The organism is Kribbella sp. NPDC005582 (genome assembly GCF_040605415.1).
Taxonomy (GTDB): Bacteria; Actinomycetota; Actinomycetes; order Propionibacteriales; family Kribbellaceae; genus Kribbella.
The window spans coordinates 398,805-456,309 of the sequence record NZ_JBEXCU010000003.1 but is presented as its reverse complement, the minus strand read 5'-3'; the positions used below and the strand labels follow the sequence as shown (position 1 = coordinate 456,309).

Genomic DNA, 57,505 nt, shown 5'->3' with positions numbered 1-57,505 from the left:
GGGATCGACGTTGTCAAAAACCCGGGTGACGGCAGCGGCCTGGTGCTCGGTGTCCGACCGACCCGCCGGGCCGCGAATGAGCTCGGGTCGACGCTGCAACGGCGGACCGGCGTACCGGTTCGGGTTGTCGCGGAGGAGCCGCTGCAGCCGGCGTCGCGTGCTGATGACTGGTCGCCGTGGATCGGTGGCGCCCGGCTGTGGAACCAGTCCGCGGGTGCCATCTGTACGACGGGCTTCGGCGTCAAGGACGCGCAAGGCCGGCCGTACATCCTGACCGCCGGACACTGCGGCCAGCCGGGTCAGCAGTTCGCCGACGGCCAAGGTGAGTACATCGGAAACATGGGCGCCAAGCACGCCGACCACGACGTCGCGCTGATCCCCACCAACGCCGTCGACTTCCAGCTCTACGTCGGCAACAGCAACGACAACCTGATCCAGAACGTCCCCTACTGGGGTCACGTCTACGTCGGCCAGTACCTCTGCCAGAGCGGCCAGACCAGCGCCGGCGAAATCGGCGGACCGGTCTGCAACATCAAGGTCCTGTTCTTCTACAACGACCGCGAGGACCTCGTCGAAGGCGAGCAGATGGACGGCCAGCCCGCCGCCCGCGGCGGCGACTCCGGCGGCCCGGTCTACTCCCGCGGCGACGCCGGCCTGATTGCCAACGGCACCGTCACCCGCACCGCAGGCGCCCGCATCGGCTTCCAGGACTTCGCCACCGCCAACCGGGACTTCGGCATCAGCATCCCGTAACAGGTGCGAGCTCTGGCCCGCTCGGGGGTTTGGGCTTAGATTCGGGGCAGGTCGGTGCCGTGGGGGTGCCGGCCGGTACGCCGTTCCGAGGGGGGCTCGGGGGCGCGGCGATCTGGGGGGTCACGCTTTGCCCTGACCGCGGTGACGGCGTCAGCTGCCTTCACGGGAGGCCACCGCATGAGGTCTGCGATTCATCGACGCACCACCAGACGCACCACCACGGCCGTTGTGTCCGCCGGTCTGCTGTTCGCCGCGATGCTGGTTCCGACGGGGTCGGCGGCTGCCGATCCGCCGCCCGGCGGCCGGAAGTGGACTGCGAAGCCATTGCAGGTCGCCAGTACGGTCAACGGGGCGAAGTCGCCCAGTGGGCAGCTCGCGAAGAGCGATACCGCGCTCATCAACAGTACGTCGGCCAAGCAGGTGCGCGTGGTCGTCAAGCTGGACTACGACTCGCTCGCCGCGTACCGCGGTGGGCTGAAGGGGCTGCCGGGGACCAGCCCGGCGGTCACCGGAAAGCGTCTCGACCCCAAGGGCGTGAACGCGACCAAGTACCTCAAGCATGTGAGCGCGCTGGAGAACAACTTCCTGGCCGCCCTGCAGAGCAAGGTTCCGAGCGCCCGGGCCGGGCAGAAGCTGCGCACCGTGTACGGCGGGATCGCGCTCAGCGTGCCGGCGAACCAGGCCCGCGAACTGCTCAAGCTGCCCGGCGTCGCCGCGGTCCAGCAGGACAATCCGCAGCAGCTGCTGACCGACTCGAGCGGTGAGTTCATCGGTGCGCCGACGATCTACAACCAGCTCGGCGGTGCGGCCTCGTCCGGCAAGGGCGTGATCGTCGGCATCCTCGACACCGGCGCCTGGCCCGAGCACCCGTCGTACGCCGATCCCGGGACGCTGCCCGCGCCGCCGGCGACCGCGGACGGGACGCCGCGGGTCTGCAACTTCGGCGACAACCCGCTGACCCCGGCGACCGACGTGTTCGTCTGCAACAACAAGCTGATCGGCGGCCGGCCGTTCCTGGACACCTACAACGCGGTCGTCGGCGGGGAGATCTACACCACCGCCCGGGACTCGAACGGGCACGGCACGCACACGTCGACCACCTCTGCCGGCGGCCCGGTCGCCAACGCGAATCCGTTGGGGATCAACCGCGGCGCGATCCGCGGTATCGCACCGGCCGCGGCGGTCTCGGTCTACAAGGTCTGTGGCGCCGCAGGCTGCTACCCGTCCGACTCGGCCGCGGCGGTCGCGCGCGCCATCCTCGACGGCGTCCGGGTGATCAATTTCTCGATCTCCGGCGGCAGCGACCCGTACAGCGACCCGGTCGAGCTCGCCTTCCTCGACGCGTACGCCGCGGGTGTCTTCGTGGCCGCGTCGGCCGGCAACTCCGGTCCGGGTGCGAACACGACCGACCACCGCAGCCCGTGGGTGACCACGGTTGCAGCCTCCACCCAGAGCCGGACCTTCCGCTCGACGATCACGTTGGCCGGCGGCGGCGCGACCGCCACGGTCACCGGCGCCTCGATCACGGCGGGCATCAGTACGCCGACTGCCGTCGTACTGGCCGGGTCGACGCCTGGCTACTCCGACGCAACCTGTAACACCCCGGCGCCAGCCGGCGTGTTCGCGGGCAAGGTCGTGGCCTGCCGGTTCACGCCGGGCCGCGTGATGAAGGGCTTCAACATCCTGCAGGGCGGCGCTGTCGGCATGCTGATGTACAACGCGACCTTCCCGTCGGACGTCTTCACCGACAACCACTGGTTGCCGGCGGCACAGCTCGAGAAGCCGGACGCCGACGTACTGCTCGCGTTCCTCGCGGCGCATCCGGGGACCACGGCAACGATGACGCAGGGCACCAAGACCACCTGGCAGGGCGATGTCGTCACGTCGTTCTCGTCGCGTGGACCTGGCGGCGACTTCCTCAAACCGGACGTCACCGCACCCGGCCTGCACATCCTCGCCGGCCAGACGCCGACGCCGGAGGCCCCGTCCGAAGGACCGCCCGGGAACCTCTACCAGGTGATCGCCGGTACGTCGATGTCGTCGCCGCATGTGGCCGGCGCGGCCGCACTGGTGTTCGCGCTGCACCCGTCGTGGACGCCGGGCCAGGTCAAGTCTGCCCTGGAGACGACGGCCAAGACCGCGGTCAAGAAGCCCGACCGGGTCACGCCGGCCGACCCGTTCGACGTCGGCGGCGGCCGGATCGACCTGACCAAGGCCGGTGACCCCGGTCTGACCATGGACGAGTCGGCAGCGAATTACGCGGCCGCGGCAACCGACACACTGAACCGGATCGACCTCAACCTGCCGTCGGTCAACGCGACCACCATGCCGGGTCTGATCACGGCCGAGCGCGTCGTCAAGAACGTCACCAACCAGACGCTCACCTTCTCGGCCTCCGGGACGACCGTCAGCGGCGCCAACATCTCGGTGCTGCCGCCGGTGTTCGCGGTGAAGCCGGGCAAGACGCAGAAGCTGACCATCGCGATCACCGCACCCGCCGTAGCCGACGGCCAGTACTTCGGTCAGGTCAACCTGAAGCAGATCGGTGGCAGCCGAGCACTGCATCTGCCGGTGGCGTTCTTCCGGCAGGAAGGCATCGTGCCGATCGACCAGACCTGTACGCCGAGCACGATCGCTCGCAACACCGGTCAGTCGACCTGCACGGCCACCGTGCAGAACAACAGCCTGCAGGCCGCGAACGTGACGGCGGTCAGCACGCTGAGCTCGCAACTGCGACTCAATAGCGTGACCGGTGCGAACCAGGTCGGCCCGCAGATCGCGACCAAGACCCAGACGCTGGCCGCACGCCAGCCCGATCAGCCGGTGATCGCGCCGGGGGCCCTGTTCGGCTACCTTCCGCTGGACGCATTCGGCATCCCGCCGACCCCGATCGGCGACGAACAGGCGCTGAACTTCACTGTGCCGCCGTACGTGTTCGCCGGGCAGACCTACACCCAGATCGGTGTGGTCTCCAACGGGTACTCGATCGCCGGCGGCAGTGCGGGCGGGGACGACGTCCAGTTCGCGCCGCAGAACCTGCCCGACATCGCCAAGCCGAACAACGTCCTTGCGCCGTACTGGACCGACCTCAACGGAGCGGGGACGCCGGGCGTCTATGTCGGCACTCTCACCGACGGTGTCAGCACCTGGCTGGTGCTGGAGTGGCGAGTGAACCTGTACGGCACCAACAGCCTGAAGGTGTTCCAGCAGTGGATCGGCCTCGACGGCGTCGAGGACATCACCTACGCCTACGATCCGGCGAACCTGCCCGGTGACCCGGGAGCGGCGTACGGGCTGACGGTCGGCGCCGAGAACGCCGACGGTACGGCGGGCAGCCAGATCACCGGTCCGCCGGTCGAGGACTACCGCGTGCAGAGTACGCCGGGCGCTCCCGGCGGCTCGATGACGTACTCGATGAACATCAAGGGTGTGCAGAAGGGAACCGGCTCGGTGACGACCGGGACCTCGACGCCACTCGTCAAGGGCATCACCATCGAGGTCGACAAGATCATCGTCAACTGAGGCTCTAGCCGATCGATAGGCTCCGGGCCGGGTCCCTGTGGATCCGGCCCGGACTACTGTCGGAGCATGACCGAACTCGAGGCTCCGATCGTCGCCGTCGCCGTCTACCCCGACCGCGCCCGCGTGACCCGACGCGGCCGGATCACGCTGCCGGCCGGGGACCAGACCGTGTCCGTCGACTCGCTCCCGTTGGGCTTGCAGGAGGACTCGGTCCGCGTCTCCGGTCGTGGGCCGGCAACCGTGCTCGGCGTCGACGTCGGCGTACGGCGTCATCCGCAGGCACCGGACGAGACCGTCGCGGAGCTGGAGCGGCAACGCCGGCAGGCGGCCGCGGAGGTCGCGAGTCTCGCGGATGCCGATGAGGTGCAGAGCCAGCTCGATCTGTTCCTCACGCAGTTGGGCCGGCGGGCCGGCGGTAGTTTCGCCCGCACGCTCGCGGCCGGTGAGACCGGTGCCGATCTCGGCGAGTTCACCGAATCGCTGGCCACCCGGCTGACCGCCGTACGGTCGAAGCGGCGCGAGCTCGCCGCCCAGCAGGAGGAGGCCGAGGAGCGGCTCGCAGCGATCGATCGCCGGCTGGCCGAGGTCTCCCAGCAGCGCGTCCCGGATCGCCGGTCGGTGGCAGTCGAGGTCAACCTCGAGGCCGAGGCGGAGGTCGAGATCGAACTCTCGTACGTCGTCCTCGGCGCCGGCTGGACGAGCGCGTACGACGTTCGCGTCGCCGGCGACCGATTGACCCTGAACTGGTTCGGTCTGATCACCCAGCGCACCGGCGAGGACTGGCCGGAGTGCGAGCTCACGCTGTCGACGGCGCGACCCGCGGTCGATGCCAAGGTGCCCGAGCTCGACCCGTGGTACCTCGACCGACGTCATCCGCCGATGCCTGTCCCCGCGGCCGCTCCAGCCAGCTTCGCGCTGACTCGAGGGCGCGCCGAGTCAGCCTTCGGCGGGGCCCCTCAGGAACTCTCCGGACCCGAGTTCCGCGAGCAGTCCGCAGTCGTCGAGCAGGGGCTCACCGCTGCCACCTACACCCCGCCGCGGCCGGTCGCCGTACCGGCCGACGGATCAGCGCACCGGGCAACGATCGCGGCGGTCGAGCTCGAGACCCAGCTCGACTACATCACCGCACCCGTCCGCTCGACCGACGTCCACCTGCGCGCCACCGTGGTGAACTCCGGCACGCACACGCTCCCCGCCGGCCGGGCGGCCGTCTTCCACGAGGCTGACTTCGTCGGTTCCGCCGCGCTGCCGGTCTGGGCGCCGGGTGAAGAGGTCGAGCTCGCACTCGGTCTCGACGACCGGATCCGCGTCGAGCGCGAGCTGACCCGCCGTACGGCGACCAAGGCGACGCTCGGATCGACCCGGCGTCGTGAGGTCGAGTACCGGACCACGATCGAGAACCACACCCCTCGCCCGGCCCGCATCACCGTCCTCGATCAGCTGCCGGTCGCCCGCGACCACGAGATCACCGTCAAGCCGATCACCGCCAGTCCGGAGCCAGCCGAGACCACCGAACTCGGCGTCATCACCTGGAAGCTCGAGATCCCGGCGGGCGACAAGGCAGGAGTCACCTTGGGCTTCCGGGTCGAGAGCGCCAAGTCGGTCGACCTGGCCGGGTGGCGCGAGTAGCGGCTCAGGGCTTGGGGTGCTTCGGCTCCTTGGTCTTCTTCGGTTTCTTGGTCTTGGTCTGCTCGGGTTTGTCCGGCTTCGCCGACTTGGTCGCGGCCGAGGTCGAGGTGGCGGCCTTGGTCCGGTCGGGCTTGCGGACGACGGCCGCGGTCGGCGGCGTGGTCGGCCGCCGCGACGGCGGCGGGGTCGTCGTGGTCGCCAGGACCTTCGGCGTCGACACGGTCTCCTGCGGCGCGAAATTGGTGGTCGCCGGAGCCTGCCCGCCACCGTTGTGCAGGGCGAGGCCGACACCCAGCGAGGCCGCCAGTGCGAAGGTTGCCAAGCCGGCCGGAAGCAGCACCTTGCGCCGCGACCTGCGCGCAGGCAAAACCGTGGTCACGACGGTGTTCTGATCCACGCGACGCGGTGGCCGGGCGCCGGTCGCGACCTGCTCGGCGGTCGGACGGCTGTCAGGATCCTTGGCGAGCATCCAGAAGATGAGGTCTTCGAGCTCTCCGGCCAGCTCCGGGCGGAGGTCGCTCGGCGGCACCGGCTCGCGCTCCACATGCTGGTACATGATCGCGGCCGGTTCCTCGGCCATGAACGGCGGATGCCCGGTGACCAGCTGGTACAGGACACAGCCGAGCGCGTAGATGTCGGCCGCCGGCCCGACTCGGCGACCAAGAGCCGCTTCGGGCGAGAGGTAGTAGCTGGTGCCGACGACCTCACCACTCGACGTCATGGTCGTGGTCGCGTCGTGCAGGAACCTGGCGATGCCGAAGTCGGCCACCTTGACCGAGCCGTCGTCACCCAGCAGCAGGTTGTCCGGCTTGACGTCGCGATGCACGACACCGACCCGGTGTGCCGCCGCCAATCCGGCGGCGGCCTGACGGACGACGTACTGCGCTCTGGCCGCTGTGAAGGGCCCGCTCTCGCGGAGCTCCTCCCCGACCGAGCAGCCCGTGCTCAGCTCCATGGTGAGGTACGAGCACTCGCCCTCGTCGCCGAAGTCGTACGCCGCGACGACGTGGGGATCGCGGATCTGCGCGATCGCCCGTGCCTCCCGCTGGAAACGTTCCGACGCCAGCAGCGTCTTCGGCTCCGGACGGACGAGCTTCAGTGCGACCTCGCGGTGCAGCTTCTCGTCGACGGCGCGGTAGACGTCACCCATCCCACCGCGACCGATCGCCGCGACGATTCGGTAGCGGCCGCCGATCACCTCTCCTGCGCGCCTCACCGCGGCCCAGTACCCATCGTGGGAGCCGTCATGTATGCCGGTTCAGCCGACCTTGGCCGCGGCGTGCAGCGCGAGACCGTCCTGGGCCGCGATGTCGGCGCGGAACCAGCCGGCGCTGTCCACGGTGTAGACCGGACCGGTGCAGTTGCCAGAGGTGTAGTCGCCATGGAAGACGTCACAGTACCGGCCGGGCGCCAGGTTGGTGTGGAAGCTGCGACCGGTCAGTGCCGAGCCCTCGTCGTTCAGGACCAGATAGCCCTTGTCGCCGCGGCCGAACGCGATCGCGTCGTTGCCGTTGTCCCACCACTCGGTGACCGCGGTCCCGCGGGTGATGTTGTGGAAGGCAACCATGTTCGCGATCACCCGCCACTCGTGCTCACATCGCCAGCCGTTGCTGAAGCAGATGGTGTCCGTCGTGCGGCCGTCGCTCGCCGCGGGCGGACCCTGGTCGTTCGAGCTGTACTCGTAGCTCGACATCACCTTCGGCGTGCCGTACGTCCAGGCCAGCATGAAGGCGTTCGCCATCGCGTAGCGGCCGTTGTCGCGGAAGGTCAGGACGCCACTCCCCCGCTGGGTGTCGTGGTTGTCGGTGAAGACGACCGCCCGATCCGAGGCCAGTGGTGAAGCGAAGGTCTTGAGGTACGCGAGCCGCTCGGTATTGAAGATCTTCGCCAGGTCCTTGCCGTAGCGGAACTCCAGTACGTCGCCGTTCCCGACGTACTCGTCCGGGGTGACCGGCTCGCCCGCACCGTAGATCACCTCTTGATACACGTACGCCGGTCGCGACAACCGAGCCTTGATCGCGGCGATGTCCGCGGCCGGCATGTGCTTCGAGGCATCCAGCCGGAAGCCGTCGACCCCGATCGACAACAGGTCGTTCAGGTACGCCGCGATCCGGCCGCGCACGTAGTCCGAACCGGTGGCGAGATCCGCGAGATCGACCAGCTCACAGTTCTGCACCTCGTAGCGATCGCCGTAGTTGACGATGTCGTCGTTCCCGTTGCGGCCGCAGTGATGGAAGTCCTGCGTCTGGAACAGGCCCGGATAGTCATAGTGCGTGTACGTCGACCCCGCGCTCCCCGCGCCGCCGGACGAACCACCGGTCATGTGGTTGACGACCGAATCGACGTACACCTTCACTCCGGCCGCGTGGCAGCTGTTCACCATCGCCGCGAAGTCCGCGCGCGTCCCCCGGCGGGTGTTGTCGATCTTGTAGCTCACCGGTTGGTAGTCCTGCCACCACGGATACCCCTGCCCAGGCAGTACGACGTGCTCCTGCGGCGGCGAGACCTGGACAGCGCCGTACCCGCGTGGTCCGAGGAAGGCACCGCACTCGCGGCCGACCGACTTCCAGTTCCACTCGAACAGCTGGACGATCACGTCCCGCGCGCCGGTCGGCGCGGCGGACGCGGTGCCGCTGCCCGCGGCCAGGAGGGTGCAGACGGTCACCAGGGCGAGTGCCTTGCGCATCATGACCGCAAAACTGACATCTCCGCCCGCGTCACGCAACAGGTCGGCGTGGTCACCAAGCGTCAAATCCAGATCTCGTGAACCGAACGTGTCGGCCGACCATCAAAGCCCCCCAGTACGACAAACTGACCATTCACTCGGAGGGCACCATGAATCGCAACGTCAAGCTGGCAGGGCTGGTCACAGGGGTTTCGCTGGCCGCGGTCGTCGCGGGGGCGCTCGTCGCCGCCCAGCAGACGCCCACGCTCGCCGCGGCGTCGGACGGCAACGTCAAGCCGATCGACAGCGTCAGCCAGCCGGTTCAGAGCTCGACGCCGAAGCCCTCCGCGACCACGAGCAAGCCGGCCTCGACCACGACGGCCGGCGGCGCGGTCAAGCAGACCCTCGACCTCACCAAGCTCAAGCAGGGCGCGGCGCCGAGCACGTCGTACGTCGAGGGCCGGACCGTGCACGTCGGCGGGACCAAGTTCACCCTGCCGGCGTCGGACGGCGAGGTCTGGGAGGTCGCGCGGACGGGCAACGGCGGCGCACTCGTGCTGCACCGGCCGAACGAGAACGGCAACGCCGTCCTCACCGCCTGGAACGGCGGCACGCGCGGCGAATCGGTCAAGGACGTCTCGACCGTGCTGTCCGGTGACAACCTTGCGAGCAGCGCGTACGCCGTTCAGCCGACCGCCGCGGACGGCACCGAGCTGCCGAAGTTCACGCTGACCTGGCGCGACAACCCCAGCGGCGAGAAGTACTCGTTGCAGCGCACCGGCGAGCACGGGCCGATCGTGCACGCCGTCCAAGGCAGCGAGGTCTACTTCAGCGCGCTGAACAAGAGCGAGAAGCAGACCCTCTACAAGTGGACCGCCGGCGACGACACCGTCAAGCCGGTCAGCGCCGTACCGACGCCGTCCGCGGTCTCGTCGAACCTTCAGCTCGGTGCGTCGATCGTTTCGACGACCAATGACGGCAGCTGCACCGCCCTCGTCGACATCGCCTCGGGCAGCAAGCGGTGGGCGACCTGCGACTACGCGATCGACGAGATGTTTGCCAAGAGCACCTTTGCGCTCGGCGGACCGGCGTACCGCGACGGGTACGGCGACGGCCTGTTCGCCGCGGTGGACCTGAAGAACGGCAAGGCCATCCGCGAGTGGTCCGGTGGCCACAAGGTGGCGATCATCTCCACCACGATGGAGGACGCCGACCACGTCCTGGTCCTGGCCGAGCAGAGCGGCAAGACCGCGATCGCCCGCTGCGCTCCGAAGGCCGGCGCCTGCGAGCTCGCCGCGCCGCTCAAGAACGGCATCGGCGACACGAACAACCGGCCGTACCAACTCGGCCACTGACCTCAGCTGCGGGGCTTGTACTCCACCGAGTCGAGGACCTGCTCAGCCTGAGCAGCGTCCTCGGCCCGGACCTCGATCCGGACCAGCTTCTCGCCGAACTGCTTGACCCGCTCGTACGTCGTCATGCCGGCCGGGCAACCGGCGTACTTGACCGTGGCGGTGGACGGCGTGTCGGTCTGGTCGGCCGATGCCGCACAGGTCGCGGGCACAAGGAGAGTGGCGGCGCTGGGGAGCTGGCCCGTGGGAAGGACGCCGATGAAGATACCGGGGACGTCGGCGTCCGACCCGGTCCAACGGTTGTTGTCGCGACTCACCAGCAGTCCGGGCAGCTGACTCGTCGCGCCCTGCGGCTGCCAGCCGTCACCGGCGCGAGTGCGCGCCCACTCGCGCGGCAGCTCGACCGACAGCGCCTGGCTCTTGTCCATGACGCGCACGGTCTGATGCTGGACGCCGTACTGCCAGCCCAGATAACCACCGGCACCACCCAGCAGGGCTGCTGCCACTGTGGCCGCCACCCACGGGTTGAGCGTCAACCGGCGAGTCTTCGCCGGGGCCTCCGCCGCAGCGTGCAGCGCCTCGGCGAAGGATCGGACGTCGGGCCAGCGCTGGTCACGATCCTTGCTGAGACCGCGCCGGATCACCTCGTTGACCGCGGCCGGAACCGTCTCCAGCGGAGCCGGCGGACCGTCGACGGCCAGCACCGCGGCGAGCGTGGTCGCACTGTACGGCGGCCGCCCGGACAGAGCGGCGTACGTGACGGCGGCCAGGGCGTACAGGTCGGCGCGCGGGTCGAGGACGTCACCCCGCACCTGCTCGGGCGCGACGTAGGCCGGCGTACCGCCTGGCATCGTCACCCGCGACACCTTGTCGAGCGACTTGCCGAGGCCGAGATCGCCGAGCATGGCGCGCTCGCCGGTCGGCGTACTGCGGAAGAGCACGTTCTCGGGTTTGACGTCACGATGCAGAACGCCGCGGTCGTGCAGTTCCTGCAGACCTGAGCTGACGTTCTCGATCACCTCGAGCGCTTCGGCCAGCGGCAGCGGCCCGTCCTTGATCCGATCGGCGAGCGTGCCGCGATCGGCGTAGGTCAGGACAAGGAACGGCCGCTCGTCGTCGGTGGTCCCGCTGTCGTGCACGCCGATCACGTACGGCGACTCGACCTTGCGCAGGAAGCGGCCTTCTTCGACGAAGCGACGCCGTACGTCGAGATCGTCGACCCAGTGCTCGGCCAGCACCTTGACGGCCACCTCGGCGTCGAGCTCTTCGTCGCGGGCCAGCCACACGGCAGCGAAACCACCGTTGCCCAGCCGCCGGATCACGGAGTAGCGGCCGAAGTGAGTGGGCTGAACCATGGCCATCATTATCCTCATGCCATGGCGAACGATGCGGACGCGCTCGATGACCTGGCCCGGCGCGCTGCGCAGGACCCGGCCCTGCTGGACGAACTGATCCGGCAGGTACAGCCGCAGGTGATCCGGATCTGCCAGCGCGTGCTGCCGCACCGGGCCGATGCCGAGGACGCCTGCCAGGACGCGTTGCTGGCGATCGCCACCAAGATCGGTACCTTCTCCGGACGCAGCCGGTTCAGCACCTGGGTGCACGTGGTCGCGTCGAACGCCGCCCGCGAGACCTACAGGCGGCTGAAACGGCGCGCGGTCGAGAACCCGTCCGCCTGGCACCACGACGACCAGCCCGCGCGCTACGACCGTCCCGATCCGCGGACGACGAGCGTGGTCGCCGGCACCCGGCTGGATCTGCTCGACGCCTTGGAGCACCTCGAGGTCGATCTGCCGGAAACTGTCACTTCGGTGGTCCTTCGCGACATCTACGAGCTGAGCTACGACGAGATCGCCGAGCAGGTCGGCATCCCGGTCGGCACCGTCAAGTCGCGAATCAGCCGGGCCAGGGTCTCGCTTAAGGCACAATTACTGCCCCGCCAGGAGTGATCCGGCCCGCGACGGTTTCGCCGATCGGCCGCAGGCCCGTAGGGTTTGGCAAGTGTCTAGCTACGATGTCGCCACATCAGACCAGGAACTACCGGAAGTAGAAGAGCGCGCTTGGCGTGAGGTGTCCGATATCGGAGTTGCCGCCGCTCGGGTCGAGTGGGCCGGAGCCGCCCGCGAGATGCTGCTCGTCGCGGCCCGGAAGTACCAGTCGCTGGTGCAGCTCAAGGATCTCGCCGTCGGCGTGCAGGAGCTGACCGGTATCCGCACCAAGCAGCTGCCGAAGCTGTGGATCGGCGGCACGCTGGCCGAGGTCTACGCGGAGAACCTGCGCCGCGGTGAGCCGATGCTGCCGGCGCTGTGCGTCAACCCCGACGAGAGCGTCTTCGAGGGGTACGCCGCGATCGTCGGCGCCGCCACCGGTGAGACGCCCGCCGACCCGGATGCGCACGCCGCGCACGAGCGCCTCGCCGCCTACCGGCACTTCGAGGCCCCGAACCTGCCCGCCGACGGCGGCAGCGCGATGATCCCCGGCAAGCTGGGCGCCGCCCGGGCCCGCGCCCGCAAGGCCGCGATCGCCGAGCGCCCGATCAAGGCCTGCCCGAAGTGCAACCTGCAGACGCCGGCCAGCGGTATCTGCGACACCTGCGACTGAAACTCGCGCTTTTCGTACTGCTGCTCGGTCGGTCCGGTCTCAGGACCGGACGACGTTGAACCAGGCTCGGAGTCCGGCCACCCGCCGGAGGACGAACTGGTCGAGCAGCAGTACGACGGCCAGCGTGATACCGAACAACGGCAGGAACAGCGCGAGCGCCACCACCAGGACGGCCAGAGCCGGCGTGGCGCGCAGCGGAAGCCGGCCGCGTGGTGCGCCGAGCGCGTTGCCCTTCGGCCGGCGCCGCCACCACATCAGCGGGCCGGTCACACACATGAAGACGACGCCGAGGCAGAAGACCGTGGTCACCCACAGGTTCAGCGTGCCGAACCGGCGGCCCTCGTGCAGAGCGATGCCTTGGGCAACTACTTTCGCCAGCGCCGGGTAGTCGCCGTACCCGTACGTCGAGACGACGCGGCCGCCGTACTGGTCGACGTGCAAGGAGCGTTCCTTGCCGGGATCGTTGAAGGCGTAGCCGATGGCCGAATAGACGCCCTCGTCGTCGGCCGGAAGTGCGATCGTCATCGGGCGGCGCAGGCCGTTGCGCTCGCCGACCGCGATCGCGGTGTCGACGGTGGCGACCGAGCGCTTCTTGTCGGCGGGGTCCGATCGCGGTACGTCGGTCTTCCCCAGGCCCCACGGCACTGAGTGGCTGTGCGGGAGCGACTCGTCCAGCGTCGAGGTCGGGTTCGACAACGCGCCCGGGTCCTCGGCCCAGAACGACGTACCTTGGCTGGTTGCGAACTGCTGGGTCTTGGCGCCCCAGAATCCCGTCCACGGCAAGCCGGAGACGATCAGGAACAACAGCCCGACGCCGAGGATCGCGCCGGTGCGGCCGTGCCGCGATCGCAGTACGGCGCCTGCCGCACCGGCCGCCCTGCGTCGGGCGCGGGCGACCCGGCCACGGAAGAAGAGGTAGTAGCCGGTCATCGCCATCACGATCGCCCAGCAGGCGGCGATCTCGATCACGTAGTCACCCCAACGACCGGCCATGAGCTCGCCGTGCAGCAGGATCGCGCCGCCGGACAGGGTGGTGTCCGGGTTGAGCGCGCCCAGGACCTTGCCTTCGTACGGGTCGACGAAAACGTCCCGCGGGCCGGCCTCCGTGTCGACGGAGAAGACGGTGGACCGGTTCGGCGCCGACGGCTCGGTCATCGAGACCACGGTCGCGTCCGGGAACGCCTGCCGCACCTCCTCGAGCTGAGTCGAGTAGGGCTGCGCGACCAGACCGGCGGGCTGCTGAACCTTCATCAGGTCCGCGTGCAGCACTGGCTCGATCTGGAACCGGAACAGGTAGATCAGCCCGGTGACCGCCAGCACCAGCAGTACCGGGATCACCAGGAAGCTGGCGTAGAAATGCCACCGCCAGAACGCCCGGAACAACCCCGACCCCTTGCCGCGCGGGCCGGTCTTCTCCACCTCGACCGGTGCCGTCGCTACTTCGCCCACGTCCACTCCCTGTTCGCAGTTCCTCCGCAGTAGTCGGATGGCGGGGGCGATCAGTTCCAGCGCGTTCATGTGACCTGGGGCACAGGGCGCGGTTCCGCGCGGAAAATGCGACCATGGTGCGGTCATGCGACCGGCCTGGGGATTCCGAGCAGCGCGGGCCGCGATGTTCGCGGCCATCTGTGTGCTGCTCGCGGCGTCCGGCCACGTGCTGATGTCCGGGCTGCCGATTCCCGGCTGGGCGATCGTCCTGGCCGTCGCCGTGGTGGGCACGGCCGCGTGGTTCGTGACCGACTGCGAGCGCGGTATCCCCTTCGTGGTCGTCTCGGCGGTGACGGCGCAGGCGATGTTGCACACCGTGTTCTCCACCGCCCAGGCGCATCCGATGCCCGCTGGTCATGACATGAGCGGACATGCGTCGTACGGGATGCTTGCGGCCCACCTCCTGGCCGCGCTGGTGAGCGGTCTGTGGCTGGCCGCTGGTGAGCGCGCTGCCTTCACTGTGCTGCGTTCCCTCGCCACCCGGCTGCTGCTCGTGCTGCGGCTGGCCACTGGTCCAGGCTTCACTCCGGTGCGGCTCCGGATCCGGCCACACCACTCCCCCCGGCCGCTGCGGCTCTTCCTGCTCGTGCACGCCATCGTCTCGCGAGGTCCACCGCGCGGAGTCCCCGTCACCTGACGGCCGACCCAACCCTGCCCTCCGGCAGGGCCCGCTCGCCGGCGACCACCGCCGGATCCTGGACTTCAAGGACTCATGTGATGCCTTCCGCCTGGAACCACGAAACCTCAACCCGCCTCGCGCTCGCCGCCCGCGCCGGCGATCTCGTTGCCCTCGACAACTTCGTTCGCGCGCTCCAGCTCGACGTACGGCGCTATGTCGCGCACCTGAGCGCGGACCCGCAGTCGGCCGACGATCTCACCCAGGAGACCTTCCTGCGGGCGCTGAAGAGCCTGCACCGCTTCGAGGGCCGCTCGTCCGCCCGAACCTGGCTGCTGTCGATCGCCCGCCGTACCGTCGCCGACGACCTTCGCCGCAAGGCGTCCCGCCCGCGCATCTCCGACCACGACTGGCAGCAGGCCGCCGAACAGGCCCAACCGCGCAACCTGCCCGGCTTCGACGACGCCATCGCGCTCACCGACCTGCTCGACAGCCTCCCACCCGACCGCCGGGAGGTCTTCGTGCTCACTCAACTGGTCGGCCTCCCGTACGCAGAAGCAGCCACCCACCTCGGATGCCCGACCGGCACCATCCGCTCCCGCGTCGCCCGGGCCCGCAGCACGCTCGCCGGCCAACTCACCGCAGCCTGATCCGCAGGGGTGACACGGACGGCCCGTGTCACCCCTGCTCGGCCGGGGACCGTACCGTTGGGTTGTGAGTACTTTGGGGCGGCTGGATGCTGCGCAACGGCGGCGCCGACGGCTCGGCTTCCCGCTCGCCGTCATCTACAAGTTCTTCGACGACCAGGGCAGCTACCTCGCCGTGATCGTCACGTACTACGCCTTCGCGGCGATCTTCCCGATGCTGCTGATCTCCTCGTCGGTCCTCGGGTTCGTTCTCCAAGGCAACGAAGACTTGCAGAAGGCCGTCCTGCAGTCCGCGCTCAAGGAGTTCCCGATCGTCGGGACCCAGCTGGCCACACCGCAGGGCCTCCAGGGCAGTACGGCGGCCGTGATCGTCGGCTCGCTCGCCGCCGTGTACGGCGTGATCGGCCTCGGCCAGGCGGTGCAGAACGCGGTCAACGTGACCTGGGGCGTGCCGCGGAACGGCCGCCCCAACCCGTTCCGCGGCCGGCTGCGCTCCGGCGCCCTGCTCTCGCTGGCCGGTCTCACCGTCCTCAGCTTCGCGACCCTGACCGTGCTCGCCGGCAGCCAGGCGTCACTGTCCGGTGTAGTGGCCGACAACCTCGGCTGGCTCGTTTCGATCGGCTCGATCCTCGTCCTCACCGCGATGCTCACCCTTTGCCTCCGCCCGGGCACCCGGCCCCGCCCGCCGTTCCGCAAGATCGTCCCCGGCGCGTTCTTCACCGCCCTCGGCTGGCACGTGCTCGAACGCCTCGGCGGCATCTACGTCAACGACGTACTGGCCAAGGCCAGCGAGGTCAACGGCATCTTCGCCCTCACCCTGGGCCTGATCGGCCTCATCTACGCCGCCTCCGTGATCGCCGTCATCGGCGCCGAACTCAACTCGGTGATCGCCCACCAGCTCTACCCGCGCTCCCTGCTCGCCCTCTTCACCGACTCCGCCACCGACCTCACGCCGGCCGACCACCGCGCCTATGCCATGTACGCCAAAGCCCAACGCCACAAAGCCGCGGAACGAATCGACGTGACCTTCAACCCCAAGAAGCCGAACAAGCTCCCGAAGCGGCGACGAAGCGATGACCGCGGAAGTGATTGATGGGTGCGCTAGGCGACTCGGGTGTGGGTTGCCAGTTCGGCTAGTTGGGCGAGGCGGTGGGCTCGGGCGGATTCGGCGGGGGTGAAGGGTTCCGCAGGGCGGGTGAAGGCGAAGAAGCCGGCCCAGGGTGAGGGGATCTTCAGGATGGATCTGTCCGCCGGCAGCGGGCTGGCCAGCAGCGCGCGGTCGGTGACCAATTGAGCGCCGAGGAGTTCGGCGACGGCGTGCGGTAGTTCGGTCGGGTCGCCTACTACGCGGGCGGCGAGGCTGAGGGCTTTGGTCTGGCCGTCGATCAGGGCGAGAGCAGTTGTCGGCCAGACCTGGACATCGCCGCCGCCCGCTGCCTCGACGACCGCGGACAAGGCGCCGGAGCGGATGGAGTCCGGCGCCGACACGACCAGCTCATCGCGTACGCCGTCCTCGACCGTGTGGACGTGCAGGCCGAGGATGTTCGCGTCGACCGCGGCCAGGCCGTGGGCGAGTCGCTCGAGGGAGCCGACGCTGTCCGGCAGCGTGACTCGGATTCGCCACAGGCCGTCTACGCCGGTCCCCTGCGGGGTGTGGGGTGCATGCAGCCACGTCCGCAGGAATCGCATCGCGGACGGTTCGACGACCCAGATCACCAGCACGGTCGTCGTCACGACGAGCAGCGCCACAGCGACGACGTACGGCGGGTGGATCGCGAGCACGACCGCATGGAGTGCGAGCTCGACCGGGAAGACCGCGAGGAGCTTGGCTACCGTCAATCGCAGTCGGCGTGGATGCGGGAGGCGGCCGCAGACCTCACAGGCTTCCCCGCCGACGAGCGCCGTACGCAGTGAGTCCATGCCGCCAGCATGACGGCTGGTTATTGCCTCGCTGTTGCCGACAGATGAAGGTCATCGCCTCGCGGTGTCTCGGTGCGGAAGGACTCGCCGAGTTCCTGGCCGAGACCGAAGTAGTGGCGAAAGTTGTAGATCAGCGGCGACCAGGCAACCGGATCGACGTACGACGTCCCCGGTACGACGATCCGCTCGTCCGCGTGGACGCGCAGCACCTTCGCCTGCACGATCAAGAAGTTGCCCCCGGCATCGACATCGACCGCGACGGCGGTCGCCTCGAACTGCAACGGGCACTCGGCGACCCGCGGCGGACCAACCTCGGACGCGACCGGGGTCAACCCGGCCGCCGTGAACTTCTCCGGCTCGAAGCGGAACCTCGCGTCCCGGCCCGGCGGTACCGGATAGCGGCCGGTGAGGCAGGCCAGCCGCTCGACGGCTTCCCATTGCGCAGGAGACGGGTAGTTGATGACCAGCTCCGGCCGTCGGCGTAGGTTGTGGCCGGTCTGGCCGGAGTCGCCGAGGCCCAGTACGACGACATCGTCGAGGGCCCAGGCGGACGACATCGGGGCCAGGTTGAACGTGCCGTCGTCGTTCGTGGTCGACAGCAGCGCGACCGGCGTGCCGACGTACAGGATGGACGGTTCGATCGTCAGATGGGTCATGCGTCCGAAGCTAAGGGCCGGACACTTCGGCGCGGGCCGAAGTATCCAAGCGGCATGATGAAGACATGAGCATGCAGGCGGAGGGGCAGGAGCTGGCCGCTTGGGCGCGGATGCTGGCGGACGGGACGCGGGCGACGGTGTGCCTGGCGTTGCTCGACGGGCGGGCGTGGACGGCGACCGAGCTGTCGCGGTTGACGCACGTCTCGCGGCCGACGATCAGTGAGCATCTCAACCTGCTCGTGGACGGTGGCCTGCTGGCCGAGGTCCGGCAGGGACGCCATCGGTACGTGCGGCTGGCGGGACCTGAGACGGCCGAGCTGATCGAAGGACTCGCCGCGCTCACACCCCGCCGCACCCAGACGGCCAACAACCTGGCCGCGGTCAGCAAACGGGATGCGTTCGCGCGCGCCCGGACCTGCTACGACCATCTCGCCGGCAAGCTCGGCGTGGCGCTCACGGACGCGATGACCGAGCGCGGCCTTCTCGACTGGTCGGACGGCGTCACGCTCACGAAGCACGGCACCGCCTGGCTCACCGACCTCGGGATCACGATCGAACCGCGGCGCGGGCGGCCCGCCGTACGAGCGTGTCTGGATGTGACGGAGCGACGGCCGCATCTCGCCGGTGCGGTCGGTTCGGCCCTGTGCGCGCATGCCGTCGAGCACGGTTGGGTGCGTCCGATCCGGGGCACGCGGGCACTGAAGGTGGCCGCTGAGATCCGCGGATTCGGGCTGCCGACCGGCGTCGTTCAAGAGCTCGTGTAGGGAACCCCCAGGCCGCAGGTTGAGGGGTTGTCCCTCATGCCCTCAGGCGGCGAGTCCAGCAGAGTCGTGGGTAAGAGTTCCGCCCACTTCCTAAGGACTTGAGATGAGAAAAACAACTGCCGTCGCGGCTGCCGCCGTACTGGCCGCTGCCGTCCTGATCCAGCCTCAGCTCGCCGCGGCGACCGCGATCGCCGGCCCCGCGTGTGACTTCAACGGCGACTCGCGCTCGGACCTCGCGGTGGGGGCGCCGGGCGAGAGCGTCGGCAACCTCGACAGCGCCGGCTCGGTCAACGTCCTCTACGGCTCGGCCGCAGGCGTCTCGACGACCGGCAACATCCTGATCAACCAGGACAACCCCGGCATCGTCGGCGTCTCCGAGCGCGGCGACGCGTTCGGGCACGCCACCACCTGCGGCGACTTCAACAACGACGGCTTCGGTGACCTCGCGGTCGGCGTACCGCACGAGAGCGTCGAGGTCGCCACCGGCGAGGACGTGTACGACGCCGGCGCGGTGAACATCTTCTACGGCTCTTCCATCGGTCTCATCACCACCGGCAACCAGGTCTTCACGCAGTCGTCGGCCGGCATCCCCGACGTCGCCGAGCGCACCGACGAGTTCGGTACGGCGGTCGCCGCGGGCGACTTCAACAACGACGGCCGCGACGACCTGGCGATCGGCGCGCCGAAGGAAGAGGTCGCCGGCTCCAACCAGGCCGGCAACGTGATCGTCCTGTACGGCGACCGCACCGGCCTGTCGACGACCGGAAGCCAGAACTGGCACCAGGGATATCCCGGCATCATCGGTGACGTCGAAGGCGGCGACAACTTCGGGACGGCGCTCGCGACCGGCGACTTCGACAACGACGGCCGAGCGGATCTGGTGGTCGGCGCCCCCGGCGAAGCGATCGGCGAAGAGGCCGCCGCGGGCACGGTCAACATCATCTACGGCTCGGCCGCAGGTCTCACCGCGACCGGCAACCAGATCCTCAACCAGTCGACCCCCGGCGTACCGGGCAACTGGGAGAAGAACGACCTCTACGGCCAGTCGGTGGCCGCGGGCGACTTCAACAACGACGGTCGCGACGACCTGGCCGTCGGGGTCCCCGGCGAGAACGACGGCGAGATCCGCGATGCCGGCGCCGTCAACGTCACCTACGGCACCGCGACCGGCCTGCAGGCCAGCTGGAGCCAGATCTTCACCCGCGCCGCCCTGCTGAACGGCGGTACGGCGTCCTCCGGCGACCAGTTCGGTACGGCCGTTGCCGCGGGCAACTTCAACGGTCAGGCCGGCGACGACCTCGCGATCGGCGCTCCCGGCACCATCGTCAACGGCAACGTCGCGGCCGGCCGGCTCAGTGTCCTGTACGGCGGCGCGAACGGCCTGTCCCCGCAGGTCGTCCAGCACCTCAGCCAGAGCGTCAACGCCATGGAAGGCGCCTCCGAGCCCGGCGACTACCTCGGCTACGCGCTGGCTGCCGGTGACTTCGACGGCAACGGCCGCTTCGACCTCGCGGCCGGTGCGCCCGGCGAGGCCGTCGACAAGCAGTCGAGCGGCGGCGCGGTCAACGTCCTCTACGGCACGTCCGGCTTCCTCTCCACCAGCACCGACCAGATCTGGACCCAGGACTCCCCCGGCGTGAACGGCGTCGCCCAGGCGCACGACCGGTTCGGCGGTCCGGCGATGTCGATCGGCGAGTACCGCGTCGGTTTCAAGTCCGGCACCAAGGTCAAGGTGACCAACGACGTACTGGCGCACAATCCCCTCGGCCGGATCGACATGTCCGGCGTCAGCGCCGGCCCCGACTACGAGATCGCCGCGGCCCGGACCGGCGTCATCCGCTACATCGTCGACACCAACGCCGAGCCCACCTCCGACAACAACTACGTCTGGCTCGAGCACCCGGACGGCGAGTGGAGCAAATACAGCCACGTCCAGACCGGCTCCGTCACCAGCCGCGGCCACAAGGTCGGCGACGTCGTCACCGCCGGTACCGTCCTCGGCCTCGAAGGTGATGTCGGCCAGGCCGACGGCGACCACCTCCACTTCGAGGTGTCGGTCCCCTACGACGCCGCCAACCCGATCAGCTCCGGCGGTTTCATGGCCGGCCTCAACCGCAACCCCGTGATCTGCGGCGCCCCCGGCAACGCCCTCTTCCGCGGCGAGACCTACACAGCCACCTCCTGCTGACCCCGCGGTTAGCACACGCGACCGGATCGCACCAGAGCCTTACGGCAGTGCTCGAATTGGTCGACCACATCGCCTCGGCCCTCTAGCGTTTCGACCCGTTCGATGCCCGCCAGAAAGGGACAGGATGAGAATGCCGAAGGCCCGTACCGCGCTCCTGACCGCGATGTCCGCCATCGCCTTCGTGGGAGCATCAGCAGGAACCGCCGCCGCCGATCCGCCCTGCTACAGCGGCGAAGTCTGCGTCTACTACCACGGCGGCCTAATCAGCAAGTTCCCGCCGATACCGGCCGGATGGTGCACGACCATCTCGCACGAGTTCGACTTCGTCCGGAACATGTCCGACCGAAGCCAGGTCGCCTGGTCCGGCACCAACTGCACCAATCGCAGCCAGTTCGTCCCGGCCAAGGGCAGCGCCTCCGTCAACCTCTTCTGGGGCATCGGAGGCAGCTAGCCCGAGTCAGGGGTGGCGGACGGCGGTGATCGCGAAGCGTTCGGTGCGTTGGTTGTGGCCGCCGGTGGAGGCGATCAGGACGAGGACCGGATCGGTGGCACCGCGGTAGGTGACTTTGCCGGACCACGGAGTGCGTTCGCCGCCGGCCGGGATGCAGCAGAGCGTGCCGAGCGCGGTCGCCGTGGAGGCTTGGCGGACGTCGAGGCGGATGGCCTCGTCGACGCCGGTGACGCGGCCGCCCGCCGTAAGAGGCGTGGCGGCCGTGGCCCCGTAGCGGGGAGTGGTGAGGGTCAGGTCGGTGTCTCGGGTTCCGACGACTTCCCACGGCGCGTCTTTGCCCTGGCCCAGGCGGGCGAGGTGAACGACGGCCGCGGTGAACTTGCGGCCGGTGTCGATCTGGTAGCCGACGCCGACGTACGCCTCGTCACCGGTGACTCTGCGGGAGGTGATCAGCTTGAGGTCCTTGAAACCCAGGAACTGCCGGCTGAACGACAGCGCGGTCTCGGCCGGGTCGAGGTGCCAGGGCTGGTGACCGCCGCTGCGGTACGAGCGCTGCCACGCGGCGGCGCCGGCCTCGGAGGTGAACGGCCAGGCCGGCTGGTACCGGAAGACCCGCCGCGCCGGGGTCGAGGTGGTCGGCGCGGGCGTCGGAGTCGAGGTCGGAGTGGTCGACGCACTGGGCGTCGTGGAAGGAGCCGGCGGACTGGTGGCAGTTGCCGGCGGCGAGCTCGGCTGCGGCACGCTACCGCTGGGCGTGGGCTCGACCGCGCGCTTCTCCCCCGAGCACCCTGCCAGCAGGATCACGGTGAGAATTCCCAGCGCCGCCGCTCGTCGCCTTGCCATACCCACCAGGATGGGTCAGTAGCGGCCGAAGATCCATTGCGAGGGCGACTCAGGGTCGTCACCGCGCCAGAACCCGGACCACAGGTCGCGGAACTCGCTGCGCGAGAGGTGCCCGTCGCCGTTCACATCGAGCTGCGGGAAGACGTCCTCGATGCCGTCGCCGGAACCTTTCCAGGCATAGACGACCTGCTTGTGTTCGGTCAGCGAGATCCGGTCGTCCTTGTCCTGGTCGATCGCGTCGAACATGGCGTCGGCGGTCGCGTAGATCGCGTCGTCCATCGCCGGGAGCTGGTCGACCACCGTCATCAGTTCGTCGAGCGACACCTGGTCGTCGTACTCGGCGCCGGACAGGGTCGCGATCGCCGACCACCAGCCCATCATGATCGAGCGCATCCGCTCGTGCTCGTCGGTGCCCGGCGCCCAGCCGCGCAGCCCGACCCAGCGCGCGGTCAGCGTCTCGAAGTCGGACTCCTCGAGGTATCCGTTGCCGTCGGCATCCATTGCCCCGAACACCGCGGCCACCTTGCGCCGCTGGAACTCACTCGCCATCGGGTCCCGCCCCCTTTCGCCGTTTCAAACATCCACTTCGGTACGCCGGTCCTACCCGGCCGCCACCCTGCGTAACCAGGACCACCGGCCGGACCCCGACGCAATGCGCGCACCGAGACCGCCGGGTGCCGCAATCCGCGCGGGACGAATCGCGGCCGAACGGTCGCGGTGGGCCCGGTCAGGCGTTAACCTCGCTCGGCGAGCAGGTTCGGGGGAACCATGGGGAGGCACGCGAGATGTCTGGAACCGCACAGCCGACGCCGGATGGCGCCGCCGGGCTGCCCGAATTCGGGGCCCGGCTGCGGGAGCTTCGGGTCTGGTCCGGAATCTCGTACCGCGAGCTACACCGGCGCATCGTCCGGAGCCGGACGGCGCGCGGCGTCGCCGAGATCCCGGCGTACGACACCGTCTATCGATGTCTGCAGCCCGGCCGGAGCCGGCTGGACGTCGAGCTGGTGGTCGACGTCGTCCGCGCGTTGACCGGCGACGCCGACGAGCGCGTGGTGCTGACCTGGCGGCAGGCCTATCAGCTCGTCTGCGGAGCCGCCTCCGATGCCGCCGTAGTGAACGTGACCGATCGGCTGCCGGACGACCTGGAGGTGTTCACCGGGCGGGTCAAGGCGCTGGCTCAGCTCCGGCCGGTGATGAACGAGCGCAGCGGTCCAGTGGTGATTGCCATCGACGGGATGGCCGGCGTCGGCAAGACCCGCCTGATCGTGCACCTGGCGCATCTGATGGGCGCGGTCGACCAGGTGCTCGCGGTCAACCTGCGCGGCTACGACCCACGGCAGCCGGCCGAGCCGGGCGCCGTACTCGAGGCCTTTCTGCGCGTGCTCGGCGTGCGCGGCGCCTCGCCGAGTGCCCGTACGGCGCGGCTCGGCCGAGCGCTCGCTGGTAAGCGGTCGGTGATTCTGCTCGACAACGCGGCGTCGGCCGAGCAGGTGATTCCGCTCCTGCCGGGTGTTCCGGGCAGCGTGGTGCTGGTGACGAGTCGCCGGCAACTCGAACTGCCCGGTGCCCAGCGGTTGCAGCTCGGCCCGTTCACTCCGGCCGAGTCCGTCGAGCTGCTGCGGCGATCGATCGGGGCAGCGCGGGTCAGCGCGGATCCGGCCACGGCCGAGCAGATCGCCGTACAGGTGGGTCAGCTGCCGCTCGCACTCGCACTGGTGGCCGGCCGGATCGATGCGACGCCGACGTGGAGTTTGTCCGATCATCTGGAGCGGCTGGTCGAGCGCGGCCGGACCTTGTGTCTGGACAACGCGGTCGAGATCGCGCTTGCCCAGTCCGACGGCAGTCTGCCGGAGGCTCATCGCACGCTGCTCAGACGGCTCGCGCTCCATCCGGGCGCCGACTTCGACACTTCGGCGGCGGCTGTGCTGGCTGGTGCTGACGAAGCCGAGACGGCCGCTCTGCTAGCGGACCTGCTGGCGGGGAGTCTGTTGCAACAGCGCTCCCCCGGCCGGTTCGAGATGCACGATCTGGTCAGGGTGTACGCCGCCAAACGCGCCAGCGACGAGGATCCGGCGAGTGCTCGCCGAGCTGCGTTCACCCGATTGGCCGATCACTATCGGGCGATGGCCGCCCTGGCGATGTCGGTGTACGCGCCGTACGAGGCGGAGTGGCGGCCGTCCGAGAAGCCGGCGGCCGGTGCGCCGCCGGACCGGGATGCAGCCTTGGCCTGGCTCGAGGCCGAGCGGGTCAATCTGGTCGCGTGCGGGCTCACGGCTGCCGAGCAGAACCTGGCCGGTCACACAGCTGATCTGTCGTCGATCCTCTACCGCTACCTCGACGACGCCGGCCACTACGCCGACGGCGAGGTGCTGCATGGCGCCGCCGCGCGGGTGACCTCGCGAGCCAAGCGTGGGCGGGCGCTGAGCAGTCTGGGCGTCGTCTACTGGCGGCTCGGCCGGTTCGATGCCGCGCGCGAGGTGTACGCCGAGGCGCTGTCGATCGCGTCGGCGAGTGGCGATCACCGCGAGCACATCCGGGCGCTGATCAACCTCGGTCTGGTGCTCGAACGCGTCGGCGCGTACGAGGCGGCGTACGGGAACTATCTGCAGTCGATCGAGATCGCCGCCACGATCGACTCGCACCTCGCGACGGCGCACGCGCTGCACAACGTGGTGCACCTGGCCGAGCGACTCGGCCGGTATGACGAGGCGTACGAGCGCGTGCAGGAATGCCTCGCGATGTTGCGCGAGACCGGCGATCGCGTGACCGAGGGGCGCGCGCTGAACAGCCGGGCCGGCGTCAATCTCAGCCTCGGCCGGTACGACCAAGCGCGCGCCGATGCGGAATCCGCGATCAGCATCGCCCGCGAGACCGCGAACCGGACCGGCGAGGCCTACGCCCTGATCACCCTCGGCCGTGCGCTTTGCGCGCTCGGCGCTCTCGATGCAGCACGTGCCCGGCTGGAGCTCGCCCTCACGATCGCCGGTGAGGTCGCCAACCGGGACGCTGAGGCGCTCGCCCTGAACGAGTCCGGCACGGTGGCCTGTACGGCGGGCTCCCCCGCGACCGCGCTGGACCGGCATCGCGCCGCGCTGGCGATCTCCACCGAGGTCGGCGACCCGTACGAGCAGGCGCGCAGTCACCAAGGGTGCGCCCGGGCCCTCGTCCGGCTCGGCGACCCGGAGACCGCGCAGGCCGAGCTGCGTCAGGCGCTGAGCATCTTCGACCGTTTGAAGACCCCCGAGGCCAACGCCGTCGCCACCCAGCTCGCCGCCCTCTCCGCCTGACCGGATTCGACCGAAAACCGGGACATCCCACTCCGGTCGCACAAGCATGGGCCCGTTGTCCTTATCAGGACAAATGCCGCCCAGTGACAAGGAGTTCTGCTATGCGCGTTCCCATGAGAACACTCGGTATCGCCGTGGCCTCGGCCGCGATGGTCGCCGCCGGCGTCAGCCCGGCGATGGCCGCCGACGGCCACGTCTACGTGCACGTCGTCAGCCCGGCCGGCGGTGACTCCGGCGGCTCCTCGTACGCCGACCTCGACTTCAAGTCCGCAACGCAGGTCGTCTACAACAACTGGGTCATCAACGACACCTGCCCCGGTGACGGCTACCGCGTGATCGCGCGCGCCCGGGCCCTGCTCAGCAACGGCAACTGGGCCTACGGCGCCTGGCACGAGGACGACGGCACCTGCGAGAGCGACGCGTGGGGCCCGTACGACAACAAGGAGCTGAACACCAGCGCGAGCATCGTCAAGGCCGGTATTCAGGTCTGCGTCGACCTCGGTCCCTCGCTGAAGTGTGAGAACGTCTACCTTCCGCGCGGCTGACCGAACGAGCGCCCGGGCCGGACCACGGGGTCCGGCCCGGACTCAGGTTTCGTGAGCATATGAAAAGGCAGATACGGAGCTGCAACGCCAAGCTGGCTTGACTTGCGGCATGACGTATCGCGAACCAGGACCGGGCATCACGGTCTACAGCTGCGAACCGGACGAGGCCGTCCTGTTCCGCGAACTGGCGGCCCGCTTCGGCGTGCTGCCGACGATCACGCCGGCGGCCGTCACCGAGGCCACGATCGATCTGGTGGCCGGCAACCGGTGCATCAGCGTCGGGCACAAGGCCCGGATCAGCAACCAGACCCTGCTGGCGCTCAGCCGCGCCGGCGTCGGCTACATCTCCACCCGCAGCATCGGCTACAACCACCTCGACGTGGACTACGCCGACAGTCTCGGCATCGCCGTACAGAACGTTGCCTACTCCCCCGACAGTGTCGCCGACTACACGGTGATGCTGATGCTGATGGCGATCCGCAACGCGAAGGCGATGCTCAAGCGGGTCGACCTGCACGACTACCGCTCGATCGGCCCGCGCGGCCGCGAGCTGCGCGATCTGCGCGTCGGCGTGATCGGCACCGGCCGGATCGGTACGGCGGTGCTGGATCGCCTGCGCGGATTCGGCTGCCCTGTCGTTGCCTATGACATCTGCGCGATGACGTCGGCCGACTATGTCCCGCTCGACGAACTGTTGCGGATCAGCGACATCGTCACGCTGCACACCCCGCTCACCGCGCAGACACACCACCTCCTGGACCGGCAGCGGATCGGCCAGTTGAAGGACGGCGCGTTCGTGATCAACACCGGACGCGGTGCGCTGCTCGACACCGAGGCACTCATCGAGTCCTTGGAGAGCGGCCGGCTCGGTGGCGCGGCCCTCGACGTACTCGAAGGCGAAGAAGGCATCTTCTACGCGGACCACCGCGACCAGCCGCTCGAGAGCCATCTCCTGCTCCGGCTGCAGAAGTTGCCGAACGCGATCGTCAGTCCGCACACGGCGTACTACACCGACCACGCGCTGAGCGACACGGTCGAGAACTCCATCATCAACTGTCTGAAGTTCGAGAGCAGGAAACGCGAATGGATCTGAAACTGAAGCTGGGCATCTTGTTCGGCGGCGCCGGCGAGGAGCACCCGGTGTCGATCAAGTCGGCGCAGGAGGTCGCGAAGCACCTCGACCCGGCGAAGTACGAGCCGGTCTGGATCGGGATCACGCAGGCCGGCGCGTGGCGCCTGTGCGACGGCCCGACCTTCGACGGAGGCCGGCCGGCGGTGCTCTCCCCCGACCGCAGAACCCCCGGCCTGCTGGTGCTGGACAGTCACGAGACGATCAGCCTGGACGTCGTTCTGCCGGTCCTGCACGGCAAGACCGGCGAGGACGGCTCGATCCAGGGCCTGCTCGAGCTCTCCGGCCTCCCGTACGTCGGCTGCGACATCCAGAGTTCGGTGGTGTGCATGGACAAGTCGCTCGCCTACACGGTCGCGCGCAGCGCCGGGATCGCCACGCCGATCTTCTGGTTCGAGGCCGAACTACCCGAGCAGCTCCCGTATCCGGTCTTCGTGAAGCCGGCGCGCTCGGGCTCGTCGTTCGGTGTCAGCAAGGTCAGCAGCCCCGACGAGCTGCCGGCCGCACTGGCCACCGCCCGCCAGTACGACGCCAAGGTCCTGATCGAGGAAGGTGTCGTGGGCAACGAGATCGGCTGCTCGATCCTGGGCAACGACGGGGATCTCGTGGTGGGCGAGCTCGACCACATCTCGCTGACGCACGGGTTCTTCCGCATTCATCAGGAGGACTCGCCGGAGGACGGCTCCGAGAATTCGACGCCGGTGGTTCCGGCGCAGATTCCCGACGACGCACGGAAACTCGTGCGGGAGACCGCGATGGCGATCTACCGCGCACTCGGTTGCCGCGGGCTGGCGCGGGTGGACCTGTTCCTGACGGCGGACGGAACGGTGGTGCTGAACGAGGTCAACACGCTGCCGGGGCTGACGTCGTACAGCCGGTATCCGCGGATGATGGCAGCGGCCGGGCTGTCCCTGGGCGACGTGGTCGACAAGGCGGTCGCGCTGGCACTGGAGGAACGATGAAGGCCGACTTCGTCTACCTGGACGAGTTCGTCTCCGGGATCCGCTGGGACGCCAAGTACGCGACCTGGGACAACTTCACCGGCCGTCCGGTCGACGGCTACTACGCCAACCGGATCGTCGGCACCAAGGCGCTGGCGTCGGCTCTCGCGAAGGGTCGTGACGTGGCGGCCGAGCTCGGCTTCGGCCTGCTGATCTGGGACGGCTACCGCCCGCAGACCGCCGTGAATCGCTTCCTGCGCTGGGCGAACGAGCCCGAGGACGGCCGCACCAAGTCGAGGCACTACCCGAACATCGGCCGCACCGAGATGTTCGTCCAGGGCTATGTCTCGCCCAGATCCGGCCACAGCCGCGGCAGCACCGTCGACCTCACGCTCTACCACCTCGACACCGGAGACCTCGCTCAGATGGGCGGTGACCACGATCTGATGGACTCGATCTCGCACCACGGCGCCCAGGGCATCTCCCCCGTCGAGGCCCGCAACCGGCACCACCTCGGCACCATCATGGAAGCCGCCGGCTTCCAGCGCTACGACTACGAATGGTGGCACTACACCCTCAAGAACGAGCCCTATCCCGACAGCTACTTCGACTTCCCGATCGCATGATCGTCCGGACCGCTGAGCCCGCCGACGCGGCGGCGATCAACGTCCTGTTCGAGCAGCTGGGCTATCCCGACCAGGACACCGGATCCACCGTCGCGCGGATCCGTTCCTGGCAGGCCGATCCGTCCAGTACGGCGGCCGTGGCTGATGCCGGCGGCAACCTTCTCGGGGTTGTCGCCGTGCACGTCGGCCCGTACTTCGAGCGGCCGGGGAGCTGGGCGCGGATCGTCGCGCTGGTGGTCTCGGAGGAAGTTCGTGGTCAAGGGATCGGCGGCCGGCTGCTGACGGTCGCCGAGGGGTTCGCCGTCGAGCGCGGTTGTGTGCGGATCGAGCTGAGCAGCGCGGACCGGCGTACGGAGGCGCATGCGTTCTACGTCAGCCGTGGGTACATCGTTCAGACCGGCCGATCGTCATGGTTTCGGCGCGAGGTAGTTCGACGGTGACGCGGAGGCCGCCGTCGGGGCGCGCCCGGAGGTTGAGGGTGCCGTGGTGGACCTGGACGATCCGCTTGACGATGGCGAGGCCCAGGCCGACACCGCCGTGGTCGCTGCGGATGCGTTCGGCACCGCGCTGGAACGGTTCGGTGAGGGTCGCGAGCAGCTCCGGGGTGACTTCCGGGCCGGTGTTCTCGACCGTCAGTACGACGGTCTCCGGCCAGACGGCGGTCTCGACCTGGACGACGCCGCCCTCGGGGACGTTGTGAACGATCGCGTTGTGCACAAGGTTCGTCGTCAGCTGCAGCAGCAGAGCGCGGGAGCCGGTCGTGACCGCGACCTCGCCGGAGGTCTCCAGCAGGACGTCACGGTCCTCGGCGTGGACCAGCAGCGCCTCAGCCGCCTCTTCCGCCACCAAGGACAGATCGACATCCTCGCTGGTGAACGAGCCGTGCTCGGTCCGGCTGAGCAGCAACAGCGCTTCGGTCAGGTCGATCGCGCGGCTGTTCACCGCGTGCAGGCGGTCGACGAGCTCGTCGGTGGGGCGGTCCGGATCCTTGCGTGCCACGTCGAGCAGGGTCTGCGTGATCGCCAGCGGCGTGCGCAGTTCGTGCGAGGCGTTCGCGGCGAACCGGCGTTGCTCGGCGACATGCGCTTCGAGCTGGTCGAGCATCGAGTCGAAGCTGTCGGCCAGTTCGCGGAACTCGTCGTTGCGGCCGGGCATCCGGATCCGATGCGACAACGACCCGGTCGCAGCGAGCCGGGTCGCGTTCGTGATCAGCGATACCGGCGCGAGCATCCGCCCGGCCAGGAACCAGCCGCCGACCAGACCGACGATCAGCAGCAACACCAAGGCGACCGCAGCGGCGGGGACGAAGCGCCTGAGCAACCCCTCGTAGTACCCGTACTTGACCGTGATCACCAAGCCATCGGCCCGCGTGAGCTTCAGTGACAACGCGACGGCACCCAGCAGGATCGTGCCGGCCACCATCACCAAGCCTGCGTAGCTGAGGGTGAGTTTCAGCCGGATGCTCAGGCCAGGAGGTCTAGTCATCATCGTCGGCGCCGATCCGGTAGCCGACGCCTGGAACCGTGGCGATCAGCCACGGCTCACCGAGGCGCTTGCGCAGCGTCGACACCGTGATCCGGACGGCGTTGGTGAACGGGTCCGCGTTCTGGTCCCAGGCCCGGGCCAGCAGCTCCTCGGCGCTGATCACACCGCCTTCGGCCGCCATCAGCACCTCCAGGACGGCGAACTGCTTCCGCGTCAGGGCGACGTACCGGCCGTCGCGGTAGACCTCGCGGCGGAACGGATCGAGCCGCAGCCCGGCGATCTCCCAGACCGGCGGCCGGTTGTGCACCCGCCTGCGGTCCAGCGCGCGCAGGCGGAGCACCAGCTCCTGCAGGTGGAACGGCTTGGTCAGGTAGTCGTCGGCGCCGAGCTCGAACCCGGACGCCTTGTCGTGCAGCCGGTCAGCCGCCGTCAGCATCAAGATAGGCATTCCGCTGCCGGAGGCAACGATGCTGGCGGCGACCTCGTCCCCGGACGGGCCCGGGATGTCCCGGTCCAGGACGGCGATGTCGTAGGTGTGCAGACTCAGCAGCTCGAGGGCCGTGTGACCGTCTCCGGCGATATCGGCTGCGATTGCCTCCAACCGCAGCCCGTCCCGAATCGCCTCGGCCATCTCCGGCTCGTCCTCCACGATCAGCACCCGCATGCCTCGATGCTACGAGGCGAGGGGTATCGCGAACGTATCCTCCAGGCCTCAGGAGGCGTACACCTCGTACTCGGACAGCTGCGCGGCGGGCCAGCCGGTGTTGGCGGTGAAGGTCAGCCGCACCCAGCGGGTGGTGACGGCGGTCGGCAACGTGATCGTCGCCGCGTTGCCCGAGCCCGGGTCGAAGGTGCGGCCGGCGGCGCCGGCAAGCTGCGTGTACGACGTGTTGGTCGTACTACCGAGCACCTCGATCGTCTGCGAGCGCGTCCCCCAGTTCGACGGAAGCTTGAGCACCAGGCGCTTGACGGTCTGGTTGCTCCCGAGGTCGACGGTCAGCGACTGCGGCCAGCTGTTGTTGACGCTTTCCCAGTAGCTGCCGGCGTTGCCGTCGACCGCGTTGCTCGCGACGTAGTTCTGGTTGACGCTGCTCGCCGTGACCGGCTTACCGGCCGCGAGATTGCCGCCGGGTGCCGGCGTACCGGTGCCTGGCTCGACCCAGTTGCAACCGCTCCAGGTCGAGTCCCCGCCACTGTTCCCGGAGCCGCGGTTGAGCCCGAACGACCCACTGGGATAGGCGCAGTTGTAGACCCCGGCCCGGCCGATGCCGCTGGCAACGACATTGCTGACCGTCGCCGACCCTGTTGTCTCGGCCTGGAAGGCGAAGGTTCCGGCGCCTTCGATGGTGCCGCCGTCGACGGTGACGTTCTGCACCGCACGCCCGGCGCCACCACCGTCGACGAACTGGTACGCCGACCACGGGCTCGCCACCAGCCGGTTGTTCAGCAACCGCACTTGTGCGTTGATCGGGTTGTCGTACGCATCCACGCGGATCGCGCCGTGCGGGTGGTTCTGACCCCAGTTCGGGTTCATCGCGCCGGTCCGGATCAGCGTGTTGCCGGAGACCGTGATCGTCCCGGCCAGCGGGAAGAACGGCGACGCGAAGTTCTGGTTCGAGATCGCGATCCCACCGCCGAGTGCATTGGTGTCGGCGATCAGGTTGTCCCGCACGGTCAGGTCGGTGCCGCCGTAGATCGCGATGCCGTTGGCCAGGTTCGGCTGGACGATCGTGTTGTTGGCGAAGGTGCTGTTCCGGTTCGCCGCGTGCAGCGACCACATCGCCAGCGCGTCGTCGCCCTGATTGCGGAGGAAGTTGTTCCGCACCTGCACGTTGTACGCCGTACCGTTGAGGTTCAGGCCGTCGGCGGTCATGTCGTAGAACCGGTTGTTCTCGACCACCAGGTTGTCGTTGTTGCCGGTCAGCCACAGTCCGCACTTCAGGTGCTGCAGCCAGAGCCCGGAGACGACCGAGTTCGGGCCGAGGCTGCCGTTGACGAAGTTGTCCGGCGACTGGTCGTTCCGCTCGGTCACCTCGCCGATCACGGCGAAGTCGTACAGCTTGACATTGCCGCCGCCGTTCGGGCGGTCGATCAGGTGCTGGCTGAGCAACGTCGAGTGCCAGCGCCCGGCACCGCGGATCGTCACGCCGTCGGGGTTGATCGTGCCGCCGACCCGGAACCGGCCGGCCGGGATCCACACGGTTCCACCAGTACCGCGGGCACTGTCGATCGCACTTTGGATCGCGCCGGTCGAGTCGTTGTTCCCGTTCGGATCAGCGCCGCGATCGGTGATCGAGATCGAGCCACCAGGCTGGCCGGCCGGACCGGCGACATTCTCGAACTCGACGTCGTCGATCGTGTACGGGCCGGCGGTGTTCTCACCGTCGACCTGCAGCTTGATCTTCGCGCCGGCGTTGACGGTCTGACCGAGCTGCAGCCGGGCATGGTCGTAGAGCTTGTGCGTCCGCGACCCGGCGATCCAGCCGGTGTCCACGTAGCTGTACTTCGCGGTGACGGCCAACGACTGTGACAGCTTCTGCCCGTTGACGTAGACCGCCAGGGTTCCGGTTCGGCCGTCCGGAATCGAGTAGGCCACGTTGATCGCGTTGGTCGTCGCGGGCGCGGTGAACTCGACGTACTGGCCGTTGTTCAGGGTGACGGCCTGACGGTTGGAAGCTTCAGCGGCCAGCGTGCCCTGGGCGTAGCTCGGGCCGATCTTGCTGCCGTTGGTGGCCGCGTTCTCGGCCTCCAGGATCGTGAACGGCAGCGTCGCACCGACGGCTTGAATCGCGGCCGGTACGGCGTGCGCCGCGGGAACCGTCAGTCCGGTGGCGACGACCGCGAGCGCGGCCCATCGAGCGAGGTACAGGCGTGCATGTATCGGGTGTGGCATGGGCGGGGCCTTCCTCGGGGCGGGGGTGCGCACACCTTAAGGAAGGCCCCAACTCAACGCAATAGCTCAACGCATTCCTGCAAATTCTCTACAGGATGCGCAGGACGATCTTGCCTGTCGCCTGGTTGGTCTCGCCGCGGCGGTGGGCGTCGGCCGCATCGGCGAGCGGGAAGACCGAGTCGAGCTCGACGCGCAGCTTGCCCTGCTCGACGAGGTCGGTGATCGCGGTCAGACCGAGGCGGTCGGGCTCGACGAGGGTGAATTCGGCCTTGATGCCGCGGCGCTCCGCCTCAAGGGCAGCCTCCGGGGCAACGGAGAGGATCGAGACGAAGCTACCGCCATCCTTGAGCACCTGCAGCGAGCGCAGACCGGTGTCTCCGGCAATCGGGTCGAACACGACATCGACCGGCTGGTCGCGCAGGACCTCGACGAAGTCGTCGGTGCGATAGTCGATCACCTCGTCGGCACCGAGCGAACGAACGAACTCGTGCTTCGGAGCGCTCGCCGTACCGATGACGTAGGCACCGAAACTCTTCGCGATCTGGACGGCGAGATGGCCGACGCCACCCGCGGCGGCGTGCACCAGAACGCGCTGCCCGGACCGCAGGCCGCCGGTCTCGACCAAGCCTTGCCAAGCGGTCAGCGCGGCCAGCGGCAGCCCCGCTGCCTGTTCGAAGCTCAACGCCTTCGGCTTGCGGACGAACTGCCGCGACGGGGCAACGACATACTCGGCGTAGGCGCCGGGCAGGACGGGGAACTTCGGCATCCCCAGGACCTCGTCACCTACCCGTAGCCAGGTCACGCCGGCGCCGACCGCCTCGACCACGCCGGCCACATCCCAGCCGAGGACCAGCGGGAAGGTCAGGCCGCGCCCTTCCGCCCTGGTCTTCCAGTCCGCCGGGTTGACGCCGGCCGCATGCACGCGGACGCGGATCTCGGTCCGCCCGGGGGCCGGTCGCGGCACTTCCTGGAACTGCAGCACCTCGGGACCGCCGGGGCCCTTGGCGACTGCGGCGTACATCGTCTGCTTGGTCATGAGCCAAGTCTTTCGGCTGGTCGGCGGCGCGACTACTGGCCGGATGGACATCATGTGAAATAATCCGGCCATGCCTGTTCATCGTGTCGCGGTCCTGGCTCTGCCCGGCGTCGTGCCGTTCGAGCTCGCGATCCCGGCCCGGATCTTCGGTGGCGCCTTCGCGAACGACGAGCCGCTGTACGACGTGATCACCTGCTCGGTGGACGGCGCTCCGGTGCAGACTTCGGACGACTACTCAGTCGCCGTGCGGTACGACGCGTCGGCGCTGGCGACTGCCGACACCGTCGTGATTCCGCCGTCGCACATGCTGCAGGAGATCGTGGATTCCCACGGCCTGCTCGAGGACGCCGTACTGCGGGCGCTCAAGGAGATCCGGCCGGGCACCCGACTGGTGGCGATCTGCACCGGCGCCTTCGTTCTGGCTGCCGCCGGTTTGCTCGATGGCCGGCCTGCCGCCACGCACTGGGGCGAGGCCGCGCAGTTGCAGGAGCTGTTCCCCGCCGTGCGGGTGGATCCGGTGGTGCTGTTCATCGACGACGGCGACATCCTGACCTCGGCCGGTGTTGCCGCCGGCATCGATCTCTGCCTGCACGTAATCCGCCGCGACCATGGAAGCGCCGTCGCCAGCTCGGTCGCCCGGGCGTGCGTCGTACCGCCGCGGCGTGACGGCGGTCAGGCGCAGTACGTGCGTCGCCCGATCCCACCAGGCGTCGACGGCGGTACGGCGGCCACCCGCGCCTGGGCCGCTGAGCAGCTCGGCCGGCCGCTGAGTCTCGTCGAACTGGCCGAGCACGCGCGGATGAGCGTGCGGACGTTCACGCGCCGGTTCCGCGCCGAGACCGGGGTGAGCCCTGGTACCTGGTTGGCCATGCAGCGACTCGATTACGCGCGTCAACTGCTGGAGGACACGGATCTCACCGTCGACCAGATCGCCGCGCGGACCGGTCTCGGGACCGGCACCAATCTGCGGCAACAGCTCCGCGAGAGCACCGGCGTCTCCCCCACCGCCTACCGCCGGACCTTCAGGAGCTAGACCAGGGATTGTCACTGGGGCGACGGGGTGGGCGCTCCGACGAGGATGGGTGGTGACACCAGGAATCGTGTGGATTGGGGTAGACGGATGCGCTTCACGGACGGAAACGGGCCTTCGCGACGGGCGGTACTGCAGGGCGGCCTGGTGGCCGGGGTCGGTCTGACGGCAGTGGGCTCCGGGGTAGCCAGTGCGGCACCAACTGACAGCGCTGGCATCCATCCCTTCCGAGTGTCGGTTCCGCAGCAGAAGCTGATGGACCTGCGGCACCGGGTCGCGGCCGTGAACTGGCCGACGGCCGAGCTCGTCGGCGACCGGACCCAGGGTGTGCAGCTGGCGACGACGCAGGCGCTGGCGAAGTACTGGGTGAGCAAGTACGACTGGCGGCGGTTCGAGGCCAAGGTCAACAAGCTGCCGCAGTTCACCACGGAGATCGACGGGGTCGACATCCACTTCATCCACGTGCGTTCGCCGCACCGCAACGCCCTGCCGCTGATCATGACGCACGGCTGGCCGGGCTCGTTCGTGGAGTTGCTGGAGACGATCGGCCCGCTGACCAACCCGACCGCGCACGGCGGCCGCGCCGCGGACGCGTTCCACCTCATCCTGCCGTCGATCCCGGGATACGGGTTCTCGAGCCAGCCGACCGAGATCGGCTGGGACCCCGGCCACACCGCGAAGGCCTGGGCCGAGCTGATGCGCCGGCTCGGCTACTCGCAGTACGTCGCTCAAGGTGGTGACGTCGGCTCCGCCGTGACCGACAACCTCGGTCGCCAGGCGCCGGCCGGTCTGCTCGGCATCCACGTGAACCTGCTCGGCGCAGCCCTGAACGGCGTCGGCTGGCCGACCGGCACCGACGAGGAGCGCGCCGCCGCCGCGGCCGTCGCCGAGTTCAATGCCACCGGCAACGGTTACCGGATCGAGCAGACCACCCGGCCGCAGACGATCGGCTACGCGCTCCTCGACTCACCGGTCGCGCTCGCCGCCTGGATGCTCGACCACGACACCGACAGCTACTACAAGATCTCCCAGGCCTTCGTGCACAACCTGCCCGCGGGCAACCTCACCCGGGATCACATCCTCGACAACGTCACCCTCTACTGGCTGACCGGAACCGGCGCGTCGGCCGCCCGGGTCTACTGGGAGAGCGCCCGGGCCCGCGCCGGCGGCCAGGTCCCGCCACCGGTCGGCGTACCGGTGGGGTTCAGCGCGTTCCCCGGCGAGATCATGCAGGCTCCGCGGAGCTGGGTCGAGAAGACCTATCCGACCCTCAACTACTACAACAAGCCCACCCGCGGCGGTCACTTCGCGGCCTGGGAAGAGCCGGCCCTGTTCACCGACGAGGTGCGCGCCGCCTTCCGCTACCTCCGCTGACCCGAAGGCAACCGATCGAGCAGCCGGTACGTCGTAGGTGGCATGACGAACCAACCTTCACTCGTGTGTCCGCTGTGCAGCTGCCCGAGCTTCACGCAGGAGGAGTCTCGCCAGGACTCCGCATGGGGACTGACCTCGCACCGGATGACGCTGCTCATCTGCGACAACTGCCGGTACGTGCTGCACTTCTACGACCGCAACTCGATCTTCGACTTCGACTGATTAACCTGGGGGCATGCGACGACTTCTGCTGGCCGGTGTCTCCGCTGCTCTCCTGATCAGCTCCGCCTGCTCCTCCGGAGCCGCAGCTACCGCGACACCGGGACCAACCGCCGTCTCGGTGACGACTCGCCCCGAGGCGGCGGCCCGGTTCCAGGAGCTGGAGAAGCAGTACGCCGCTCGCCTCGGCGTCTTCGCGCTGGACACCGGCAGCCGCCGTACGGTCAGCTACCGGGCGAACGAGCGGTTCGCGTTCGCTTCGACGTTCAAGTCGCTGGCGTGCGGCGTACTGCTGCGGCAGACCAAGGACCTCGACAAGCTCATCCGCTACACCGCGGCCGACCTCGTCACCTACTCGCCGATCACCGAGAAGCACATCGACACCGGCATGACGCTCCGCGAACTCTGCGACGCCGCCATCCGTTACAGCGACAACACCGCCGCGAACCTCGTCCTCGTCGAGCTCGGCGGCCCGGCCGGCCTGCAGCTCGCACTCCGCAAACTCGGCGACGGCATCTCCAACGTCAACCGCAACGAGCCGACCCTCAACGAGGCCACGCCCGGCGACAAGCGCGACACCACCACCCCACGGCAACTCGCCACCAGCCTTCAGAAGTTCACCCTCGGCCGCGCCCTCCCACCGGCCCGGCAAACCATCCTCAACAACTGGCTGCTCACGAACACCACCGGCGACAAAACCATCCGCGCCGGCGTCCCCAAGACCTGGAAGGTCGGCGACAAGACCGGCACCGCCGGCTACGGCGGTCGCAACGACGTAGCCGTCCTCTGGCCGCCGAACCGCGCTCCCATCATGCTCGCCGTCATGTCCACCAAGGGCATCAAGGATGCCCCCACCGACGACACCCTCATCATCGCCGCCGCCACCACCGCGGCGATCAATGCCCTCGGCTGATCAGCGCGAGGCTACCGGGGTCCGCCGATGGGTCGGCGCGGCGCCGCGGCTGGCCGCGAGGCCGAAGGGAAGGTCGAAGAGGGCCTTCGGCAAGTAGCGGTAGAGGAACAGGCAGAGCCACGCCAGGAGCGCGGTCAGGACTATCGGCTCGACGAGTTGGGTGATGAGTTGGGTGGTGGCGCCGGCGGCGGAGAGAGGTTTGAGGAGGGCGGCGTGGAGTAGGGCCAGCAGGGGCATGTGCATGACGTAGATCGGCAAGGTACGGCGGCCGATGCTGGCCAGGGCGGTGGTGAGGCGGTCGAAGCGGGTGACCAGGCCGGCGGCGGTGACGCCGAGGAGGATGGCTACGCCGCTGACCAGGGGCCAGAGGCCGAACCAGGTCTTGGCGTCGAAGACGGCTACTACGGCGAGCAGGACGGCGTACGGGACGGCGATGAGGGCGAGGCGGAGCCAGGTTGCCTGGGCCGCGAGCTTCTCGATGATGGTCTTGCCGTAGAGGCCGGCCAGGAAGAAGACGAGGTTCTGGTAGACGCCTGCGCGGTCGCCGGGGATCGGGATGAGGCCGGCGGAAGCTGTTGCGGACAAGGCGAAAGCCGCGGCGAGGACCAGCCAGGGCGGTACGCGGCGGGTGGCTCGGGCGATGACGAAGTACAGGGCGAGGGCGTAGAGGTACCAGAGGTTCGACGGGGTGATGAACAGCTGGGCCACGAACTTGAGCGGACCGTCGGCGCTCTCGGTGCCGAAGTCCGGGACGAAGGCCAGGATCACCGTGTGGATGACGAGCCAGAGGGCGTAGAGGTAGTAGAACTTGGCGACCTTGGTGCGGAGCACTTCGGGCCAGGTGCGCTGGACGGCGCGGACGGCGAAGAAGCCGGAGACCGCGAAGAACAAGGGCATCCGCAGGGGCAGGAGCTGTTCACCGAAGGTGCCCCAGGCACCTTTCACCTGGCCGCCGATGTGCCAGTGGATCTGGAGGTAGTGCTTCATCAGCACGTGCCACAGAACGACCAGCAAGATACAGACGCCCTTGGCAACGTCTGCCCACGCGACCCGGCTGAGCGCCGGCGTTCCGTTCGCCACTCCAGTTTCTTGCACGTAAGAAAACCTAGGCAAGCCAAAGCCTGACGCCATCAGTCCTTGGACGGGAGACGGCGTCATACCTTGGTCTGAGACGGCCCCTGCGGCGTACACCCCAGGTGCGGTGCTGAGTTCAGCTGCGGATCACCGGCGTCATGCCGGAGATGGCGGTCGCGGGCGCGACGCCGGGCCGGGAGGCGGTGACTCGGACGGTCAGCTGCCGACCGGCGTCGGCCGAGGTGAGGCGGTAGAACCGGCTCGTTGCCCCCGGCACCCACTCACCGTCGCGCACCCACTGGTACTCGAGGCGCACCCCGGGCTGGTTCCAGAGTCCAGGGACCGCGATCAGGACATGATCGACCGCCGCCCTGCCCACGATCATCGGCGGATGCAGGGGCCTCGGCGCCGGAGCCAGCGGTACGACGGGCTTGATACTGGTCAGCGTCGGAACGACCCGAGCGATCGTTCCATCGGCGGCGAAGGTGAGCCGGTCGATCGTCGTCTCGCGGTGAGTGCCGTCGCCGCCGGGCATCCCGAGGCGGTGATAGGCGATGTACCAGTCGTCGGTGCCCGGGATCTGGACGATCGAGTGATGCCCGGTTCCGAGGATGCCCTGCGCCGGGTCCTTCTGCAGGATGACACCGCGGTAGGTCCACGGCCCGTCGACACTCGTCGAGGTCGCGTAGCCCACGCGATAGTCGGGCGATCCGGTGTCGTCGATCGAGTAGGTCAGGTGGTACATCCCCTGGCGATAGTTGACGAAGGCCCCTTCCCGGAACCCGGTCAGACCGCCGATCGGCTTCAGCGTCCCCGGCTTCACCGCGAGCATGTCGTCGCTCAGCTCGGCGTACACCGGAGCGCCGTTGCCCCAGAACAGGTAGTACCGCCCGGTCACCGGGTCCTGGAACGCGGCCGGGTCGATCGCCTGCCCCGACGTGACAGCCTCGTTGTTGAGGATCATCGCCGTCGGCTGCGCGGTGAACGGCCCCTCCGGGCTGTCGGCCACCGCGACACCGATCGTCTTGCGGTTGTACGTCGGGTTGTGGCCGGAGAAATAGAAGTAGTACTTGCCGTCGCGCTCGATGATCGTCGGCGCCCACGCGTTCCCGGTCGCCCACGGGACGTTGCCGTTCGCACCGTCCAGCGTCAGGAACGGCTTCGCCGAGCGCGTCCAGTCCACCAGGTTCTTCGACTTCCAGACGTAGAAGTCCTTCCCGCCCCACCCCGGTACGCCGTCGGTGGTCACATACAAGTAGTAGGTGTCGCCGAACCGCACGATGTTCGGATCAGCGTTGTACCCGGGCAGCACCGGCGAACGCATCACCACGGTCTTGACCGTCCAGGCCCGCGTGGTCCCGTCCTTGGCCGTCACCGTGAAGGTCTTCGGTGTGGACAGATCGACGGTCCCGGTCGGCGAGATGCGCGACGTGGAGACCAGCGTGAAGACCGGCGCCAGCCGCCGCAGATCGGTGCCGGGGGCAACCGGCAGCGTGACGGTCGACGAGGCGGCGTCGACGATCGCCGGGACCTTCAGACTCGCCAGCTGGACTCCGAGGATCGCCCGCGGATCAGCGTCCGCGTCGGTGACCTCGGCGGCCGACAGAGCGCGGTTGTAGATCCGGAAGTCCCGCACCGTGCCCTTGAGGTACTTGTCGGAGGTGTACTGCGAGCGCCCGATGTAGTTCGCGGTCGTCCGGCCGCCGCCGATGTCGCCCGGAGCGATCGTGACCCCGGTCTTCCGCCCGACCTGGACGCCGTCCAGATAGATGGTCGCGATGCCGTCGGGCGTCAGCGTGTAGGTCAACGTCTTCCAGACCCCACGCGGTACGGCGGACCCCGCTGTCGCGGTCTGTTCGGTCGACCAGTTGCCGGTGGCAATCGACGTACGGTAGGCATCACCGGTCGTGAACAAGTAGCCGTTGCCGATCCCACCTGAGGTGTTACCGAGCCCCCAGATGAAGTACGGCGTCGCCTGCCCGGGGTCGATCCGGACCTCGGCCGAGACCGTGATCGCGTCGAGCCCCGCCATCAGGTTGTCGGGCAGCTTCACGTGACCGTTGGTGCCGCCCAGGGTCAGCGCTCCGTCGGCCCAGCTCGTGTCACCGGAGACCACGCCGTTGTAGCCGTGACCGGTCGCGTCGGTCGCCGTCGTACCGCTGGTCTGGTTGAGCGGGTAGTGCGCGACCAATCCGTTCGGATCGGCCTTGACCGGGTCCGGCAGCACGATCCCGCTGCGGAGCCGATCGAGCTCGGCCTGCGTCACCGGCAGCACGGTGCCGTGTCGCGGGCTGGCCGGCAGGGAGTACTGTCCCGGCACCTTCCAGTTCGGCGCCTCGAGGTCGTTCGTTCCGAGCGGGATGTAGCCGCGGCCGCCGTACTCGTCGACGAACAGGTAGTACTTCGATCCCGAGGTGTCGCCAGGATTGGCCTTGAACACCGTCGGCCCCTCGACCGCCGACGTCCCGGCGTCGCGGCCGATGCACGAGTCCTGCATCGCCCAGGCGGGCTTCCCGGGCAGATCGACCGCGGTCAGCGAGGCGGACTTCTCCTGGATGATGTCGGAGCAGCCGGTGCCACCACCGCCCTCGTCCTTGGTGAACCGGTAGTACGTGTTGCTCTCTCTGATCACCGTCGAGTCGATGCGCGACTCACCCCGGTCCTGCCAGATCGCCGGCTGGCTGAACGTCCGGAAGTCCCGCGTCGTCGCGTAGAGCATCCGGTTGTACGTCGATCCCTTGTGCTCGGGGTCGTCCGCGGCGTAAAGCTTCGACGCCCAGAAGACGACGTACGACTGGAGCTCGGTGTCCCAGTAGGCCTCCGGCGCCCAGGTGTTGCCGGCCGTCTCCGGCGAGACCAGCACGTGCCGCTGCTCCGACCAGGTGACGAGGTCTGTCGACTCCCACACCTCCAGGTAGCGACTCCCCTGGCGCTGCGCCGCGTCCCAGTCGCCGTTGCGGCCGATCGACAGGTCGGTGGCGATCAGGAAGAACCGGTCGCCTTCAGGCGAACGGATCAGGAACGGGTCGCGCAGCCCGAGCGTGCCCTTGGTGGACTCGAGCACCGGCTGACCGTTGTTGACCTCGTCCCACTTGAGCGCGGTGTTGCCTCGGCTCGCGGCGAAGTAGATCTTCTCGCCGGCGATCGAGTTGCCGGTGAAGTAGCTGAACGCATACCCCGTGTACGGCGCGGCCGCCGCCAGCTCGCGAACCGTGAGAGCGATCTCCCGCGTGGCGGTCGCCGTACCGGCTCGAGCCGTGGCGGTGAGCGTGACGCGGGCGTCACCAGCGCCCGCAGCCGGCCGGTGCACGATGCCGTCGGCGCTGACGACCTCGGGCGCCGATGAGGTCCAGGTCACGGTGGCACCCTGCTCGCCGGTGGACGGCAGCGTCAGGTTGCCGCGCACGTCATCCGCGTGCACCACCGCGAGGGCGGCGGCTGCGCTGTCCGCCACCGCCTGGTCGCCCGGCTCCGCCGCGGGCGCAGCCGGTGGACCAACGGCGGATGGGGCAGCGGGTGGGGCTGCGGCGGCCGGGGGCAGGGCCTGACCGCCTGCGAAGACGAGCACTGCGGTGGCTGCTGCCAGGGACGAACGCATGCTGAACGGCATCTCGACCTCACCGGATGTTCACGTTAACAGTGCGACGAACCTTGGCCGAGCGATCGCTGTTCCGTCAAGGGCTCACGGTCGGTGACCGCCTGGTTTGGTTATGATGACCACTGGACTCGAACCTTTTGCCCGGTGCCGGAGTCCTACTCAGGACCCGTGAGTGCGCCCGCACTCTGACGCCGCCTTGCCCGACCGCCACGGGCGACGCAGAGGAGCCCCACCAGGATGTCTTCCACGCCGACCGCCGATGTCGCCACCAGCGAGCTCGACGCCACCGAGGCACGCACCGGCGCCTCGCGGCAGCCGCTGAGCCACTCGGAGTATCTGGCGCTGAAGCGGTTCCCGGCCCTCGACGGCCTGCGCGCGATCGCCGCGCTGATGGTGGTGGTGTTCCACAACCAGGGCCCGGACTGGGTCCAGGGCTGGATCGGCGTCCAGATCTTCTTCGTGATCTCCGGCTACCTGATCACCACGCTGATGTTGCGCGAGGAGGAGCGCTCCGGGCAGATCTCGTTCAAGCGCTTCTATGCGCGCCGGATCTTCCGCATTCTGCCGGTCTACTTCGTGCTGCTCGGCGTCACGCTGGTCGTGCAGTTCTTCCACGGCACCGTGACCAAGAGCCCGCCGGGCTCCGAGCTGCCGCTCTACCTGGTCTTCTTCAACGAGTTCGGCCACGGCGGGGCGTACGGGCAGTCCTGGTCGCTCGGCATCGAGCAGAAGTTCTACCTGTTCTGGCCGCTGCTCGCGTTCTCCGCGATCCTCGTCCAGCGCCGCGCGAAGTTCGGCGGCCGGATCGGCCTGACGCTGGCGCTGATGGCGATCATGCTGGTCATGGTGCCGCTGTCGATGGGCGGCGACCCGCGCGGCTGGACCGCGCACTACTTCTCGATCCTGGTCGGCTGCCTGGTCGCGATCCTGATGCACAACCCCAAGACCTACAACCTGTTCAAGCCGCTGACCCGCCCCTGGGTCGCCTGTACGGCGGCCGCCGCGTTCGTGGCGATCCACGGAACCGTGCACCTGTGGGGCGCGTTCATCGAGAAGCACCACCTGGCCGGTAACGTCCCCGGCTTCATCGCGGTGCCCCCGCCGTACGTGTTGCTGGTCGGGTTCCTGCTGTTGCCGGCGCTGCTCGCCAACGCGTTCCCGCAGCGGCTGCTGTCGACGCGGCCGTTCGTCTTTCTCGGTGAGCGTTCGTACTCGATCTATCTCGTGCAGTTGCTTGCGCACGAGGCTGTGCTGGGGATCTATCTGCTGTTCGGCGCGAACCTGAACAAGAGCCCGGTGCCGTTCGTCGCGGTGTCGCTGATGTCGATCCTGATGGCGCACCTGTGCTTCCTGTGGGTCGAGAAGCCGATGATTGCCGTCGGCAAGCGGTTCATCAGCAACAAACTGGCCTGACAGCCGGGGGCGCTGGGGGCACCCCCGGCCACCTCAGGTCAGGGACAGGTGCCGTTGACCGGAGTAGCAAGTCCGGTCCACATGAAGGCGTCACTGACCCAGGTGCCATCGCTCAGCCGGTTCCAGAGGCTGGTGGTCCCCCAGCGCCCGCTGTGCGAGGTGCCGTTCTTGGAGCAGGAGATGTTGACCGTCGTACCGTCGGCCACGCTTCCCGCGAGTGCGTAGTTGGTGCCCGGTCCGGTGCGCTTGTTGACCGTGCCGCCACCGAACGCGTCGATGATGCCCTGCGTGAAGCCGAGCGCTCCGTAGTTGTAGAGCTGCTCTCCAGGACTGCGCACCGTGCTGCCGTGCAGTGCGGTCCCGTTGTACGCCGACGACTGCTGGAAGACCCAGCCGCCGACGTTGTGTCCGGCGATGGCGACGTACGCGCTGTTCTGGCGCAGGGCGAAGTGCACGTGCGGGCCGCTGGCGGAACCACCGCACGAGACGTCGGTGCCGATGTTGCCGAGGAACGTGCCCTCACTGACCGCGAGGCCGTTGGCCGCGATGTTGCCGGACAGGTGGTAGTAGTCGGTCGAGTAACCGCGATCGTGGATGACGCGGATCCAGCCCTTTCCGTTGCCACACATCGTGTACGCCGTCCCGCCGCGCGCGGCGAGCACCTGACCGTTGCCACCGGACAGATCCACCGAGCTGTACGGCGTATCCGTGCCGGCCCAGCCGTGGGCACCGCCAGGCATGCTCCACGAAGCACCCACAGCGAACGGGAGCCGCATGCCGGTCCGGAAGTCGCCGCCGGCCACCTGCGGCGCGAACGACTGCTGACCGAAGAGCTGCTTCTCCTTGGCCGAAATGACGGGCGACGCGGCAGTGAGCTCGGTGAACGCGGCCTCGCCTTCCAGGCCGACCTGCCACTTGCCGTCGACCAGCCGGGCCGCGAACAGCCAGCCCTCGGGATGGGTGTCCTGGCCGCGCGGGACGAGGGCGACCGTGGTACCGAAGACCGTGCCGGTTCCGGCGCCGCGGGTCACGTTGACCTGCACGTCGGACCGGGCCTTGCTGGTCTTGGCGGCGCCGACCTTCGCGGTCACGGCCTGCTGCAGGTTGGGCTGCGCCGGCGCGGCCTGGGCAGCAGCCGCCGGGATGGCGAGAGCGCCGGCCGTCAGCACGGCACCCCAGCGCACTTTCGAGTTGAACGTCATAACGGTCCTCCTGATGGGACGGAACAGGATCGGTGGCGAAAAGCTATCCGCCGACTACGCAGCGTCGGTTATCTTGTGCACTGATCGGCGTCCAGAGACTGTCCACTGGGGGGCGAGGTGAGGCTATGGACAGGTCTGCTCTGGCAGCGCTGGGCGCTGCCATGCTGCGTTACCGCTTGGCTCGCGGGCTGTCGTTGCGACAGTTGGCCGCGCGGCTCGGCATGCAAGGTCATGGCGGGCTGTCCGACTACGAGAAAGGCAAGCGGCTGGCGCCGGCCGATCTGATCGAGCGGTACGAGGAGCAGCTGCAGATCACCGACGGCGAGCTGAGCGCACTCCGCGCGGCGGCCCTCGCCGAACGCGCCACCCGTAGGTCCGACGCCGCCGAGCCGTCCGCCGCCGCCAGCACGTCCGCCAACCACGAAGCGCCCGCCGTCACCATCGCCGAGCTGCCGGCCGCGCCCGCCGACTTCCAGGGGCGCAGCGCAGAACTGGCGACCGTCCTCGCGGCGGCTGCCGATTGTCTTGCCGGGCAAGGGCCGGTCACGGTCGTGGTCACCGGACAGCCTGGTGCCGGCAAGACCACCCTGGCGGTGCGTGCCGCACAGCAGGCGTTCCGGCTCGGTCTGCGGGATGCACAGTTCTTCGTCGAACTCGGAGCTGCCGAACCCGACGCCGTACTGCGCCGGCTGTTGCGAGCGCTCGGCGTACCGGATGCGCAGTTGCCGACGGAGGTGGACGAAGCGGCGGCGATGTTCCGATCACGGATGACCGGGCGGCGCTGCGTGCTCGTGCTGGACAACGCGCGCGACGAGGCACAAGTGCGGGCGTTGTTGCCCGGACCTGGTCCGGTGCTCGTCGTCGTGACCAGCCGGAAGCGGCTGACTGGATTGGCTGGTGCGCGACGCGTCGGGCTGGGCGTGTTGACCGTGGACGACGCCCAGGCCCTGCTCACCGACATCGTCGGCGCGCAGCGTGCCGAGGCGGAGCCGGAGTCCGTGGCAGAGGTGGTCGCCGCGTGCGGTCGCCTCCCGCTCGCGGTGCGGATCGCGGGCAATCGGCTCGCCTCCTGGCCGGACTGGTCGATCGCCCATCTCGCCGAGCTGCTCAGAGACGAGCAGAACCGGCTCGGCCGACTCACCGCGGGCGACTTGGCCGTACGCAGTGCGTTCGCCTTGTCCTACCGCGAGATTCCGCCGGTTGCCGGCCGGTTGTTCCGGCGGCTGGCACTCACGCCGGGCGCCGACTTCGACGTACAGGCTGCCAGTGCGCTGCTCGGCGAACCGGCTGAGGCAGCCCTGGAAGTCTTGGCCGGAGCCAGCCTGATCGGGCTCGCGGCGACCCCCGGTCGCTACCGCATGCACGACCTGCTCCAGCTGTACGCCTGCGAGCTGCTCCAAGAAGACGCAGAGCGCGACAAGGCCGAGAACTCCTTGCTGTGCTGGGTTTTCGAGCAGGCCCGCCGAGCCGCGGCAGCCCTCTCCCCCGAGCCCGCGGACTATCCCGGCGGCCGGTCGGCGGCGGTTGCCTGGCTCGACGCCGAAGCCGGCACGCTTCTCGGCGCCGTACGGCGAACGCGCGAGCGAACCGATGGCGAGTACGACGCGTTGCTGGGCGAGCTCACGCAACTGATCCCGTGGTACTACGACCTGCGCTGCCGGTGGTCCGACATGATCGAGGTGGCCGATCACGCGCGTGTGGTCGCGGAGCGCTCGGGTGACCTGGCCGCACGCGCCTTCGCCTACAGCATGCTCAGCCTCGGCCAGCTCGGTCAGCACCGGTACCGCGCGGCGCTGGCATCGTGCGAGCTCGGCCTGGCCGATGCCCGCGCTGCCGGACTCGCGGCCGAGGAGGCCGAGCTCTTCGGCCGGATGGGACTCGCCTACGAAGGACTCGGTCAGTACGCCGAAGCCGAAGCCAGGCATGCCGGCCACGCCGAACAGTGCCGGGTCCTCGGAGACAAGTTCGGCGAAGCGGCCGCGGTCGGCCGTCGGTCGCACACATTGCAGCAACTCGGCCGGCACACCGAGGCCGCTGCCTGCTTGAAGCTCGCCTTGAAGATGCGTTCCGGTCTCGGCGACGAGCGCGGGGTCGCGATGGCGGAGTACCGATTCAGTGCCTTGCGCAACCATCAGGGCAACTACGAAGAAGCGCTGCTGCGAGCACAGCGCGCGCTCGCGGTGTTCGAGGCCCACGACGACCAATGGGGTACGGCGGTCACCCACTACGAACTGGGGCGCGCCCTGGCCGGTCTCGGCCGCCTTCGTGAGGCGGCAGCGGCGTACCGGACGGCGATCCGAGGACTCGAAGAAGTTGGGGAATGGCAACGGCTGGCCGCGGCGACCGCGGCGCTGGCCGACGCCCGGTCCAGAACGGCCTGAGCGCCGGGCGGCCCCGGTGGGACCGCCCGGCTGCTCCGAAGGTCAGCGGCCGTTCGCCGCCGCGATGATCAGCTGCGTGACCTTGTGCGGCTGCGAGACCAGGACCGCGTGCGAGGCGCCCTTGACCTCGACCGTGTGGGCGTTGGCCCGCTTCGCCATGAAGCGCTGAGCCTCGGCCGGGATGTTCTTGTCGGCGGTCGGGATCAGCGACCACGACGGGATCTTCGCCCAGGCCGGGTCACCCGAGGCCTCCTTCAGCGCGGCCTCGGTGATCGGACGCTGGGTCGCGGCCATCAGTCTCGCCTGCGACCGCGGGACATCGGCCGCGAACTGCTTCCAGAACAGGTCCTGCTTCACGTACAGGTCCACGTTGCCGTCGGCCAGCGGGACCGGCTGCAGTGTCGGGCCGAGCGTGCTGCCCGGGAACTTGTTCGACAGCTCGAACGCGCTCTCCCCCTTGGCCGGCAGGAAGGCCGCGATGTAGACCAGCGCCTTCACGTTCGGCTCGTTGCGAGCCGCGTTGGTGATCACCTGACCGCCGTACGAGTGGCCGACGAGGACGACCGGACCGTGCACGCTGCGGACCAGCGACCGGATCGAACTCGCGTCGGAGGCGACACCGCGCAGCGGGTTCGCCGGTGCGATCACCGGGTAACCGCGACGCTCGAGCTCGGCGATCTCGCCGTTCCAGCTGGAGGCGTCCGCGAAGGCGCCGTGCACCAGCACGATGGTCGGCTTCGGACCCTTGGACACACTCTCCTGCGTCGCGGTCGCCGAGGACGACGGGATCAGCAGGGTCGCCGCGGTGACGGCGAGCGCGGCACCGGCGGTCAGTGCGCGGGTGATGGTGGACTTCACGGACATCTCGGCAACACCTTTCAGAGTTTTGGAGTGGTGGGGGTCTACTGCTCGAGGGCGGCGTCGAGGGTGATCTCGACACCGGCGAGGGCCTTGCTGATCGGGCAGCCGGCCTTGGCCTCCGCGGCCAGCTTCGCGAAGGTGTCGGCGTCGATACCGTCGACCTCACCGCGAACGGTGAGCGTGATGCCGGTCAGCTTGAACCCGCCGGCCGGGTCCGGGCCGAGCGTGACGTCGGCCTTCACGTCGAGCGCCTGCGGTACGCCGCCGGCCTCGCCGATCAGCGCCGAGAACTGCATCGCGTAGCAGGACGAGTGGGCCGCGGCGATCAGCTCTTCCGGGCTGGTCGTCCCGTCGGCGTCCTCGGCCGCGCGCTTGGGGAACGAGACCTCGTAGGTGCCGATCTTCGAGCTGGTCAGCTCGACCTGCCCGGAACCCTCCTGCAGGGTGCCGTTCCAAGCGGTGCGTGCGGTGCGTGTGGGCATCTCGATCTCCTCAGGTCCAGGGGCTGATGTCAGGTAGACTAACTAGTTACTCTTGCAAGTGTCAACCACCCAGATCTCGACCGAGGACGTGGGATAGTGAGCGTGATGACGAACGACACCCAGACCGCCGACCGCGCGCGCCCGGTGCGCGAGCGGCTGATCGACTGCGCCAGCGAGCTCTTCTACGCGGAGGGCATCCGGGCGATCAGCGCGGACCGGATCATCGCCGGCGTCGGGACGACGAAGGCGACGTTCTACCGGCACTTCCCCACCAAGGACGACCTGGTGCTGGCCTACCTCCAGGGCAAGGCCGACTGGGAGCGCACCGCGATCACGGCCGCTGGTGACGCTGCTGATCCCCAGGACGCCCTGCGCGGCGTGGTCGGCGTACTGGCGAACTCGAGCTGCCAGCCCGGCTTCCGCGGCTGCCCGTTCATCAACGCCGGCGCGGAGTACGCGGATGTCAACCACCCGGTACGGCGCCTGGTCGCCGAGCAGCGGCAGTGGTGGCGGGACTTCTTCCGCTCGCTGGCCGAGCGACTGGGCGTCCCCGCGGGAGCGGCCGCCGACAGCGCGGCCGGTCAGATCATGATGCTGCGCGACGGCGCCCTCGTCGCCGGCTACCTCGACGACCCCGCGACCGTCGAGGCCAACCTGACCAAGGCCATCACGGCGGTCGTCGCGGCGCCCTGACCGCATGGTGAGACTGGCCACACAGCGTCACGAAAACTACCGTGAGTGCCTGTGTTGACCTTATTGTGATCTCTCGTGTCTACCGCCCCCACAATTCCCGCGTTGCCCCATGCCCACTTCACCCTGACCGACTTCGAAGGTCTCGCGACCACGGTCGCCGGGTATCCGTACGTGAAGCTCGTGCTCGATCAGGAGACGTCGATCGTGCACCTGATCGACGGCGCCGATCGGCTGCTCCACGTCCAGTACGTCGCCGAGCGGATCCTCGGCATGACGCGGGCCGAACTGGCCCGGAACCTGGACGCCTTCAACGACTCGGTCTACCGCGCCGCGGACCGGCGCTTCCTACTCGGCACGCTCGCGCTGCACAACCGCCCGGAGTACGGCGGCCTGTTCTTCAGCCTGGAGACCGTCGAGGTCGACACGATGAGCGTCGAGCTGCTGCACACCTTCTACCGGACGGTCCGCGAGCTCGTGGACGACAGCCTTCCGGTGCTGCTGAAGCCCGCCAACCATCTGCAGGAGAGCTTCCCCGCCGACGGCATCCCGCGGATCCTCGCGCACGAGCTCTACTCGACCGCGCCGTACGTGCCGCTCAACCCCGGTACGACGACCGGCCGGCTCCGCGTGTTCACGTCCGAGGAGGCGTACCGGACGACGACCGACCCCGTGCGCTGGTACGACGTACTGGTCATGGACCGGATGCCCGACGACATCCCGCGGGTCTCGGGGCTGATCAACTCGCGGCACACCACTCCCCTGTCGCACACGAACGTGCTCGCGGCCGGTTGGGGTATCCCGAACGCCATTCAGCAGGGCGCACTCGCTGACCTGGCCACGCTCGACGGCGCGTGGGTCGCGGTGACCGTGGATCCGGCCGCGGCGGAGGTTGCGGTTCAGGAGATCGCGCGGCCGGACTCGATCGACGCCGGACCGTCGTGGGCGATCACGCAGGTCGACATCGGCAAGCCCGACCTCGCCGCGGCGCAGATCCTGCCGCTGGAGGAGTTGCGGGCGAGCGATGCCCATCGGTTCGGTACGAAGGCCGCGAACCTCGGCGAGCTGACCGCCGTACTGCGGGACGGATCGCCTTACTGGCTTGGGTTCTACAGTGCGCCGCGGCCGCCGCGGCCGCACCTGCTCGACTACCTGGCTCGGCACCTCGGAACGTCGAGCATCGACCAGAGCGAGCTGTCGCAGGCGGTGTTGCGGATGGTTAAGGAGCAGGTCGTCGTCCCGCGTGGGATCGCGCTGCCGTTCGCGTTGCAGCAGCAGTTCCTGGAGTCGTCGCCTGCGATTCAGCAGACGATCGGCAAACTGAAAATGGCGCTCGCGCTCGGCGGTGAGGTCGACGGGCTGTGCGCCGAACTGGGCGCGCTGATCCGCGAGAGCCCGCTGCCGGCCGATCTGCGCACGCTGATCGAGGACGCCGTACTGCGGCATCTCACCGGCGCGGGCCGGGTCGTCGTCCGGAGCTCGTCGAACGCCGAGGACCTGATCGGCTTCTCCGCCGCAGGCATCTACGAGTCGATTCCCGAGGTCGAGTCGATCGAGGACGTCGTCCACGCCATCCAACGGGTCTGGGCGTCGCTGGTCACCACGCGCGGCGTGCTGCTCCGGGACGAGGCGGGAATCGGGCTGTCCGACTGCTTCATGGGTGTCGTCATCCAGCAGCAGCTCGACGGCGCGCTCGGTGGCGTCATGGTCACCACGAACCCGCTCGACCGGGCCGACTTCCGGTCCGTCCTGCTGAACCTTGCCCGCAACTCCGTCGACGACGTCGTCTCCGGTGCCGGGGACCCACTACAGCACCTTTACAACACGATGGAGGGCGGCAGCCGGACGGTTGCCCTGGGCACCGATGGTGTGGATGTGGATGATCAGGCCAAGGCGACGTTGGGTCGGCTGGCGTTGATCGGCCGGCTGCTGCAGGCCCACTTCGCGGGCGCCGACGGACCCGTCGACGCGCCGGTGGATGTCGAGTGGCTGGTTGACGGCGACCGGATCGTGTTGCTGCAGTGCCGTCCGTACCAGCTCGCCGCGTGAGCCCGCGGACCGCCGATGCGACGCGGGTGATTCGTCGCTACAACGCTTTCCAGCTGTTCGCCGGGCTGCTGTGGTGGTTGCCGGTCTTCTACGTGTTCCAGCGGTCGGCCGGGTTGTCGGACACGGAGATCTTCTCGATTCAGAGCATCTTCTATCTGGCGTTCTGCTTGTTCGACATCCCGACCGGGATGATCGCGGACCGGTTCGACTACCGGCGCTGCTTGCAGGGCGGAGCGGCCATCCTCGTGGTGGCGAACGTGATCCCGGTCTGGCAGCCGACGTTCGCGGGCTTCCTGATGCAGTTCCTGCTGATCGCGCTGGCGCACTCGTTGTTCTCGGGCGCGGGCAGTGCCTACCTGTACGAATACCTGCAGCGGACCGGCAACGAGGCGTCGTACCAGGGGGCCGAGGGGTCGGCGCGGGCCTGGACGCTGATCGGGCGGATCGTGTGTCTGCCGGCGGCTGGGTTTTTGACGGCTTGGTGGGGTCCGTCGCCTTACGTCTTGTCGGCGGTGACCTGCGGGATCGCGGCCGTGATCGCCTTGGGCTTTCCTGCGTTGCCGGTCACCGGACCCGCCACGATCGATCCCGTCCTTCCTGCGTTGGCCGGTGCTTTTCGCTCGCTGGTGAAGGCGAAACGGCTGATGTTGCTGATGGCGCAAGGCATCGCCGTGTTCACGTTGGTCCGGATCGGGCAGGCCAATCTCTTCCAGCCGATCCTGGAGTCGAAGCATCTGCCGCTGCACTGGTTCGGCGTGCTGATGGCCGCCACGACCGTGTTCGAGGTCGCCGGCGCTGCGCGGTCCGCCGTACTGGCGCGGTTCGGGCAGATCCGGGTGGTGCTGGTGCTGACCGTGCTGATGGCGATCGCGCTGGCCTCCGTCATCCCGCTGGGACTGGTCGGGACGATGGCTTGTCTCGCCGTATTCTCGCTGGCCTCCGGATTGGCCTTTCCGGTGCAACGCAAGCTGGTCAACCAGGCGATCACCGAACCGGCCCGCCGCGCGACCCTGCTGTCGATCGAATCCCTCGCCGACCGCGCCGTCTGCGCGCTGGTCGTGTTCGTCATGGGCGGGTTCCTGGCCCGCGGCGCGATGCCGGAGTTCCTGGTCGCGCTGGCCGCCGCCGTCACGGTGGCGATGGTCGTCCTCGCCGTACTTGTCACTCGCAGCCGCGATCGCGCGGCCACCAAGGAGAGCCTCGCGTGAAAAAGATCCTCTATGTCTACGTCAAGGGTGGCGCCCCGCTCGAGACCGCGTTTCCGCGGCTCGCGGCGTGCGGTGAGCTGCACGTGCTCGCGCTGTCGCCGTTGCCCGAAGCAGCCAAGGCAGTCTGGGAGCCCTGCTGTACCTCGATCACCGTGCACCCCGGCGGTTTGACACCCGGCGAACCGGTGGTCGAGGCGATCATCGAGCACGCGCAGCAGATCGGCGCGGATGCGTTGTTCACGCTGTCCGAATTCGCCGTACTGGCTGTAGCCAACGCCGCCGACCGGCTCGGGCTGGCCGGAGCCGGACCGGGCATCCGGGCAGCGCGGGACAAGCGGCTGATGCGCCAGGCGTGGCAAGCTGCGGGCGTACCGATCCCCCGCTTCCGCCGGGTCGATTCGGCCGCCGACCTTCGCGGCGCGCTGGCCGCGTTGACGCCGCCACTCTTGCTCAAGCCGGCCTGGGGCGCGGGCTCCGTGGCGCAGCTCGTGCTGACCTCGCAGGACCAGGTCGCCGACGCGTGGGCGGAGATCGAGCAGGCTCTCCACCGTGGCGGCCAGGTCGGGATGAACGAGCTGTACGTACAGAACACCGACGGCGACCGCCTGGTCGAAGAGATCATGGACGGCACCACGGAGGGCTGGTACTCCGAGGACGGGTACGGCGACTACCTGAGCGTCGAGGGCATCGTTGCCAAGGGCACCTACCACCCGTTGGCGATCACCGCCAAGCTGCCGACGGTTCCGCCGTACATCGAGGTCGCCAGTACGTCGCCCTGTGTCCTCTCGGAAGAGTTGCAGCGTCGGATCGAGGAGGTGTCGCGGCGAGCGGTCGACGCGCTCGGACTCGACACCTGCGGTACGCACACCGAGCTCAAGCTGCGTGCGGACGGCGAACTGGTCGTGATCGAGGTCGGCGCCCGCTTCGGCGGTCTGCTGACCACGCGGCAGGTCGAGATCGCCTTCGACCTGGACCCGATCGGCATGCTGATCCGCGAGCAGCTCGGTGAGGAGGTCGAGTACCCACCGGCGATGCTGGTCGAGGGCGGCCGGGCGGCGGCCTCGGTCGCCGTCGTACCGGCAGCCGCCGACGGTACGCCGTGGCAGACCCAGCCGCTGTGGAATCCCGAGCAGGTGGACTGGTCGCGCCTGCTGTCGGACGGCAGCACGGTCGAGCCGGTGCCCGCGTTCATGCTGCCGACCGGCACCCAGGTGCCGCGGTTCGACCCGTCCGGCGGCTCGCGAAACTGGCTGGGTGTCTTCCTTCTCACCGCGAACGACGCCCCGACCCTGCTCCGCGACTGCCGCGCAATCCTCGACGGCATGGAGACCGCACTGGCCTCGTTGTCCTAGGACTGAAACAGGGCCAGTCAGCCGAAGGTCAGGAGCTGGGTGTCCTGCGCTGTGCGTTGAGGGGTTGTCTGGGCGGTCTGGGTGGAGAGGTTGAGGGCGAGGCCGCTGTGTCGGTTGATCAGCCGGTAGGAGCCGGTGGGGGTGGACGGTCCGCTCGGGGCGGGTGAGGTCTTCACCTGCTGGATTGACCACTGACCGACTGTTCCAGCGCCGCCCAGCGTCAGACCGGCGTTCCACGCACGGCCGGCGTCGCCCGCTGGCACGGAGAGCGCCTGTCCCGAGGACGCGTTGGTGATGGTGAAGAAGCCGTCGCCGGTCGGCGTGAACTTCCACCGTTGCGTCGACGAGGTCGAGCTGGTCGTGACACTGGAACCACTCTGAATCAGGTACTGATTGCTCGCGCTCCGGATCTGGTACGGCGTACCGGCCGTGACCGGCGCGGTCGGCAGATCCGCCGACGACTTCGGGGTGATCGTGATGTCGGCGTACTCGCCGCTGTAGGTCGAGCAGTAGAAGGAGCAGTAGGACCGGAAGGTCTTGCCGACGATCGTCGAGCTCGTGCGGTTGCCGGAGTCGAGCAGCCAGCGGTACCAGGCGCCGCTGGGCTGGTCGGCCACGCTGCCGATGTCGGTCCACTTCTGGGTGGCCAGGTCGTCGGTGGCGTAGAAGTGCAGTGGGGTCTTGGTGTCGGTCGCCTGCGCGACGTTGTTCTGCGGCGTACCGATGTACTTGCCCAGATAGGCGCTCCAGGCAACGTTCATCACGGCGAGCTGCGAGTTGTCGGGCAGCTTGCCCTGCTGCACCTGGTCCTGCACGTTGCCGGCCGTCGCCGGCTTGTAGTCCGTCGCGGTGTATCCCGATCCGAGACCCTCGGCCGGGATGATGTTGCTCTCGGCACCACCGACGCCCGGTGTCTGCCAGGCGCCGTCGTACCACTTCTTCCAGGAGCTGCGGGCCATCTTGCCCGTGATCGGCGCCCGGGCCACGTGCTGCAGCCAGACCGCTCCCCCGCCGCTCTTGTTCAGCGCGCGCGAGGCGTAGAAGGCGTAGAAGTAGCCCGAGGCGTAGTCGACGAAGAGCCGCTGATCGCCGTCCCCGTAGTAGTACGTCGCCGCGGGGAACTGCGTGGTGTCGTTACGAGCCGTGCTGTACGGCGAGGTGATCGCGTGATCGGTGATCGTCCACGTACGGCCCTGGTCCTTGGAGACCGCGGTGTCGATCGAGTCGTAGTGCATTCCGTCACCGAAGGGCTGCGGCGTGAACTCGTTGTGCACCAGGCCGTACCAGTCGCCGGTGTCGGGATCGACCCACACGCCGCTGAGATCGCAGTAGTTGCGTTGCGAGTAGCCGCTGCCGGCTGGTGCCCACGTGCTCTCGAGTCCGGTCGGGCTGTTGTTGCAGCGCGCGGTGGTGTCGACGTTGCTGATCGATGACAGCGCGCTCGAGTCGAAGTCTGCGCCGGTGTAGAAGCTCCACTTGCGCTCCTCGTCCGCGCCGTACAGGGCGTGTGCCTGCTGGTAGTAGAACTTGCCGTCCTTGTCCACGAAGGTGGCGGCCGGGGTGTCGTCGGGACGCGTGTACTGCACGGCCGCGCCCGAGGTCAGGTTGTACTTCGGCGGCGGAGCTGTGGCCGCACCCCACCGCTGCGCAGCCTCGCCCGGGTTGCACGGCGCGAGCCCGATCCGGGCCAGGTTCACGAACGCACCGCCTTGCACAGCAAGGCATTTGCCCGACCTCACGCTGTAGATCGTCTGGTCCGGCAGGTATTTGAACAGCTGTTGCGGTACGCCTGGCACGCACGTGTAAAGCTGGACCAGAGCGCCGGTCGCGTCGGAGGCGCCGGTGATGTCGAGGCACTTGCCGAAGACACGCACCGTGCCGTCGTCGTTCCACGTCCAGGCCTGGGCCGAGGACCCGTTGCAGGTGAAGAGCTGGATGACCGTCCCGTTCGCCGTACCGAAGTCGGCGTCGTCGAGACATTTCGATCCGATCGTGATGGTGCCGGCAGTCGCCGCGGTCGCGGTCGGTACGCCGAGGGTCGAGGTGATGGCGACCAGCGCCAGGGCAAGTCGAGCAGAGGTGCGGAGCATGGCGGTCCTCCGAGACTGAGCGTTCGGGGTGGGAGTTACCAGATGCCGAGCTGTCCCGACAGCACCAGACAGGCGCCGCCGAGCTGGATCAGGTCCGCGTCGCCGGCCAGCGACCTGACCTGCAGTGCCGAACTGATCGGCGTGAGCGTGCGCGACCGGGCCGTGGCCGTCGCGGATTCGAGCAGTGGTCCGTCGATCAGCCCGGCCGGACCGGTGAGCACCACTTCGTCGAGATTGAGCGCACTGCTGATGGGGGCGAGCACGATCCCCAGCGCGCGGCCGGCCGCCGCGAGCGCAGCAGGCCGATCGTGCTCCGGTACGGCGTCGAGCCGCCGCTGCAAGTGGGTTGCCGAGATCGCCAGGTCGAGACAACCGCGGCGTCCGCAGACACACTCGTCGCCGCCGTCGTCGACCGTGACGTGCCCGATCTCGCCCGCGGCGAACTGCTCACCCTCGACGAGCTGACCGCCGACCACGAGACCCGCACCGACACCGTGCTCGATGGAGACCACCATCAGGTTGCGGGCCTCTGTCTCGCGGAACCGCAGCACCGCAAGGGCGGCCAGGTTGATGTCGTTGCCGACGTACGCCGGTACGGCGTGCCGCCGGCTGAGCAGCTCGGCCAGCGGCAGGTCGAGCCAGCCCAGATGCGCCGCCTGCCGGATGATGCCGGTCCCGTCGACGATGCCCGGCGTACCGACTCCGATACCGAGCACGCGCCGGGGCGCGAGCCGCATCAGGTTGTCGGCGAGCCGAAAGGCCAGCCTGAGGGCGTCGTCGCCCAGCGCATCGCCGAGGGCGACCTCGCTGCGGCGGACGAGCTCGCCGCGCAGGTTGAGCACCGCGCCGGTGAAGCGGTCGCTGTGTGAGAGATCGAGCACGACCAGGTTGGTGTTGTCGTCGTCGATCCGCACCAGATTGGCCGGCTTACCCAGCCGCGGCCCCTCGCGCGGGCCGGTCTCCGTGACCAGTCCGTCCGTCTCGAGGTCACCGACCAACGCCGAGATCGTCGGCGCGGTCAGCCCGGAGGCGCGGGTCAGCTCGGACCGGGTCATCGGCCCCTGGTGGTAGAGCGTCGCGAGGACCAGGGATCGGTTGTGGATCCGGTTGTCCTGCGTCCGCGCCTTGGTCCGCCCGGGCGCCTGCTGCCGCGGCGACGACACCTGCTGGAACGCCATCGTGCCTCCTCCGCGGCTTGGTTTCTAAGATGGTTTTACTTAAATGGTCTTAGATAGTCAAGAGCTCGGTTCCACGCTTGACGAGGTCAGATCCGGCTGTCACGGTATGCGTCAACTTGAATCTTTTGAGATGTTTCGAGCAGAAACAATCACTCCAAAGGACCGTGCATGAAGTCTCTGGCCCTCGCCCTGCTCCTCACCACCATCGCGGTCCCCAGCGGGACCACCGCCTCCCCAGCACCACCGAACCCCGCGCCTGCCGTGGTGCCGTCACTGCAACAGTGGACCGGCGGGACCGGCCGGCTCACCTTGCGGCCCGGAACCCGAGTCGTGGTGCGACCGGCCGATGCCGGC

General features: G+C 68.8%; 48 protein-coding genes (2 of these 48 only partly in view). 29 read left to right on the top strand and 19 right to left on the bottom strand.

Annotated elements, in window-relative coordinates; translation table 11 throughout:
• The 3 genes from ABZS29_RS19925 to ABZS29_RS19915 all read left to right on the top strand — a co-directional run.
• A protein-coding gene (locus tag ABZS29_RS19925) for a hypothetical protein (protein WP_355463733.1) crosses the window boundary here: on the top strand, positions 1–753 show its 3' portion. 393 nt of this gene lie to the left of the window's left edge; only the last 753 of its 1,146 coding nucleotides appear in the window; its start codon lies beyond the left edge, outside the window; the stop codon is at positions 751–753.
• A 177-nt stretch (positions 754–930) separates the two neighbouring features.
• Positions 931–4,275 (top strand): S8 family serine peptidase, encoded by a 3,345-nt coding sequence (locus ABZS29_RS19920; protein WP_355463732.1) that lies wholly within the window; start codon positions 931–933, stop codon positions 4,273–4,275.
• A 66-nt stretch (positions 4,276–4,341) separates the two neighbouring features.
• Positions 4,342–5,904, top strand: coding sequence for a mucoidy inhibitor MuiA family protein (locus ABZS29_RS19915; protein ID WP_355463731.1), 1,563 nt, complete (start codon positions 4,342–4,344; stop codon positions 5,902–5,904).
• A 4-nt stretch (positions 5,905–5,908) separates the two neighbouring features.
• Here the strand turns inward: ABZS29_RS19915 and ABZS29_RS19910 are convergent, their stop codons facing one another.
• Together ABZS29_RS19910 and ABZS29_RS19905 are read right to left on the bottom strand one after the other, a co-directional pair.
• Positions 5,909–7,120 carry a serine/threonine-protein kinase gene (locus ABZS29_RS19910; RefSeq protein WP_355463730.1) on the bottom strand — a complete coding sequence of 404 codons (1,212 nt, stop codon included), beginning with the start codon at positions 7,118–7,120 and terminating at the stop codon, positions 5,909–5,911.
• Positions 7,121–7,162: 42 nt separating this feature from the next.
• Positions 7,163–8,593, bottom strand: coding sequence for an alpha-amylase family protein (locus tag ABZS29_RS19905; protein WP_355463729.1), 1,431 nt, complete (start codon positions 8,591–8,593; stop codon positions 7,163–7,165).
• 146 nt (positions 8,594–8,739) lie between these two features.
• Between ABZS29_RS19905 and ABZS29_RS19900 the strand changes: the two genes are divergently transcribed.
• Positions 8,740–9,924 (top strand): hypothetical protein, encoded by a 1,185-nt coding sequence (locus tag ABZS29_RS19900; RefSeq protein WP_355463728.1) that lies wholly within the window; start codon positions 8,740–8,742, stop codon positions 9,922–9,924.
• Between the two features lie 2 nt (positions 9,925–9,926).
• Here ABZS29_RS19900 and ABZS29_RS19895 read toward each other — a convergent pair whose 3' ends face one another.
• Positions 9,927–11,276, bottom strand: coding sequence for a serine/threonine-protein kinase (locus tag ABZS29_RS19895; RefSeq protein WP_355463727.1), 1,350 nt, complete (start codon positions 11,274–11,276; stop codon positions 9,927–9,929).
• Between the two features lie 21 nt (positions 11,277–11,297).
• Here ABZS29_RS19895 and ABZS29_RS19890 point away from each other — a divergent pair, with 21 nt between their 5' ends.
• Both ABZS29_RS19890 and ABZS29_RS19885 read left to right on the top strand, forming a co-directional pair.
• Entirely contained in the window at positions 11,298–11,870 is a 573-nt protein-coding gene (locus ABZS29_RS19890; protein WP_355463726.1) for an RNA polymerase sigma factor, read from the top strand.
• Between the two features lie 52 nt (positions 11,871–11,922).
• Complete coding sequence (locus ABZS29_RS19885) at positions 11,923–12,522, top strand: hypothetical protein (protein ID WP_355463725.1); 600 nt, start codon at positions 11,923–11,925, stop codon at positions 12,520–12,522.
• Between the two features lie 39 nt (positions 12,523–12,561).
• On the opposite strand, the gene ABZS29_RS19880 is transcribed toward ABZS29_RS19885, so the two are convergent.
• Positions 12,562–13,971, bottom strand: coding sequence for a PepSY domain-containing protein (locus ABZS29_RS19880; RefSeq protein WP_355463724.1), 1,410 nt, complete (start codon positions 13,969–13,971; stop codon positions 12,562–12,564).
• A gap of 124 nt (positions 13,972–14,095) precedes the next feature.
• Here ABZS29_RS19880 and ABZS29_RS19875 point away from each other — a divergent pair, with 124 nt between their 5' ends.
• The 3 genes from ABZS29_RS19875 (at position 14,096) to ABZS29_RS19865 (ending at position 16,366) form a co-directional block, all read left to right on the top strand.
• Positions 14,096–14,647, top strand: coding sequence for a hypothetical protein (locus ABZS29_RS19875; RefSeq protein ID WP_355463723.1), 552 nt, complete (start codon positions 14,096–14,098; stop codon positions 14,645–14,647).
• Positions 14,648–14,727: 80 nt separating this feature from the next.
• Positions 14,728–15,276, top strand: coding sequence for a sigma-70 family RNA polymerase sigma factor (locus ABZS29_RS19870; RefSeq protein WP_355463722.1), 549 nt, complete (start codon positions 14,728–14,730; stop codon positions 15,274–15,276).
• 64 nt (positions 15,277–15,340) lie between these two features.
• Positions 15,341–16,366, top strand: coding sequence for a YihY/virulence factor BrkB family protein (locus tag ABZS29_RS19865; protein WP_355463721.1), 1,026 nt, complete (start codon positions 15,341–15,343; stop codon positions 16,364–16,366).
• A gap of 8 nt (positions 16,367–16,374) precedes the next feature.
• On the opposite strand, the gene ABZS29_RS19860 is transcribed toward ABZS29_RS19865, so the two are convergent.
• Positions 16,375–17,193 carry an amino acid-binding protein gene (locus ABZS29_RS19860; protein ID WP_355463720.1) on the bottom strand — a complete coding sequence of 273 codons (819 nt, stop codon included), beginning with the start codon at positions 17,191–17,193 and terminating at the stop codon, positions 16,375–16,377.
• Between the two features lie 20 nt (positions 17,194–17,213).
• Positions 17,214–17,849 (bottom strand): flavin reductase family protein, encoded by a 636-nt coding sequence (locus ABZS29_RS19855; protein WP_355463719.1) that lies wholly within the window; start codon positions 17,847–17,849, stop codon positions 17,214–17,216.
• Between the two features lie 65 nt (positions 17,850–17,914).
• On the opposite strand from ABZS29_RS19855, the gene ABZS29_RS19850 reads away from it, so the two are divergent.
• The 3 genes from ABZS29_RS19850 to ABZS29_RS19840 all read left to right on the top strand — a co-directional run bounded on the left by ABZS29_RS19850 (position 17,915) and on the right by ABZS29_RS19840 (position 21,252).
• Positions 17,915–18,613 carry a helix-turn-helix domain-containing protein gene (locus ABZS29_RS19850; protein WP_355463718.1) on the top strand — a complete coding sequence of 233 codons (699 nt, stop codon included), beginning with the start codon at positions 17,915–17,917 and terminating at the stop codon, positions 18,611–18,613.
• Between the two features lie 103 nt (positions 18,614–18,716).
• Positions 18,717–20,801: a peptidoglycan DD-metalloendopeptidase family protein gene (locus tag ABZS29_RS19845; RefSeq protein WP_355463717.1), complete on the top strand. Its 2,085-nt coding sequence runs from the start codon at positions 18,717–18,719 to the stop codon at positions 20,799–20,801.
• Positions 20,802–20,925: 124 nt separating this feature from the next.
• Positions 20,926–21,252 (top strand): hypothetical protein, encoded by a 327-nt coding sequence (locus ABZS29_RS19840; protein ID WP_355463716.1) that lies wholly within the window; start codon positions 20,926–20,928, stop codon positions 21,250–21,252.
• A 6-nt stretch (positions 21,253–21,258) separates the two neighbouring features.
• On the opposite strand, the gene ABZS29_RS19835 is transcribed toward ABZS29_RS19840, so the two are convergent.
• Positions 21,259–22,095 carry a hypothetical protein gene (locus ABZS29_RS19835; protein ID WP_355463715.1) on the bottom strand — a complete coding sequence of 279 codons (837 nt, stop codon included), beginning with the start codon at positions 22,093–22,095 and terminating at the stop codon, positions 21,259–21,261.
• A 15-nt stretch (positions 22,096–22,110) separates the two neighbouring features.
• Entirely contained in the window at positions 22,111–22,644 is a 534-nt protein-coding gene (locus tag ABZS29_RS19830; RefSeq protein WP_355463714.1) for an EF-hand domain-containing protein, read from the bottom strand.
• A 236-nt stretch (positions 22,645–22,880) separates the two neighbouring features.
• Between ABZS29_RS19830 and ABZS29_RS19825 the strand changes: the two genes are divergently transcribed.
• From ABZS29_RS19825 to ABZS29_RS19800, 6 genes are all read left to right on the top strand, one after another.
• Positions 22,881–25,382, top strand: a complete 2,502-nt coding sequence (locus tag ABZS29_RS19825) for a tetratricopeptide repeat protein (protein WP_355463713.1) — start codon at positions 22,881–22,883, stop codon at positions 25,380–25,382.
• A gap of 113 nt (positions 25,383–25,495) precedes the next feature.
• Positions 25,496–25,927 carry a hypothetical protein gene (locus tag ABZS29_RS19820; protein ID WP_355463712.1) on the top strand — a complete coding sequence of 144 codons (432 nt, stop codon included), beginning with the start codon at positions 25,496–25,498 and terminating at the stop codon, positions 25,925–25,927.
• Between the two features lie 109 nt (positions 25,928–26,036).
• Complete coding sequence (locus ABZS29_RS19815) at positions 26,037–27,020, top strand: D-isomer specific 2-hydroxyacid dehydrogenase family protein (RefSeq protein WP_355463711.1); 984 nt, start codon at positions 26,037–26,039, stop codon at positions 27,018–27,020.
• The gene (locus tag ABZS29_RS19810; protein ID WP_355463710.1) at positions 27,011–28,018 is read left to right on the top strand and encodes a D-alanine--D-alanine ligase family protein; all 1,008 of its coding nucleotides are present in this window, start codon (positions 27,011–27,013) and stop codon (positions 28,016–28,018) included. Before ABZS29_RS19815 ends, ABZS29_RS19810 begins: the two co-directional genes overlap by 10 nt.
• Positions 28,015–28,623, top strand: coding sequence for a D-Ala-D-Ala dipeptidase VanX (vanX, locus tag ABZS29_RS19805; protein ID WP_355463709.1), 609 nt, complete (start codon positions 28,015–28,017; stop codon positions 28,621–28,623). Before ABZS29_RS19810 ends, vanX begins: the two co-directional genes overlap by 4 nt.
• Positions 28,620–29,063, top strand: a complete 444-nt coding sequence (locus ABZS29_RS19800) for a GNAT family N-acetyltransferase (RefSeq protein ID WP_355463708.1) — start codon at positions 28,620–28,622, stop codon at positions 29,061–29,063. Before vanX ends, ABZS29_RS19800 begins: the two co-directional genes overlap by 4 nt.
• On the opposite strand, the gene ABZS29_RS19795 is transcribed toward ABZS29_RS19800, so the two are convergent.
• The 4 genes from ABZS29_RS19795 to ABZS29_RS19780 form a co-directional block, all read right to left on the bottom strand.
• Positions 28,996–30,108, bottom strand: a complete 1,113-nt coding sequence (locus tag ABZS29_RS19795; protein WP_355463707.1) for a HAMP domain-containing sensor histidine kinase — start codon at positions 30,106–30,108, stop codon at positions 28,996–28,998. The genes ABZS29_RS19800 and ABZS29_RS19795 overlap by 68 nt on opposite strands.
• On the bottom strand, positions 30,101–30,772 hold the full coding sequence (locus ABZS29_RS19790) for a response regulator transcription factor (RefSeq protein ID WP_355463706.1): 672 nt from the start codon (positions 30,770–30,772) through the stop codon (positions 30,101–30,103). Before ABZS29_RS19790 ends, ABZS29_RS19795 begins: the two co-directional genes overlap by 8 nt.
• Positions 30,773–30,820: 48 nt before the next feature.
• Positions 30,821–33,001, bottom strand: a complete 2,181-nt coding sequence (locus tag ABZS29_RS19785; RefSeq protein WP_355463705.1) for a discoidin domain-containing protein — start codon at positions 32,999–33,001, stop codon at positions 30,821–30,823.
• Between the two features lie 88 nt (positions 33,002–33,089).
• The gene (locus ABZS29_RS19780; protein ID WP_355463704.1) at positions 33,090–34,037 is read right to left on the bottom strand and encodes an NADP-dependent oxidoreductase; all 948 of its coding nucleotides are present in this window, start codon (positions 34,035–34,037) and stop codon (positions 33,090–33,092) included.
• Between the two features lie 70 nt (positions 34,038–34,107).
• Here ABZS29_RS19780 and ABZS29_RS19775 point away from each other — a divergent pair, with 70 nt between their 5' ends.
• From ABZS29_RS19775 to bla, 4 genes are all read left to right on the top strand, one after another.
• Entirely contained in the window at positions 34,108–35,070 is a 963-nt protein-coding gene (locus ABZS29_RS19775) for a helix-turn-helix domain-containing protein (protein WP_355463703.1), read from the top strand.
• A 168-nt stretch (positions 35,071–35,238) separates the two neighbouring features.
• On the top strand, positions 35,239–36,441 hold the full coding sequence (locus ABZS29_RS19770) for an epoxide hydrolase family protein (protein WP_355464407.1): 1,203 nt from the start codon (positions 35,239–35,241) through the stop codon (positions 36,439–36,441).
• 42 nt (positions 36,442–36,483) lie between these two features.
• The gene (locus ABZS29_RS19765; RefSeq protein WP_355463702.1) at positions 36,484–36,663 is read left to right on the top strand and encodes a hypothetical protein; all 180 of its coding nucleotides are present in this window, start codon (positions 36,484–36,486) and stop codon (positions 36,661–36,663) included.
• Between the two features lie 13 nt (positions 36,664–36,676).
• Entirely contained in the window at positions 36,677–37,573 is an 897-nt protein-coding gene (gene bla, locus ABZS29_RS19760) for a class A beta-lactamase (RefSeq protein ID WP_355463701.1), read from the top strand.
• Here the strand turns inward: bla and ABZS29_RS19755 are convergent, their stop codons facing one another.
• A complete protein-coding gene (locus tag ABZS29_RS19755; protein ID WP_355463700.1) occupies positions 37,574–38,668 on the bottom strand; it encodes an acyltransferase family protein in 1,095 nt (364 codons plus the stop codon).
• Between the two features lie 115 nt (positions 38,669–38,783).
• The gene (locus ABZS29_RS19750; RefSeq protein ID WP_355463699.1) at positions 38,784–42,245 is read right to left on the bottom strand and encodes a family 43 glycosylhydrolase; all 3,462 of its coding nucleotides are present in this window, start codon (positions 42,243–42,245) and stop codon (positions 38,784–38,786) included.
• A 237-nt stretch (positions 42,246–42,482) separates the two neighbouring features.
• Between ABZS29_RS19750 and ABZS29_RS19745 the strand changes: the two genes are divergently transcribed.
• On the top strand, positions 42,483–43,658 hold the full coding sequence (locus tag ABZS29_RS19745) for an acyltransferase (protein ID WP_355463698.1): 1,176 nt from the start codon (positions 42,483–42,485) through the stop codon (positions 43,656–43,658).
• A 38-nt stretch (positions 43,659–43,696) separates the two neighbouring features.
• Here ABZS29_RS19745 and ABZS29_RS19740 read toward each other — a convergent pair whose 3' ends face one another.
• Positions 43,697–44,860: a peptidoglycan DD-metalloendopeptidase family protein gene (locus ABZS29_RS19740; protein WP_355463697.1), complete on the bottom strand. Its 1,164-nt coding sequence runs from the start codon at positions 44,858–44,860 to the stop codon at positions 43,697–43,699.
• 125 nt (positions 44,861–44,985) lie between these two features.
• On the opposite strand from ABZS29_RS19740, the gene ABZS29_RS19735 reads away from it, so the two are divergent.
• On the top strand, positions 44,986–47,241 hold the full coding sequence (locus tag ABZS29_RS19735; RefSeq protein WP_355463696.1) for a tetratricopeptide repeat protein: 2,256 nt from the start codon (positions 44,986–44,988) through the stop codon (positions 47,239–47,241).
• Between the two features lie 42 nt (positions 47,242–47,283).
• Here ABZS29_RS19735 and ABZS29_RS19730 read toward each other — a convergent pair whose 3' ends face one another.
• Together ABZS29_RS19730 and ABZS29_RS19725 are read right to left on the bottom strand one after the other, a co-directional pair.
• On the bottom strand, positions 47,284–48,105 hold the full coding sequence (locus tag ABZS29_RS19730) for an alpha/beta hydrolase (protein ID WP_355463695.1): 822 nt from the start codon (positions 48,103–48,105) through the stop codon (positions 47,284–47,286).
• 38 nt (positions 48,106–48,143) lie between these two features.
• On the bottom strand, positions 48,144–48,584 hold the full coding sequence (locus ABZS29_RS19725) for an OsmC family protein (protein WP_355463694.1): 441 nt from the start codon (positions 48,582–48,584) through the stop codon (positions 48,144–48,146).
• A gap of 105 nt (positions 48,585–48,689) precedes the next feature.
• On the opposite strand from ABZS29_RS19725, the gene ABZS29_RS19720 reads away from it, so the two are divergent.
• The 4 genes from ABZS29_RS19720 (at position 48,690) to ABZS29_RS19705 (ending at position 53,883) form a co-directional block, all read left to right on the top strand.
• On the top strand, positions 48,690–49,277 hold the full coding sequence (locus ABZS29_RS19720; protein ID WP_355463693.1) for a TetR/AcrR family transcriptional regulator: 588 nt from the start codon (positions 48,690–48,692) through the stop codon (positions 49,275–49,277).
• A gap of 102 nt (positions 49,278–49,379) precedes the next feature.
• A complete protein-coding gene (locus ABZS29_RS19715) occupies positions 49,380–51,323 on the top strand; it encodes a PEP/pyruvate-binding domain-containing protein (protein WP_355463692.1) in 1,944 nt (647 codons plus the stop codon).
• Entirely contained in the window at positions 51,320–52,531 is a 1,212-nt protein-coding gene (locus tag ABZS29_RS19710) for an MFS transporter (protein WP_355463691.1), read from the top strand. Before ABZS29_RS19715 ends, ABZS29_RS19710 begins: the two co-directional genes overlap by 4 nt.
• Positions 52,528–53,883 (top strand): ATP-grasp domain-containing protein, encoded by a 1,356-nt coding sequence (locus ABZS29_RS19705; RefSeq protein WP_355463690.1) that lies wholly within the window; start codon positions 52,528–52,530, stop codon positions 53,881–53,883. The genes ABZS29_RS19710 and ABZS29_RS19705 overlap by 4 nt, the downstream gene beginning before the upstream one ends.
• Positions 53,884–53,900: 17 nt before the next feature.
• Here ABZS29_RS19705 and ABZS29_RS19700 read toward each other — a convergent pair whose 3' ends face one another.
• Both ABZS29_RS19700 and ABZS29_RS19695 read right to left on the bottom strand, forming a co-directional pair.
• Positions 53,901–55,973 carry an RICIN domain-containing protein gene (locus ABZS29_RS19700; RefSeq protein ID WP_355463689.1) on the bottom strand — a complete coding sequence of 691 codons (2,073 nt, stop codon included), beginning with the start codon at positions 55,971–55,973 and terminating at the stop codon, positions 53,901–53,903.
• Between the two features lie 35 nt (positions 55,974–56,008).
• Positions 56,009–57,151: an ROK family transcriptional regulator gene (locus ABZS29_RS19695; protein WP_355463688.1), complete on the bottom strand. Its 1,143-nt coding sequence runs from the start codon at positions 57,149–57,151 to the stop codon at positions 56,009–56,011.
• A 168-nt stretch (positions 57,152–57,319) separates the two neighbouring features.
• On the opposite strand from ABZS29_RS19695, the gene ABZS29_RS19690 reads away from it, so the two are divergent.
• On the top strand, positions 57,320–57,505 hold the beginning of the coding sequence (locus ABZS29_RS19690) for a family 20 glycosylhydrolase (protein ID WP_355463687.1). The gene runs 2,100 nt beyond the window's last position; the window shows 186 of its 2,286 coding nt (coding positions 1–186); the start codon lies at positions 57,320–57,322; the stop codon falls past the right edge of the window.

Bases quoted from the DNA above. Each gene is read 5' to 3' on its own strand.
- ABZS29_RS19695 (WP_355463688.1), bottom strand. From the start codon at position 57,151: ATGGCGTTCCAGCAGGTGTCGTCGCCGCGGCAGCAGGCGCCCGGGCGG.
- ABZS29_RS19810 (WP_355463710.1), top strand. From the start codon at position 27,011: ATGGATCTGAAACTGAAGCTGGGCATCTTGTTCGGCGGCGCCGGCGAG.
- ABZS29_RS19800 (WP_355463708.1), top strand. From the start codon at position 28,620: ATGATCGTCCGGACCGCTGAGCCCGCCGACGCGGCGGCGATCAACGTC.
- ABZS29_RS19895 (WP_355463727.1), bottom strand. From the start codon at position 11,276: ATGGTTCAGCCCACTCACTTCGGCCGCTACTCCGTGATCCGGCGGCTG.
- ABZS29_RS19840 (WP_355463716.1), top strand. From the start codon at position 20,926: ATGAGAATGCCGAAGGCCCGTACCGCGCTCCTGACCGCGATGTCCGCC.
- ABZS29_RS19750 (WP_355463699.1), bottom strand. From the start codon at position 42,245: ATGCGTTCGTCCCTGGCAGCAGCCACCGCAGTGCTCGTCTTCGCAGGC.
- ABZS29_RS19905 (WP_355463729.1), bottom strand. From the start codon at position 8,593: ATGATGCGCAAGGCACTCGCCCTGGTGACCGTCTGCACCCTCCTGGCC.
- ABZS29_RS19835 (WP_355463715.1), bottom strand. From the start codon at position 22,095: ATGGCAAGGCGACGAGCGGCGGCGCTGGGAATTCTCACCGTGATCCTG.
- ABZS29_RS19785 (WP_355463705.1), bottom strand. From the start codon at position 33,001: ATGCCACACCCGATACATGCACGCCTGTACCTCGCTCGATGGGCCGCG.
- bla (WP_355463701.1), top strand. From the start codon at position 36,677: ATGCGACGACTTCTGCTGGCCGGTGTCTCCGCTGCTCTCCTGATCAGC.
- ABZS29_RS19890 (WP_355463726.1), top strand. From the start codon at position 11,298: ATGGCGAACGATGCGGACGCGCTCGATGACCTGGCCCGGCGCGCTGCG.
- ABZS29_RS19780 (WP_355463704.1), bottom strand. From the start codon at position 34,037: ATGACCAAGCAGACGATGTACGCCGCAGTCGCCAAGGGCCCCGGCGGT.
- ABZS29_RS19745 (WP_355463698.1), top strand. From the start codon at position 42,483: ATGTCTTCCACGCCGACCGCCGATGTCGCCACCAGCGAGCTCGACGCC.
- ABZS29_RS19825 (WP_355463713.1), top strand. From the start codon at position 22,881: ATGTCTGGAACCGCACAGCCGACGCCGGATGGCGCCGCCGGGCTGCCC.
- ABZS29_RS19765 (WP_355463702.1), top strand. From the start codon at position 36,484: ATGACGAACCAACCTTCACTCGTGTGTCCGCTGTGCAGCTGCCCGAGC.
- ABZS29_RS19720 (WP_355463693.1), top strand. From the start codon at position 48,690: ATGACGAACGACACCCAGACCGCCGACCGCGCGCGCCCGGTGCGCGAG.
- ABZS29_RS19845 (WP_355463717.1), top strand. From the start codon at position 18,717: ATGAGAAAAACAACTGCCGTCGCGGCTGCCGCCGTACTGGCCGCTGCC.
- vanX (WP_355463709.1), top strand. From the start codon at position 28,015: ATGAAGGCCGACTTCGTCTACCTGGACGAGTTCGTCTCCGGGATCCGC.
- ABZS29_RS19790 (WP_355463706.1), bottom strand. From the start codon at position 30,772: ATGCGGGTGCTGATCGTGGAGGACGAGCCGGAGATGGCCGAGGCGATT.
- ABZS29_RS19870 (WP_355463722.1), top strand. From the start codon at position 14,728: ATGCCTTCCGCCTGGAACCACGAAACCTCAACCCGCCTCGCGCTCGCC.
- ABZS29_RS19875 (WP_355463723.1), top strand. From the start codon at position 14,096: ATGCGACCGGCCTGGGGATTCCGAGCAGCGCGGGCCGCGATGTTCGCG.
- ABZS29_RS19735 (WP_355463696.1), top strand. From the start codon at position 44,986: ATGGACAGGTCTGCTCTGGCAGCGCTGGGCGCTGCCATGCTGCGTTAC.
- ABZS29_RS19855 (WP_355463719.1), bottom strand. From the start codon at position 17,849: ATGACCCATCTGACGATCGAACCGTCCATCCTGTACGTCGGCACGCCG.
- ABZS29_RS19850 (WP_355463718.1), top strand. From the start codon at position 17,915: ATGAGCATGCAGGCGGAGGGGCAGGAGCTGGCCGCTTGGGCGCGGATG.
- ABZS29_RS19730 (WP_355463695.1), bottom strand. From the start codon at position 48,105: ATGTCCGTGAAGTCCACCATCACCCGCGCACTGACCGCCGGTGCCGCG.
- ABZS29_RS19740 (WP_355463697.1), bottom strand. From the start codon at position 44,860: ATGACGTTCAACTCGAAAGTGCGCTGGGGTGCCGTGCTGACGGCCGGC.
- ABZS29_RS19725 (WP_355463694.1), bottom strand. From the start codon at position 48,584: ATGCCCACACGCACCGCACGCACCGCTTGGAACGGCACCCTGCAGGAG.
- ABZS29_RS19920 (WP_355463732.1), top strand. From the start codon at position 931: ATGAGGTCTGCGATTCATCGACGCACCACCAGACGCACCACCACGGCC.
- ABZS29_RS19860 (WP_355463720.1), bottom strand. From the start codon at position 17,193: ATGGACTCACTGCGTACGGCGCTCGTCGGCGGGGAAGCCTGTGAGGTC.
- ABZS29_RS19700 (WP_355463689.1), bottom strand. From the start codon at position 55,973: ATGCTCCGCACCTCTGCTCGACTTGCCCTGGCGCTGGTCGCCATCACC.
- ABZS29_RS19900 (WP_355463728.1), top strand. From the start codon at position 8,740: ATGAATCGCAACGTCAAGCTGGCAGGGCTGGTCACAGGGGTTTCGCTG.
- ABZS29_RS19820 (WP_355463712.1), top strand. From the start codon at position 25,496: ATGAGAACACTCGGTATCGCCGTGGCCTCGGCCGCGATGGTCGCCGCC.
- ABZS29_RS19795 (WP_355463707.1), bottom strand. From the start codon at position 30,108: ATGACTAGACCTCCTGGCCTGAGCATCCGGCTGAAACTCACCCTCAGC.
- ABZS29_RS19775 (WP_355463703.1), top strand. From the start codon at position 34,108: ATGCCTGTTCATCGTGTCGCGGTCCTGGCTCTGCCCGGCGTCGTGCCG.
- ABZS29_RS19830 (WP_355463714.1), bottom strand. From the start codon at position 22,644: ATGGCGAGTGAGTTCCAGCGGCGCAAGGTGGCCGCGGTGTTCGGGGCA.
- ABZS29_RS19915 (WP_355463731.1), top strand. From the start codon at position 4,342: ATGACCGAACTCGAGGCTCCGATCGTCGCCGTCGCCGTCTACCCCGAC.
- ABZS29_RS19815 (WP_355463711.1), top strand. From the start codon at position 26,037: ATGACGTATCGCGAACCAGGACCGGGCATCACGGTCTACAGCTGCGAA.